Below are 57,671 nucleotides of genomic sequence, written 5' to 3'. Positions count from 1 at the left end.
TTAGTATTTTTACCAAAAATGCTTTATAAATTAGGCAAGAAATTGGCTGTTTTTTGGATAGCTAGAATTTGTTCTTTTTGTACAAACTGGGAGAAAAATTCTCAAGGTGAGCTTGAGTTAAGAATGGATGATTTTGCTAGAGTTATTTTTGAAAAACTAAAAGAAAATGTAAATGATAAAAATTATGAACTCATCTTAAGCGCACATAGCGTAGGAACGGTGCTTTGCATAAATGTTTTAGCAAAAGTACTTAGAAAATGCGAAAAAGAAAATATTTCTTTTGAAAATTTAAAAGTTTTAACTTTAGGTGAGTGTATACCTTTAGTAAGCTATCAAAAAAGATCTTTTGGGTTTAGAAAAGATTTAGAGTATTTAGGAAGTAAAAATTTAATATGGTATGATTTTACTTCTATTATCGATGGGGCTTGTTTTGCACAAGTTGATTTTATACGCACAAGCGGAGTAAAAGCACAATTTAGTCCAAAATACCTTTCGGCTAAATTTCATACCTTATATAAAAATAAAGATTATAAAAAAATCAAAAAAGACAAATATAAAGCACATTTTTTATATTTATTTGCCACGCAAATTCAAGGAGTATATAACTTTTTTGAATTTATCATAGGTAAAAATAAACTAGAAGAAAAAATCAAATAGGAGAAAACATGGGTCAATGTCCTTTTCATCCAAAGCCTTATAAAAATAAAGCTTCTACATTAACCACTTTTTTGTTAAAAAGAAGATCATGGCTTGATGGACTTTATGAGCGAAGCTATAAAATGATGATGGGCAGAGTAAAAATGCCTGGATTTGATCTATATGTAGTAAATGATCCAAAAGAAGTTAGACGCATCATGGTAGATGAGGTTAGAGAATACCCAAAAAGCCAACTTTTACATGAACTTTTAGAGCCACTTTTAGGTATAAGCATTTTTACAACTAATGATAGAGTATGGGAAAAGCAAAGAGAACTTTTAAGGCCTTCTTTTGAAATGACAAGGATTTCTAAGGTTTTTAATTTAATGAGTGAAGCAGCTTCTGATATGATGGCAAGATTTGCAAAGTATGAAGATAAAGCGATTGTAGAAGTAGATGAAGCTATGACTTTTGTGACTGCAGATGTGATTTTTAGAACTATCATGTCATCAAAACTTGATGAGCAAAAAGGCAAACTTGTTTTGGATGCTTTTGTAACTGTGCAAGAAGAAACAGTTAAAACAGCTATGCGAAGAATGTTTCGCTTTCCAACTTGGCTTTCAAATCTTTTGGGCGAGAGAAAAAGACTTAAAGCAGGTGGAGTTATACGCAAGGTTTTATCAGATATTATAAAGCCAAGATATGATAACGCCCTAAATGATCAAGGAAAATATGAAGATATTTTATCATCATTGCTTATGGTAGTCGATGCAGATACTAATGAGAGATTTTCTTTTAATGAAATTTTAGACCAAGTTGCCATGCTTTTCTTAGCAGGCCATGAAACTACTGCAAGCTCACTAACTTGGACGCTATATATTTTAAGTATTTCTCCAGATGAGCAACAAAAAGCTTATGAAGAAATCATGCAAGTTGCAGGTGATGAGGAGTTTAAGATAGAACATATTAGAGCGATGAAGTATGTTACTAATGTGTTTAAAGAAAGCTTAAGACTTTATCCACCAGTTGGTTTTTTTGCTAGAGAAGCAAGAAATGAAAGCAAAATGAGAGATAAGCTTATTAAAAAAGGTTCAGGCGTAGTTGTAGCTCCATGGCTTATTCATAGACATGATAGTTTTTGGGAAAATCCACATGAGTTTGATCCAAGTCGCCATGAAGATAAAAGCAAGATTAAAAAAGACACTTATATGCCTTTTGGTATGGGAGAGCGTGTGTGTATAGGGCAGGGTTTTGCTATGCAAGAGGCTGTTTTGATTTTAGCTAATATTTTAAGGACTTATAAGTTAGAATTAGAAGAAAATTTTATACCTGATATAGTAGGAAGACTTACTATAAGATCAGCAAATGGTATGAATATAAGATTTACAAAAAGGCAAAAATGAAAGAAAAATTAGCAGGAACTATACTACTTTGCGCTATTGTTCCTTTAGCGGTGGTTAGTTATCTTTTTATTGTTATAGTGGGTACTTTTGGTAATCCTGCTAGGGTTAGACAAGGTGTGAGAGCGCTTGATCATTTTGTCAATGCTACTTTGTTTAATGGTTATGCTTGGGAGTCTTTATCATCTCATGCTTGGAGGGAACGCGATAAAAGATGGGCTAAAATAGTTATTAAAATCACAGATTTTTTTGACAAAAATCACTGCCAAAAGGCAAATAAAAGAGAACAACCTATAGTGGATTTAGTTTTAGAAAGAAAGCTTACCGAACAAACTGTCGGTAAGCAGCTTTAGTTTTCTCCAAATAAAGCTTTAAGGTTTTTAAACGCTTCTTCTTGGTTATTAGTTTTATCTTCATTATTTACTTCATTAAGTTCTATCTCATATCCAAGAAGCATACTAGCTAGGCGTATATTGATACCACTTTTTCCTATGGCTTTACTTTTTTGCTCGCTATTTAGCGTTACAATAGCTTTTTTATCTTCGATATTAACTGAGTTTATAATGGCTGGAGCTAAGCTTCTTGTGATTAAAATTGCCATTTCGTTAGAATACTCAATGCAGTCGATATTTTCATTTTTTAATTCTTTGCTTACAGCATTGATTCTAACTCCTTTTATGCCTACAGTTGCTCCTACTGCATCAACACTTGGGCTATTAGCTTGCAAGATGATTTTTGCTCTCTCGCCTGGAATTCTTGCACTTGCATAAATATTTATAAGACCATCTTTGATTTCAGGAACTTCAGCTTTTAATAAAGCTTCTAAAAATTTAGGGCTAGTTCTACTAAGCTCCATTCTCATACCTGATTTATCAATATATACATGTCTAATAACAGCTTTAATCACATCGCCTACTTTAAATTTTTCACCTTTGATACGATTTTTTCTAGGTAAATATGCACGAAACTCATCAATTTCTACATAAGTATTTTCTTCACTATCTACTCTTACCACGCTACCAAAAACCATGTGCCCTACCATTTTTTGGTATTTTTCATAGATTTTTTCTTCTAAGAGTTTTTGAATGTTATATTCTAATTCTTTATGTAAGATATTTACAGCAGTACGACCTAAATTTTCTAAAGAACATTCATAAGTTAGCTCATCACCAATTTCTACATCTTTAGCTTCCGTTCTTGCTTTACTTAAAGCGATAAAATGCTCATTTTCATTTTCTAATCTTTCGTCATTATCAGCTACTACGATGATTTTTTGATAAAGTTGTAAATTTTTACCTGAATCAACAAAAAATTCATACTTATCACCATAAATTTTCTTAGCAGTATTAATAAGTGCTTTTTTAACTCTTTCTCTTACATCTTCTATTTGTAAATTTTTCTCATTAGCAATGGATTCAATTATATCTGTGATTTTTTCCATAATGACAATACAACCTTAATTTTGGATTTTAAAAGTTTGAAGAATAAAATTATATCTTTAATAAGTTTAATTAAAAGTAAAATTTGCTATAATTTCAGATTAAAAAAACTTGAGGATGATGATATGGATTTAAAAATAGCAAGAACCTCTGTTGATGAAAAGCCAAAAAGTATAAGTTTAGAAAGTATTGAAAAGGCTGTGGATAAAGAAGGTCAAAAATTTTTCTATTTTGATAAAGACAATGCACATAAGCAATTAATCGCTTTAGTAGAGCATTTTGAAAAAAAAGGAAAATGTGTTTATCATAGAACGATCAAATATGGTTTAGATGATACAGATTTTATGTATGAGGTACACATTCTTTGAGTAAAAAACTTTTTATACAAACTTTAGGTTGCGCTATGAATGTGCGTGATTCAGAGCATATGGTAGCCGAACTTAAAGAAAAAGAAAATTACGAATTAACTCAAGATGCAAAAGAAGCAGATTTGATTTTAATCAATACTTGCTCAGTACGTGAAAAGCCTGTGCATAAGCTTTTTTCAGAAGTTGGAAGTTTTGAAAAAATCAAAAAAAATGGCGCTAAAATAGGAGTTTGTGGTTGCACTGCTTCACACTTAGGAGATGAGATTTTTAAGCGTGCTCCAAATGTGGATTTTGTTTTGGGTGCTAGAAATGTTTCTAAGATCACAAAGGCTGTAAATACGCCAAAATTTTTAGGTAATGATATAGATTTTGATGAGAGTAATTATGCTTTTGCAGATTTTAGAAACAGCCTTTATAAAACCTATATTAATATCTCTATAGGTTGTGATAAACATTGTACTTATTGTATAGTGCCTCACACAAGAGGAGATGAAATTTCTATACCTTTTGAGATTATTAAAAATGAAGCATTGAAAGCTGTTTCTAAAGGTGCTAAAGAGATTTTTTTACTAGGACAAAATGTTAATAATTATGGCAAAAGATTTTCTAATGCACATGAAAAGATTAATTTTTCAGATCTTTTAGAAAAATTAAGTGAAATCGAAGGTTTAGAGCGTATTCGCTTTACAAGCCCACACCCATTACATATGGATGATAGATTTTTAGAGGTTTTTTCTAAAAATCCTAAAGTATGTAAGTCTATGCATATGCCTTTACAAAGCGGTTCGAGTGAAATTTTAAAGGCTATGAAACGCGGTTACACTAAAGAGTGGTATTTAGATAGAGCATTGAAATTGCGTTCTATGTGTAAGGATGTGAGTATTTCTACTGATGTGATTGTAGCTTTTCCAGGTGAGAGCGATAAAGACTTTGAAGATACTATGGATGTGCTTGAAAAAGTGCGATTTGAGCAAATGTTTTCTTTTAAATACTCTAAAAGACCACTAACTAAAGCTGCAATTATGCCAAATCAAATTCCTGATGATATAGCTTCAAAACGCTTGAGTATTTTACAAGCAAGACATACAGAAATTTTAGATGAAATTGTTGCAAAACAAAAAGATAAAGAATTTGAAGTTTTATTTGAAGAATTAAGAAGTGAAGGTTTTGTAGCAGGTAGAAGTGATAATAACTTTTTGATTCAAGTTAAAGGTAGTGAAGAGTTATTAGGACAAATGAAAAAAGTAAAAATCACCAATCCTAGGCGTATGGTGTTAAATGGCGAAATCCTTTAAGATTAATCTTTTAGCTTTTGGAATTTTTTTATTACAATGGCTGATTTTTTTAACTTGTAGAAAGGTTTATTTAGGGCAAAAGCTTCCAAAAAGATCATGTGTGATACTTTTTTGGCATGGGCGTCTTGCTCTAATGCCTTTTGCTTATCGTAAAATGGGTATTAAAGGAAAAAAGGCTTATGTGATGATTTCACACCATAAAGATGGAGAAATCATTGCTAGAAATATTGCCTTTTTTGGTTTGGATACTTTAAGAGGTAGTACAAGCAAAGGTGCTTTGGCTTTATTAAAACAATCTTTTAAAATTTTAGATCAAGGTGATGATGTGATTATCACTCCAGATGGGCCAAGAGGGCCTTATCATAGTGTTTCAGATGGTTCTGTGATGATAGCTTTGAAAAAAAATGCTCCACTTTTTTTGCTAAATTATGAAGCAAGTTCTTTTTGGGAATTTAAAAGTTGGGATAAAATGATCTTACCTAAACCTTTTTCTAAGATTACCTATAGACTAAGTGAAGAAATCAAAATACAAAATTTAAATTTAGAAGAAGCTAAAGTATTGATAAAAGAAAAATTTGATATGATAAGTCAAATAGACAAAGGATAAACACTATGTTATCTTTTTTTAGAAAATATATTTTGCAACTTTTAGTATGTATTTGCTATGATGAAAAACAATACATTATAAGATGTCATACTTGGAAAAAATCCCAAGCTGTTGATACTTTTGAAAAAAGCTTTGAAGATAAAGAAAAAGCCATAGAATATGTAAAAAATTTAACTAAAGATTTTCAAATTTATTATATATGCACTTTTTTTACTCCTATTGCACAAGGCGTTGTGCCAAGCTCAAATTTTAAAGATCTTTCTAATTTTGGTGTCGATGCAAGTAGTGTTAAGTGTATTTCTTTTAATAATGGTTTATTGTATGCATCTAATCATTCTTTAAGCTCATATGAGCAAGAATATGAGGCTTTTGGCGGTTTGGATTTGCTTTATTCGCCTTTTTCTTTGCTTTATCATTGTATGGTAAATAAAGGTTTTGAAGAAAAAATAGGCCTTTATGTGTATAGATACCATGACTTTGTTGCGATGTTAATTTGTAAAAATGAGACTATATTGTTTGGAAGTTATTTTAATATAGCTAGTCAAAATTATGATGAAGATGATTTTTTTGATGATATTAAAGAAGAATTTGATTTACAAATTGATGATGAAAATCAAGAAGAAGAAAATGAGCAAAATTATGACTTAAAAAGTTTAGAAGAAATGAGTCAAGAGCTTGATAAACTTGAGGAATTAGATGAAGAAAAAGAAGAACTTCCTATTGAGTCTTTAGAAAATTTTAGCTCAGATATGAAAATGATAGAATACATCATCTCAAGTGTAAAAGAATTTTATCAAAATCCTTTGTATGATAATAGCTTTTTGGAAGAAATTGTGATTTTTGATGAGGAAAGTTTTAGCCCAACCTCGCTTGATTATTTAGAAAATGAACTTTTTATAAAACCTAAAGTAGAACTTGTAGATACTTTAAATTTGATGAATGAACTTATGGTGAAGGACTTAAAACTATGAGATATAGTCTAATCAAACCTAAGATAAAACCTGTTTTTAATCTTTTTACTAGAATTTGGATTTATTTTACTAGTATTAGTGTTGCTTTGATTTTTGTAGTATTTATTGTGGTAGTTTTTAAAAGCTATTATGCGTCTGTGCAACTTGATAATAAAAAAGAAGAGTTAGCCCAAATTATCGCACAAATTAATGCAAATAAGCTTAAATATCAAGAATTAGTAAGACAAAATGATAAAGCAGAGTTGATTTTGGGAGATTTAGAGCAAGAGCAAGAAAATGGTAAAAATAAAGTTTTATTAAAAAGCATTCAAAATCTTTTTACTCTAGTGCCTAAAAACATATCTTTAGATGAGGTTTTAATGGAAGATAGATCACTTATTTTAAGAGGCATTACACCTACTAAAGAGATGTTTGCATTGTTATTAGAAGCTCCATTAAGAAGTATTTTTTCCAATTCTCAAACAAGTTATTATCAATTAGAAAATGGGTGGTATCGCTTTGTAAGTGTAAATATCACTATACCAGAGGAAATGTATGAGCAAAAACGATAAAAGCTTAGAAGAAGCTGATGTATTAAAGATATTAATTTATTCTTTTTCATTTGTAGCACTTTGTGCGATTTTGATTTTATTCTTAATCGTGCCTTTTTTGAAAGATTATAAAATCGAACATTCAAGATTAGCAACCCAGCAAATTCAAAACACTAAAGCAATAAATGAGCTGCAAGCTTTAGAAAAAGTTATTGATGAGTTTCAAAAGGTAAATGCGCAAAATTTAGCTCAAATCAATGCAGAATTTTCACAAAAAGAATTATTAGAATTTATGAAAAATTACTTTGATGATGTAAAAATCAATCTTATTCCTATTAAAAAAGAGCAAGAGTATCTAAAGTATCAATTTGGAGCTAATGTAAAGATGAAAAATCCTCAAGCTTTTTATTCTTTTTTAAATGATTTGCAAAGATATAAAAATTTAATAGAAGTTAGCACTCCTGTGGAGTTTAAATCCGAAGAAAAACACATCAATCTTAAATTTAAGATCAAAGTGTTTTACGCACAAGCTATTCAAAGATGATTACTTCATTATTTTGATAGGGAGAAATTTCTTCTTCTTTTTTATCATCTTGTTTTACATCTTGAATTTCTGAGTTTTCTTGCGTGTTTGGCTCTTCTTTGATTTCTTTTATACTAGTTTTTAAACTAGATGTGATTTCTTTATAAAAAGTAACAAAAACTTTATCAATTTCTAAAGCACTTGCTGCAAGACTTTCATTAACTTGGGTTGGAACAGCACTGTATACCTCTCTAAAGCTTTCTATACTTGCTTGTCCTTTTATAGGATAATTTAAAATAATAGGATCGTTTAATTTTGCCGAGCTTGTTGTGCTTTGGAAAGTATCTTCTTGATGTAAATTATTTAAATGACTTTGAGCTTCTAAAATGATCATAAAAGAAGACTCTACGCTATCGCCACCAAGACTTGAATTTCTTCTAACCTTATCTTCATATAAATTAGCATTGATAACTATATTAAAAATATAATCAGGATTTTCATTATCTATAGTATATCCTTTACTTTGAAGCAATGCTTTACTATCTTCTAAAAGTTGTTTTTTGAGTAATTCTAAGCTTTTGTTGATTCTTTGATTTAGAGTAGATTGCTCAAAATATGAACTATAAAAAGTACTTTTTATAATTTCTACATCATTGATTTTGACTTTAGGGCTATTAGCATTTGTGTGGTTGTGTTCTTCAAAAGTACTTTTAAAATTTGGCATAGAAATATAATAAGTTTTTTGATTACCAGCGCAAGCACTTAAAAATAAAATTATGCTAAAAAATAATAATATTTTTTTCATTTTCTCTCCTTGTGATTTTTATAATTATAACAATTTTTTGCTATATTATATGTTTTATAATAAGGGCTTTTTATGGAATTTTGGCAAAATATTTATGCAAATTTTGATGTGGTAGCTTTTGAAATTTTTGGTTTAAAAGTGCATTGGTATGGCATTATGTATGTGTTAGCTTTGCTTGTTGCTTTAATGGTTGCAAAATACTATGCGATTAAAGACAATATGGGAATTTCTAAAGCTATGCTTGATAGCTATTTTATATGGGTAGAAATTGGTGTAATTTTAGGTGCAAGAATAGGTTATATTTTAATTTATGATGCGCATACTTTATGGTATCTTACTCATCCTTGGCAAATTTTCAATCCCTTTTATAATGGAGAATTTGTAGGGATTAGAGGTATGAGTTACCATGGAGCTGTTGTTGGATTTTTAATAGCAACTTATGCTTTTTGTAAAAAAAATAAGCAAAATTTATGGAAATATTTAGATTTAGTTGCTATTAGTGTGCCATGTGGATATATTTTTGGTCGTATTGGAAATTTTTTAAATCAAGAATTATTTGGTAGAGCTACAGAAGTACCTTGGGGTATTTATGTAGATGGGATATTACGTCATCCATCGCAGCTTTATGAGGCATTTTTAGAAGGTTTTGTAGTTTTTGCTATTTTATTACTAATAAAAAAATATAAAAAATACAATGGAGAATTGATTGCTTACTATACGATTTTGTATGCTCTAGCGCGCTTTGTATGTGAGTTTTTTAGAGAGCCTGATTTTGGCATAGGCTTTGTTGCTTTTGGTATGAGCATGGGTCAGATATTGAGCTTATTAATGTTTTTATTAGGACTATTTTTATCTTTTTATTTAAGAAATATTAAAAAAAATTTATAAATTTTTATTTATTTTAAGAATAAAAGTTCTATAATTGCTCCGATATTAAAACTTATCAACTTTTAAAAGGAGTAAATATGAGCCAACTCATTGAAGGTTTTTTAGGCAAGAGTATTGATGGCAAAAAAAGCAAAATGCCAGCAAAACTTGACTATATTCAAAGTGCGACAGGCTTAATTTTAGGCTTGTTTATGTGGGCACATATGTTGTTCGTTTCTACCATTTTGGTTAGTGATGATTTTTTTGATTCAGTGGTTCACTTTTTAGAACTAAAATTTATCATTAATAGCCCTATGATGAGCTACATCACTTCTTTCTTGGCTGCCTGTGTTTTGGTTATTTTCTTTGTGCATGCGGGTCTTGCAATGAGAAAATTTCCTATTAATTTCAGACAATACCAACTTTGTAGAACACACTTAAAATATATGAATCATGGTGATTCTTCTTTATGGTGGGTTCAAGCTGCAACTGGTTTTGTAATGTTTTTCTTGGGTTCTGCGCACTTAATTTTTATCATTACTAATGCAGATAAAATCAGTGCTGATATGTCAGGTGATAGAGTAGTGAGCCATTTTATGTGGTTATTTTACATTGCCTTATTAATCTGTGTTGAGTTGCATGGTAGTATTGGTCTTTATAGATTATGTGTAAAATGGGGTTGGTTTGAAGGTAAAGATGCAAAAGAAAGTCGTAAAAAACTTAAAAAAGCAAAATGGTTTATTAGTATTTTCTTCTTAGTTTTGGGTGTATTAAGCTTAGCTGCTTTTGCAAAAATAGGCTTTAATAATTACCAAAACAACTCTGTAGCGCAAATAGTAAAAACTTATGATGGAGCTAAATATGAACATACAATATAGTGATGCTTTAGTTATCGGTGGTGGTCTTGCAGGTTTAAGAGCTGCTATTGAAGTTGCAAAAAGTGGTCAAAGTGTAACTTTATTAAGTATTTGTCCAGTTAAAAGATCTCACTCAGCTGCTGTACAAGGTGGTATGCAAGCGAGTTTAGGAAATAGCGTTAAAGGTGAGGGAGATAATGAAGATGTGCATTTTGCTGATACAGTAAAAGGATCTGACTGGGGCTGTGATCAAGAAGTTGCAAGAATGTTTGCGCAAACTGCTCCAAAAGCTGTGCGTGAGCTTGCTGCCTGGGGTGTGCCTTGGACTAGGGTTACAAAAGGACCTAGAACTGTAGTTATCAATGCTCAAAAAACAACCATTGAAGAAAAAGAAGAAGCACATGGTCTTATAAATGCAAGGGACTTTGGTGGTACTAAAAAATGGAGAACATGTTATATCGCTGATGCAACAGGACACTGTATGCTATATGGTGTGGCAAATGAAGCGATTAAACATCAAGTTAAAATCATCGATAGAATGGAAGCAGTAAGAATTATCCATGATGGTAAAAAATGTCTAGGGGCTATTGCTAGAGATTTAACTAATGGAGAATTAATCGCTTATGTTGCTAGAGGAACTATGATTGCAACAGGTGGTTATGGTAGAATTTATAAACAAACCACAAATGCTGTTATTTGTGAAGGTACAGGAGCTGCTATTGCACTTGAAACTGGACTTTGCAGACTTTCAAATATGGAAGCAGTGCAATTTCACCCAACTCCAATCGTACCAAGTGGTATCTTACTAACTGAAGGTTGTAGAGGTGATGGTGGTATCTTAAGAGATGTTGATGGTTACCGCTTTATGCCTGATTATGAGCCTGAGAAAAAAGAACTTGCAAGTAGGGACGTTGTAAGTCGTAGAATGATGGAGCACATTAGAAAAGGTAAAGGTGTAAAAAGCCCTTATGGAGATCATTTATGGCTTGATATTTCTATCCTCGGTCGTGCTCATGTTGAAAAAAATCTTCGCGATGTTCAAGATATTTGTAAAACATTTAATGGTATTGATCCTGCTGATGAGGGTCCAAAAGGCTGGGCACCAGTTTTACCTATGCAACATTACTCAATGGGTGGTATTAGAACTAAACCAACCGGAGAAAGTCAATGGTTAAATGGTCTTTTTGCGTGTGGTGAAGCAGCTTGCTGGGATATGCACGGATTTAACCGCTTGGGTGGAAATTCATGTTCAGAAACTGTTGTTGCAGGTATGATCGTAGGGGATTATTTTGCACAATATTGTAAAGAAAATGGTAATGATATTGATACAAATATCGTTAAATCTTTCCTTTCTAAAGAGTATGATTACTTAAAATCTCTTGTTAGCAAAGAAGGAAAGCATGATGTATTTGAAATCAAAAACAGAATGAAAGACATTATGTGGGAAAAAGTAGCTATCTTTAGAACAGGCCAAGGTCTTGAAGAAGCGGTTAAAGAGCTTGAAGAATTGTATCAAAAATCACTTGATTTAAAAGTACATGATAAAGAATTAAAATGTGCAAATCCAGAGCTTGAAGAAGCTTATAGAGTTCCAAGAATGCTAAAAATTGCTTTATGTGTTGCTTATGGTGCGCTTTTAAGAACAGAAAGCCGCGGGGCTCATTATAGAGAAGATTATCCAAAAAGAGATGATTTAAATTGGATGAAAAGAACAAATACTTACTGGGTAGAAGGTGAAAGTATGCCTAGAGTTGAGTATGAAGATCTTGACATTATGAAAATGGAAATCCCACCTGCATTTAGAGGTTATGGTGCTAAAGGAAATATCATTGAAAATCCATTAAGCGAAAAACGTCAAGCTGAAGTTGATGCAATCCGTGAAAAAATGGAAGCAGAAGGCAAAGGTAGATATGAAATTCAACATGCTTTAATGCCTTATGAATTACAAGCTAAATTTAAAGCACCAAATCAAAGAATAGGAGTTGATTATGAGTAGAAAATTAACAATAAGAGCATTTAAATATAATCCATTAAGTAAAATTTCTAAGCCTCATTTTGTTACTTATGAGCTTGAAGAAACTCCATTTATGACGATTTTTGTGTGCTTAACTCAAATCAGAGAAAAAATGGATGCGGATTTGAGTTTTGACTTTGTATGTAGAGCAGGGATTTGCGGAAGCTGTGCTATGATGATCAATGGTAAGCCAAAACTTGCTTGTAAAACATTGACAAAAGACTATCCAGATGGTGTTATAGAACTTATGCCTTTACCTGCATTTAGACACATTAAGGACTTAAGTGTTAATACAGGTGAGTGGTTTGATGGTATGTGCAAACGCGTTGAAAGCTGGGTGCATAATGAAAAAGAAACAGATATTTCTAAACTTGAAGAACGTATTGAACCAGAAGTTGCTGATGAGACTTTTGAGCTTGATCGTTGTATAGAGTGTGGAATTTGTGTTGCTTCTTGTGCAACTAAGTTAATGAGACCTGACTTTATCGCAGCTACTGGGCTTTTAAGAACAGCTAGATATTTACAAGATCCACATGATCACAGAACCATAGAAGATTTTTATGAATTAGTGGGTGATGATGATGGTGTGTTTGGATGTATGTCTTTACTTGCATGTGAAGATAATTGTCCAAAAGAACTACCTTTACAAAGCAAAATCGCTTATATGAGAAGACAGCTTGTCGCTCAAAGAAACAAATAATCCTAGCCCCCAAGAAAAGGGGGCTCTTAAAACCTTACTAAAACAAATTTGGCAAAATCATAGCGTTTATCTTGACACAAATACACTTTTTGATGAAAGTTTAATTGATGCTCAAAAAGCAGCAATTATTTTAAGTACTAATCTTGATAATTATGAAAGATTTAGCGCTTTAAATGAATTTAAAAGTTTGATGAAAAGTTTAAATTTACGCTTAGATCTTTATGGCATTCAGTATGCGCAAGTTTGTTTTATTAATGCTTTAAATTTAGGAATTTTAGATAAAAACGAGCTTTTAAAATCCTTGGAAAAACTTCAAAAAATCACTGATAATACTTTAATATATGCTTTTGTATCTAGGCAAAAAATTATTCAAAAAGATTACAAGCAAGAAGTTAAAAACTCACATCAAACGCTAGATCTCATTAACCAAAATTTACAAGAGCTTTGCGAAGATGAAAAAGTTCAAAAACTCTTACAAGAAGCTTTGGTTAAATTTAGCAATATTGATTTTTCTATCGCGGTAACGGGTGTGGTAAATGCAGGTAAATCAAGTATGCTAAATGCACTTTTAAAAAAAGATTTTTTAGGTGTATCTAACGTGCCTGAAACTGCAAATTTGAGCGTTTTAAAATATGGCAAAGAGCAAAAAGCTAAGATATATTTTTGGAGTGAAGAAGAATGGCAAGAAATTTTAAAAAGCTCTAAAGATAATCAAGATATGCAAGAACTTATAAAACAATTAGAGCAAAATTTTAATCTAAATGAATATCTTGAAAAAGAAAATAAAAATATAGAAATAAAAATTGAAGAATTAAAAAATTACACTAGTGCAAAAAACAAAATCTCAGCACTTATTAAAAAAATAGAACTTTTTTCATCGCTTGATTTTTTAAAAGATAATGTTTGTATAGTTGATACTCCAGGACTTGATGATGTTATTATCCAAAGAGAACTTTTAACAAAAGCGTATATAAGCAAGGCTGACTTTTTAATCCACCTTATGAATGCTTCTCAAAGTCTTAGTCAAAAAGATTGTGATTTTATTATAGAATGTTTGTTAACTTCAAGGGTAAGTAAGCTTTTAATTGTGCTTACTAAGGCTGACTTGCTTAGTCAAAAAGACTTGCAAGAAGTAATTAACTATACTAAAAATAAACTCAAAGAAAATTTAGCACAAAAGCAGCTTAGCCAAGAATTATTAGATAATGTGGATTTTGTGTGCATTTCTTCAAAACTAGCTAATGATTTTTATCAAAAAAAAGGTGGAAATTTAGAGCAAAGCAATATTTTAACACTAGAAGAACTTATAGCTAAAAGCTTATATGATAAAAACAAAATTGCTCTAAGTGCTTATAAAAAAGAATTATTATTACATTTAGAAAAAATAGAAGAAAAAATTAAATTTTCCAATAAAATGCTAACTTACGAAAGCTTTGAGCTTGATAAGCAAAATCAAACTATTATCAATGATTTTAAGGCAAAAAAAGAAAAATTAATGCAAGTAAAAGCAGAGCTAAGTGCTATTTTTAACAAAAAAGATGAAAATACTCAAGAAATTTTAACGCTTTTGCATTTACTAGCTAAGAAATTAAAAGAAAAACTTATAGATGAGCTAAAATATAATCAAAATAATAAAATTAAAAACAACACTCAAAGACTAAATACTATCATCGATACGACTTTAAAAGATGGAATTTTTGATCTTTTAAGAGAGTTAAAACAGCAAAGTGAGTATAAGATCAATGAGCTTAAAACCACACTAAGTGTGAAATATGATTTTTTAAAAGCTATTTTAGAGCAAAATTGTGATGATTTTAAAAGTAAGGTTGAAGCAAAAATAGAAAGTATTTTCACTAATGATCTTTTTATGGCATTAAAAACAGGACTTTTAAAAAATTTAGAGTTTGCTCAAGATATTTATAAACTAGAAAGCTCTTTAGAAAATCAAATTTTGAAAAAATTACAAACATTTAATATAGAAAAAATTGCCCTAGATTTAAAAAATAATCAAGAATTTTTTACTAATTTAGAGCTTAGTTTGAATTTATACGAAAAAGAACAAGAAGAGCAAATCAAAGACTTAAAAGACTTGATTTTACAAATAGAGCAAAATGAGCAAAACTCCAAAGAGCTTTTAGAAAAAAACAACGCAAAATTACAAAGTTTAAAGACTTTAAAAACGGAGCTTTTAAATGCAAAATGATTTGATTAATGATTTTTTAAAAGCTTATGAAAATGCATATTGTAAAAGCTTTGATGATAGTTTTGAAGGAAAAATTTTAGCAATTAAAAATGCATTTTTAGAGCCAAGTTTGCATTTAAATGATGTCTTTTTAAAAGATCTTGAAATGATTGTAGCTAGCTATAAAAGGGCCATTAATGTGGCCATTATAGGGCAATTTTCTAGTGGTAAATCTACGCTTTTAAATTTAATTTTACAAAAAGAATGCCTGCCAACAGGCGTGGTGCCAGTGACTTTTAAGCCTACTTTTTTACGTTATGCTAAGGAGTATTTTTTAAGAGTTGAATATGAAGATGGTAGTGATGAGATTGTAGATATAGATGAGCTTTCTAAATTTAGCGATCAAAGAAATGAGCTAAAAGAAACTAAAAGTTTGCATCTTTTTGCACCTATTGAGCTTTTAAAAGATATCACGCTTATAGATACCCCGGGTCTAAACGCAAATACCACTGATACGCTAACTACTTTTAAAGAACTTTCTTTTATGCATAGTGCTATTTGGCTTAGTTTGATTGATAATGCAGGTAAAAAAAGTGAAGAAGATGCTATAAAAGCAAATGCCAAGCTTTTAGAGCGTGGTGGGATTTGCGTGCTAAATCAAAAAGATAAGCTAAGTCAAGATGAGCTAGAAAATGTTTTAAATTATGCGCATTTGGTTTTTGATAAGTATTTTGAAAAAATCATCGCAATTTCATGCAAAGAAGCAAAATTTGATTTACAAAAGTCAAATTTACCTTTACTTTATGAGTATTTAAAAGAGCTTGATTATGAGCGCATTAAAAAAGATTTTATCAAAGAAAAACTTAGTAATTTATGTGAACTTTTGTCAAATCAATATGATTTGTTTCAAAATGCGCTAGAACAATTAGAGCTTAAATTTAATACTATTTTGCAAACTTTCAAAGTAAGTAATCTAGAGCAAAAAATCAAAATTTTAAATCATAATTGTTTGGATAAATTAAAACTTGTTGGAGAAAAAATCGCCCAAGAAATTTTAAAATTTATTAAAGAAAAAGATAGTAATTATTATAAAGAAGCTAAGGGTTTATTTAAGAAAAATCTTTATGAAAAAGTTGCTTATAAAGCACCATATCTTTCAAGCGATGATGCGTTTTTGGCTATGTTTTATAACTCTGAAGTAATGAATAAGGAATTTAAAAGATTAAAAAATGAAATCGCTTTAGAATTTAGTCAAATTAAAGATGATTTTTCCTTATTTTTTACTCATTTAGAAGAGCAAATTTTGCTTTTTAAAGCTCAATTTTCAAATTTACAAAAAGAAAATGCCTTAGAAAGTGAAAAAGAATTTGCTAGTTTTAGAAGCTTTGCTAGTGCTAGCGAGGAGCTTTTTTTAAAAGATTTTAAGCAATTATTGTTTAAAAGCCAACTTGAACTTGATTTATTTTTAGAAAAGCTTAATCTAAAAGCTTTAGCAAATTATGAAAGCGCTACTAAACTTACTTTGGGATTTTTTAGCGCTAAAATGAATGCGAGTAAAGAATTTTACGAGCTTGATAGTACCGAGTTTAGCTTATATCATCCAAAAGCAAGTGAAGTGCATCAAAGGGTATTAACTGAGCTTAATGTATATGAATTTGAAGATTTGCTTTTAAATAAGCCTGTAGTTTTAAAAATTTATAAAAATTATATGCAAAGCTTTGTTGATTTTATTGAAGCTAAAAGGCAGATTATTTTGAATTTAAAAAGTGAATTTGATGCTAAAAAATCAATGATTTCTAGCATCAAATCCCAAATTTCTAAGCTTTAAAAATTTTTTCTAAGTGTGCTTTATAATTTGTGAAATACTCTTGCACTTGAGGATTTTTGATTACATCATTGGCTATGAAAGTAGGTAAAGCACTCATTCCTAAAAACTCATGTGCTTTGTGAAAGTGTAAATATACCCCATCAACTCCGGCTCCATTAAAGAATTCATTTTCATCGTTAAAGGCTTGTATTGGAGCATTCCAAGTTAGCGAAAGCATATATTTTTTATTTTTTAAAAGCCCGCCTGTACCATAATTCTTAGTAGGTTCATTATGACTTCTACCATCGTTTTTATAAAACACTCCATGTCCTGCTGTGAAAACATCGTCAATGTATTTTTTCACTATCCAAGGCTCTCCCATCCACCAACCAGGCATTTGCCAAATCAAAACATCAGTATTTAGAATTTTTTCTACCTCATTGTTTGTATCATAGCCTTGATCTATATGTGTTTGCTGGGTTTGTAAACCAAGTTCTTGTAAAGTTTTAAGTGCAAGCTCATGCAAGCTCGTGTTTAATCTTCCTTTAGAGTGTCCAAAGTTTTTTGCACCGTTTAATAATAATACTTTTTGCATATTTTATCCTTTTATGTTTTTTAAAATTATAATTTAACTATAATTTCATTTCAATACTGAAATTTATGTAAGATACTATACTATAAGAAAGTGTAAAACAAATATGTTACTTTTTATGATTGATTTTTTAAAAATAATATAAAAATTGTATTATTTTTTTTATTTAAGACTATATTAAAAAAGCAAGGAATAGAATGAATATAAGTTGATATTGTCAACAAAAAGGAGGAAAATATGCAAGATAATGTCATCGATCGTAGAAATTTTTTTAAATTAAGTCTTTTGGGTGGTGGTGTGGTTGCTGCTAGCGCTATGAGTGGTGGAGCTATATTGCATGCTGCAGAATTAACTCATGCGCACAAGAAAACACAAGGAGGTTCAAATAAAATAAGAGGAAAAATGTTTTTTCAAGTGCAGACTGATTTTGATAATCTAAGTGCAGCATGTGAGAGAATTTATCCAAAAGATGAGCAAGGTGATGGTGCTATAGGCTTAGGCGTGCCTTATTTTATTGATAATCAATTAGCTTCAGCTTATGGTTATAATGATAGAGAATACCTACAAGGGCCATTTATAGAAGGAATTGCTGAGCAAGGTTATCAAACTCCAATGAAACGCAATGAGATTTTCTTAGAGGGTGTTAAAGCTTTGGAAATAATATCTCAAAAGCGTTATAAAAAAACTTTTTCATCTTTAAAAGGAGTTGAGCAAGATAAAATTTTAGTTGATTTAGAAAAAAATAAAATCGATTTCATAGGATTTAAATCTTCTGAATTTTTTACTCTTTTAAGGGATATGATAATAGCTGGAGTTTTATCTGATCCAATTTATGGTGGTAATGATAATAAAAATGGTTGGAGAATGATGCAATATCCTGGTGCTCAAATGAGTTATATTGACAAGATCACAAGTGATGAGTTTTTTGACATAGAGCCTATGAGCTTAGCTGACATGGAAGGATAAATTATGGCAGAAGTATTAAAAAAAGTAGATGTGGTAACAGTAGGGGCTGGTTGGACAGGTGGTATAGTTGCAGCAGAACTTACCAAGGCTGGATTGACTGTCTTGAGCTTAGAGCGTGGTATGATGCAAACTACGGAAAATTTTGCAATGATTCACGATGAGTGGAGATATGGTATTAACTATGGTTTAATGCAAGATTGCTCAAAAGATACAGTAACTTTTCGCCATAATGTTAATGGTTTAGCCTTGCCATATAGAAAAATGGGATCTTTTTTACTTGGAAGTAATGTTGGTGGTGCAGGGGTTCATTGGAATGGTTGGACCTTTAGATTTTTACCTTATGATTTTGAGATTAAAACAAAAAGTTTTGAAAGATATGGTAATAAATTAGGTGATGATTATACCTTGCAAGATTGGGGTTTAACCTATAAAGATATGGAACCTTATTATGATAAGTTTGAAAAAACCTGTGGAATTTGTGGAGAAGAAAACCCACTTGCTGAAAAAATGGGTTTGTTTAGATCAAGTCCTTATCCGCAAGAACCTTTAGAAAACACTAAAATGCTTAAACGCTTCGAAAAAGCTGCAAAAGAAATGAAATTGCACCCATTTAGATTACCTGCGGCTAATTCAAAAGGCGGTTATACTAATCCAGATGGTCAAGATCTAGCCCCATGTCAATATTGTGCTTATTGTGAGCGTTTTGGTTGTGAGTATGGTGCTAAGGCTAGTCCTATTAATACTGTTATACCTAAAGCTATGAGCACAGGAAAATATACTATAAGAACTCATAGTAATGTTATAGAAATACTAAAAAAAGATGGTAAAGCTACGGGAGTTAGGTTTGTAGACACAAGGACTATGAAAGAGTATATTCAGCCAGCAGATATTGTAGTACTTACAAGTTATATGTTTAACAATGCTAAGCTTTTAATGGTAAGTGATATAGGTGAGCAATATGATCCAAATACAGGCAAAGGAACTTTAGGTAAAAACTATTGTTATCAAATCAATATGGGAACAACAGCGTTTTTTAATGAGCAATTTAATACATATATGGGTTCAGGTGCTTTAGGTACAACTTGCGATGATTATAACGGGGATAATTTTGATCACTCAAAAGAGAAGTTTTTGCACGGAGCTATGATTTATAGTGTGCAACTTGGAAATCGCCCTATCCAATCAGCTCCGCTGCCAAAAGGAACTCCAAGTTGGGGGGCTGAATTTAAAAAAGCTTTAAATTATAATTTTACAAGAGCTATTACAGTAGGAGGACAAGGCGCATCTTTACCACATAAAAGTAACTATTTGAGTTTGGATCCAACCTATAAAGATGCTTTTGGAATGCCACTTGTAAGACTTACTTATAATTTTACAGATCAAGATCGTGCTTTGCATAAATTTATAACAGATAAAACAGCTGAGGTAGCTAAAAAAATGCAAGGAGTGAGATCGATTAAAAAAGGAGCATACTTGAAAGATTATAGTATAGTGCCTTATCAATCTACACATAATACGGGTGGAACTACTATGGGTGCTGACCCTCAAACAAGTGTTGTTAATACTTACTTGCAACATTGGGATATGGATAATCTTTTTGTTGTGGGTGCAGGAAATTTTCAGCACAATAGCGGATATAATCCTACTGATACAGTTGGAGCTTTGGCTTATCGTTGTGCAGAGGGTATTTTAAAATATCATAAAAATGATAGACAATTAGTATAGATATACGTGAAGCATTTTGCTTCACGTATTATTTTTCGCTACTATCTTTTTCTTTTTTCTTTTTCCATAGATGAAGCGCAGCTCCGCATGCACCACCAACAATAGCAGCAATGATAAGATTTGTGATGAAATCCATCGAAACCCTTTTTAATGTGTATTCATTTTGATAAAAAATGATTTTGGATTATAATATAAAAAAGCATAATACTATATTAAAGGAAAGTATATGGAAGAAAAGTGCTATTTTACAGAATGTGGGTTTAACTATACCTTATCTTTGATTTCAGGCAAATATAAGATGAGTGTTTTGTACTGTTTATTTCGTTATGAAGTAGTAAGATATAATGAGCTTAAAAGATATCTTGGCAATATTTCTTTTAAGACTTTGACACATACTTTAAGAGAGCTTGAAAATGATGATTTAATCACGCGTAAAGAATATCCACAAATCCCACCAAAAGTAGAATACCGCCTTGCTAAAAAAGGACAAAGTTTAATCCCTATTTTACAGGCAATGTGTGATTGGGGTGAGGCAAATCAAAAGGAAGAAAAATGATAGAATTATTAGATGGTATAAATTTAGAAAAATACATGGGTACATGGTTAGAAATGGCTAGAAAACCTGCATTTTTTCAAAAAACTTGCAAAAGTGCTAAGGCAGAATATGAGCTAGAGTATGAAGGCTCTACGCCTATAATTAAAGTTAAAAATATATGCACAAAAGAAAATGGAGAAATCTCTCAAGCAAATGGTAAAGCTAGGGTAAAATCTCCAAGGGCTTTGGCGGTTAAATTTAGTATATTTATGAATATTTTTAACAAGCCAAATTATGAGATTATTTACATTGATACAAATTATCAAGTTTCTATCGTAGGTAGTCCTGATAAAAAATATCTTTGGATTTTATCAAGAGAGATTTTAGCAAAAGAGCAAATAAACTCTTTGCTTGAAATAGCCAAGCAAAGAGGTTTTGATACTAGCGATGTGATTTTTGATGAGTATTAATTTTCTGCGCTCATATCGATTACATAGCGGAATTTGGCTTTTCCTGAAGTGAGATTTTCATAAGCTTTGTCAATCTCACTTGGTTTGATGAGTTCAATTTCAGGATAAATTCCATGTTCTAAAGAAAAATCAAGCATTTCTTGAGTTTCTTTAATGCCTCCAATAAGTGAGCCATATACTTTTTTACCTGCTTTAAATACAAAATGAATAATGTTAATGCTAGGACTTACTTCATGTGGAGGTAATCCTACTATAGCCATCTCGCCACCAAATTTTAACAAATCCATATAAGCTAGCGGTTCATAAGGGGTTGGTATAGTAGAGATGATGAGGTCAAATCTTTCTTTTACCACACTTTTGTCTGTACTAGTATAAAAATTACTCACACCCATAGCTAGAGCTTCTGCTTTTTTGTTCTCATTTCTTGCAAAAACACTTACTTTTGCACCCATTTTTACAGCATATTTAACTGCCATCATACCAAGTCCACCAAATCCTGCTATGGCTACGCTTGAGCCTTCTTTGATATTTGAAAATTTAAGCGGTGAGTAGGTAGTAATACCCGCACAAAGTAAAGGCGCTACTTTGTCAAGTGGTGCATTTTTTGGTACATTGATAGCAAATTTTTCACTTACTACGATGTTATTTGAGTAACCTCCATAGGTGTTTTCATTATCATGAAATACATCTTTGCAGTTATAAGTGTAGATGGTTTTACCATTTTCGCAAAATTGCTCTTGAGATTTTTTGCATGCTTCGCACTCTCCGCATGAATTTACCATGCACCCAACCCCAGCATAATCACCTACTTTAAATTTACTCACATTTTCACCCACTGCGATAACTTCTCCTGCTATTTCATGGCCAGGTACGCAAGGGTAGGTTGCCTCACCCCATTCGCTTCTTGCAGTGTGTATGTCGCTATGGCAAATTCCTGCGTATTTGATAGCGATTAAGATGTCGTTTTTGCCTACTTTATGGCGTGTAAATTCAAAAGGTGTGAATTTAGAATCTTTGCTAAGCATGGCATAACCTTTACTTTTAACACGACCATTTTCTAAAAAGATTTTTGAGTCCATTTTCTCTCCTTTGTGGTTTTTGAAATTATATTAAAGCTAGGTTTTTATTGCAATAGGGAAAATAAAGTAAGATACTATACTTAAGGTGTGTTTGTGGGTTTTGGTTTGATTTTTATGGTATAATTATTTAAATTTTTTATCCATAAGGAAGCCATGGAACTTAAGCATTTTTCAGAAGATGATACCAGAGTTAAACTCATAGATGTAAAACTTCACACTAGCTCTTGGAGTGAAGAAAATATCATAAGAAATTATTATTTTACTGATGGGCGTAAGCTTATAGGAAATAAAAGAGGCGAAAGAAAATTTGCAGATTATTTGTTGAAATTTCAAAACAATAATCTTGCTATCATAGAAGCTAAAAAACAGAGCAAAGATCCTTTAGATGGCTTATCTCAAGGCATAGAATATGCCAAAATTTTAAACGTAGCATTTGTATATAGCACTAATGGTGATAAAATTTACGAATACAACTTAAAAACTTCAAGCGGTGGGTACATAGAAAAATTTCCAACTCCAAGTGAGCTTTTTGCTAGGATTTATGGAAATTTAAAAGAATGGCAACACAAGCTTTTATCGCAGCGAGAATTATACATACCCCAAAAAGAATTAAGATATTATCAAAAGATCGCAGTTGATAAAGTCATAGAAGCTTTGATCAATGGTAAAAATAGAATTTTACTCACTCTTGCTACAGGTACAGGTAAAACCACCATAGCTTTTGCTTTGTGTTATCGTTTGCTTGAAGCTAGGTGGAATAAAACAAATCAAGACAAAAAACCTAAGATATTATTTTTATGTGATAGAGTGAGTTTAAGAGATCAAGCTTTAGGAGAGTTTAATCCCATAGAGGGTGATTGTGTGGCAGTGAGTGCGCAAGAGTTGAGAAAAAATAATGGCAGAGTGCCTACAAGTGCAAATGTGTTTTTTGGAATTTATCAAAGTCTAGCTTCAAATTCAAAAGAACAAGAAAATGCTAATGAAGAACAAGAAAGCAAATTCTACTTACAATACCCCAAAGATTTTTTTGATCTTATCATCATCGATGAATGCCACAGAGGTGGAGCGAATGAAGAAGGTAGCTGGGCAGGGGTGCTAGAGTACTTTTCATCGGCTACGCATTTAGGGCTTACTGCTACACCTAAAAAAAGCGATAATGTAGATACTTATAGGTATTTTGGTGGGAGTGTATATGAGTATAGTCTTAAAAACGGCATAGAAGATGGCTTTTTAACCCCTTATAAAGTTAAGCGTGTTACGACTACGCTTAGTGAAGGCTATGTGTATAACCCTGATGATATCATAGAAGGTGAGTTAGAAAAAGGCTTTTATAAGATCAATGAATTTGAAAGAAATATTCACTTACCTCAATACAACGATTTTCTAGCTAAAGAAATTTTAAAGCTCATCAACCCTATGGACAAAACCATCATCTTTTGTGCTAACCAAGCCCATGCAAGTGAAGTAAAAAGAGCCATTGATAAATTTAAAAGTGTAAAAAGAGATGACTACTGCGTGAGGGTTACAAGTGATGAGGGTAAAATAGGGCTTGAGTACTTAAAGCAGTTTCAAGATAATGACAAAAGCTACCCTGTGATACTCACTAGTTCTAAAATGCTAACCACAGGAGTAGATGCTAGAAATGTCCGCAACATAGTGCTTTTGGCAAATATAGGTTCTATTATAGAATTTAAGCAAATCATCGGAAGAGGCACTAGGGTGTATGAGGGAAAAGACTTTTTTACTATACTAGATTTTACCGGAGTAACAAGACTTTTTTATGATCCTAAATGGGATGGCGAGCAGATCAAAGATGAGGAAAAAACCGAGGTAAAAACTATACAAAACAAAAGAGAGCAAAGCAAGCCTAAAGAAACAACCAAGCAAAAAGAAGTCACCGTGCATTTAAAAGGCACCAAACTAAAAGTGCTTGATATAACGACAAGCTATATAGGAGATAGCGACAAGCCACTTAGCACAAAAGAATTTTTGGAATTTTTAGTAGGAAAGCTAGCAGAATTTTATGATGATGAGATAAGGTTACGCGAGATTTGGAGCAACCAAGCAAGCAGGAAAGAATTTTTACAAAAACTTGAAAAAGACCGCATAAGCGAGCAGGTTTTGGAAGAATTGACAGTGATTTTTGAGCAAAAAGACTGCGATGTGTATGATGTGCTAGCACACTTAAGCTTTAACAGCGAGATAAAAACACGCCATGAACGCGTGCTAAATGTAAAAAATAGTGCATTTTTAAAACGCTTCCAAAAAGAAAAAGCCTTAAAGCTTGTCGAGTTTTTACTAGATAGGTATCAAGAGTATGGCATAAAAGACTTTGATAGTGGGTTAAAAACACTTATAGATCTTAGCTCTTTAGGTGGTGTAAAAGAGTTAGTGAGTGAATTTGAAGGTATGGAGAATTTAAAACAATGCATTGATGATTTACAAAGGGAGATTTATGCGAGGTGAAAATAATATGGAACTAGAAATAAATAAATATAAAGGTATTGATAAGCAAAGTATAATTTTAAAAGATAATAAAAGTATTTTGTTGGTTGGTGAGAATGGATGCGGTAAATCAAGAATTCTGGAGTCTATTTTTGAAAAATATATACAAGATGACAATTTTAATGTGATTTGTTTTTCTTCAGGGCAAAATGAAAAATTTACTAAAATTTTTAAAAAACATAAAAAAGAAAGCATGAAAAATGATTATGAAAATGATTATGCGGTAGTTCATTCTTTTTATTTTGATAAAAATTGGATAATTTTATTAGTATTTTTTTCCATCTCTACAAAGCAAGACTCTTTGGTAAAAAGCTTTTTAATGGAAAAAAATATAAATATTGACAATATAAATTTATCTTTTAAATTCAGAATTCTATCTGATTATATTCGAAGACTTGAAATTGAATTGATGCAAGAAGCAAAAGGCGTTGTAAAAAGAATTATAAGAGATACTATAGATTATAAAATACTAGAGAAGATAGCTGAAAAAAAATTTGATCAACATTACTATGAAGATTTCAATAGTGAACCTTATCCTATAATAAAGCGAGGTATAAATTTTTCCATAAATCAAGCTAATGAAATTTTTGGCAAAGATAGCTCTGAAATTTTTACTTTTTTAAGTAATGCAACTCAAAATGATAGAAATATTGATATAAACACAGTAACACTTACTTTGGATAACGACCTTAAATTTGATGATTTAAGTGATGGCGAGTATCAGCTTTTAGCTATTTATGCTATTTTAGATATTTTCGATAAAGAAAATACTCTTTTTTTGTTTGATGAGGTTGATTCGCATATACATTATAAAAATATTGAAAAATTATGGAGTCGATTGGAAGACATTAAAGGTTATTGTATATCTACATCGCATATTACAGAAAGTATTGTGAGAAAAAATATAGAAGATATTTATTTGGTTGACAATGGAAAATTACAAAGTAAAGATATTTTTAATGAATTATGCAAAAGGCTAGATAATTTCACATCAAATAAAATGTATCAATATCAAATAGCATCAAAATGTGAAAATATTGTTTTGATAGATGATTTGAATGATTGGGAGATTTTTAAAATGTTATGTGAAATTAAAATTGATAATGAAGAAGATTTGAAAATATTAAATCAAATACAACCTTTTAAGTGTCCTTCTGGATATAGTAGAAATACTGATACTATTGGAAATAAAAAACTTGAATGGTGTAAGGATTATATTAAAATATTAGAAAATAAACATTTTAATAGTAAAAATATTTTTATAATATGTGATAAGGATAATTATATATTAAGTTCAATAGATAACGAATTAAAACCATCTGGCTTAAAATCACTCCTAAAAAGTCTTAATGATTATGCAAATTGTTTTTATTTGAGAGTCTGGAAAAGAAGAGAAATAGAAAATTATTTACTCTCATATACTATGCTAGAAAAATACAATGTTTTAAATTTGATAAATAATGATAATCTAGCTAAAAACGATCATATAAAAAAAGATGATAACTTGGATAATATTAATTCTTTAAAAGAATTAGATTGCAAGAATATTATTCAAGGATTGTATAGTGATGATAATGGAGATGATATAAACAAAATGAGACAGGTTATTTTTAGCATTCCAAAAGAAGAAATTTCAGAAGATATAGTAACGATGTTTAATTTTTTGAAAAGCAAGGTAAAAAAATAATGATAAAATTGCCACAGGGTTGGGAATGGAAAAGCTTAGGGGAAATTTGTGAAGTGATTATGGGGCAATCTCCAAGTGGAAATTGTATTTTTAATAAAGATAAAAATAAAGATTTAATTGAATTTCATCAAGGAAAAATAGCTTTTTCTGATAAATATATAAAGAAATCTGATTTTGTTACTTCGGACATTAGAAAAATTGCAAAAAAGAATTCAGTTGTATTATGCGTTAGGGCGCCTGTCGGTGAAGTGAATATTGCTTCTGAAGATATAGCAATAGGACGTGGATTGTGTTCTTTAAATGGCGTTAAGATAAATAATGAATTTTTGTTTTTTTATTTGCTAACTTTAAAAAAATATTTTAACGATAATTCGACAGGTTCTACTTTTAAAGCTATTAATGTTAAAACAATTAAAGAAACTAAAATTCCCTTACCACCTTTACAAGAGCAAGAAAGGATAGTGGGGATTTTAGATGAGAGTTTTGCAAAGATAGATGAGAGTATAAAAATTTTAGAGCAAGATTTGCTAAATTTAGATGAGTTAATGCAAGGTGCCTTGCAAAAAGCTTTTAACCCTTTAAAAGATAATGCTAAGGAAAACTACAAACTCCCACAAGGTTGGGAATGGAAAAGCTTAGGGGAAATTTGTGAAGTGATTATGGGGCAATCTCCAAGTGGAAATTGTATTTTTAATAAAGATAAAAATAAAGATTTAATTGAATTTCATCAAGGAAAAATAGCTTTTTCTGATAAATATATAAAGAAATCTGATTTTGTTACTTCGGACATTAGAAAAATTGCAAAAAAGAATTCAGTTGTATTATGCGTTAGGGCGCCTGTCGGTGAAGTGAATATTGCTTCTGAAGATATAGCAATAGGACGTGGATTGTGTTCTTTAAATGGCGTTAAGATAAATAATGAATTTTTGTTTTTTTATTTGCTAACTTTAAAAAAATATTTTAACGATAATTCGACAGGTTCTACTTTTAAAGCTATTAATGTTAAAACAATTAAAGAAACTAAAATTCCTTTACCACCTTTACAAGAGCAAGAGCAAATCGCTTCGCATTTAGATGAGCTTTCTTCTCATGTAAAAAATTTAAAGCAAAACTATCAAATGCAGATAAAAAATCTACAAGAGCTTAAAAAGTCCTTGCTAGATAAAGCTTTTCAAGGAAGATTATAAATGTTAAAATTTTTATCAAATTTTAACATAAGGACAAGATATGTTAAAAATTTTTGATTTTTTTAACATATTTTTTTATAATGTTAAAAATTTTAAAAAATTTTAACATATGGAAAAATTATGAAAGAATTCATACCACCAAAACTTCCTTTAGATATAGAATTAAATGCAAATATTTATGGTCTCATCATTAGGGCTTCGAGAAAATTAGCGGAGTTAAATGGACTTAGCAAAAGCATGCCTAATCCAAATATATTAATCAATGCTTTGATCTTGCAAGAAGCTAAAGATTCTAGCGAGATAGAAAATATTATTACCACTCACGATGAGCTTTTTTTATCTCAAATCGATGAAAGTAAACTTACAAGAGCGGCAAAAGAAGTAAAAGACTATGAAAATGCTTTAAAAAAAGGATATGAGCTTTTAAAAAAAGAGCAATTATTAAGAAATGCACATATTTTAGAAATTCAAAAAAGACTAGAAAGAAATAATGCAGGTTTTAGAAAACAAAGCGGAACTACGCTGATAAACCCTACCACAGGAGAAATCAAACACACACCCCCGCAAAATCCTAGTGATATACAAGAACTTATGGGAAATTTGGAGCGATACATCAACGATGATACTTTAGATGAACTTGATTTTTTGGTAAAAATGGCAATCATTCATTATCAGTTTGAAAGCATTCATCCATTTTACGATGGTAATGGTAGAACAGGTAGGATTATAAATATACTTTATTTGGTTTATAAAGGCTTGCTTGATTTGCCTATCTTGTATTTAAGTGCTTATATAGTAAATAACAAAGAAGAGTATTATAATCTTTTGCAAAAAGTACGCGATGAAGGTGCAATTTTAGAATGGATAGAATACATACTCAAAGGTGTAGAGCAAACTGCTATAAAAACGATAAAAACCATTACTATAATAGAAAAAATGATGTCTAATGTAGGTGAAATTTTGCAAAATAAAACGAATTTTTACAGCAAAGACTTTGTGGAGCTTTTGTTTTCTCATCCTTATACAAAGATAGACTTTTTGATAAATAAATTAGATATTTCTAGGCAAAGTGCCTCAAAATACCTTAAAATTTGTGAAAATTTAGGGGTGCTAGAGTGCATTAAAATGGGTAGAAATAATTATTATATTAATATAGAACTTTTAAGACTTTTTAGAAAGGGAATTTTTTAAATGCAAGGTAAAATCGATAAAATCACAGATATTTTAAGACGCGATGATGGCATAAGCGGTGCTATGCATTATAGTGAGCAGATTAGTTGGGTGCTTTTTTTGAAATTTTTAGATGATTATGAAGAAGAGTTAAAGCTAGAAGCTGAGTTAGATGAAAAGCCTTATAAGGCTATTTTGCAAGAAAAATTTAGTTGGAGGGCTTGGGCAGCACCTAAAACAAGTGAAGGAAAGCTTGATGTAAAAAACGCTTTAAGTGGAAGCGATTTGCTAAGCTTTGTGAATGATGAGCTTTTTCCATACCTAAAAAGTTTTAAAGATAATGAAAATTTCAAAAGCATAGAGTATAAGATAGGTGGAATTTTTGAATTTATAGACAACCGCATAGCTAATGGCCATACTTTAAGAGAAGTTATAAATTTAGTCGATGAGCTAAGTTTTAGCAAAGAAAGTGATGTATTTGCTTTAGGTGAGGTTTATGAAAAGCTTTTAAAAGACATGGGAAGTGATGGGGGAAATAGTGGGGAGTTTTATACCCCAAGACCTTTGGTTAGAGCCATGGTGGAGGTGCTAGACCCTAAAGCAAAAGAGAGAATTTATGATCCTGCGTGTGGGAGTTGTGGGTTTTTAGTAGAGAGTTTTTTGCATATTCTTTATGAAGATAGGGCAAAAAAGAAAAAAGCAAATTTGAGTGTGGAAGAACTTGAATTTTTACAAAATGATGCCTTGTTTGGTAAAGAAAAAACTCCGCTAAGTTATGCAATGGGTGTGATGAATATGATCTTACATGAGGTTAAGTCCCCAAATATCATCAAAACTAATACTCTAAATAAAAAAATCACAGACATAACTGAAAATGAAAAATACGAAGTGATTTTAGCAAATCCTCCTTTTGGTGGTAAAGAAAAAGATCAAATTCAAAATAACTTTCCTGTAAAATCAAATGCCACCGAGCTTTTGTTCTTGCAGCATATTTTAAAGTCTTTGAAAAACAACGGAAGATGCGCCATAGTAGTGCCTGAAGGAGTGCTTTTTCAAAATTCAAATGCCTTTGTGAGTGTAAAAAAAGACTTGCTAGAAAATTTTAATCTTGAATGTGTTTTAAGCTTGCCAAGTGGGGTATTTTTGCCTTATAGTGCGGTAAAAACTAATGTGCTTTTTTTCTCTAAAGGACAAAGAAGCATTTGTGGTGAAAATGATGAAAGTGTATATTACTATGAGCTTGTGCCTCCTTTTAAATTGACCAAAAACAAACCTTTAGAATACACGCATTTGCAAGAATTTTTAAAATGTTATAAAGAAAGAAAAATCACGGCTAATTCTTATTTGGTAAGTAAAAAAGAACTTGAAGAAAGAAATTATGATTTAAGTGCTAAAAACCCAAACGTAAAAGAAGAAAAAACTTTGCGTGAAGTAGAGGAAATTTTAAGCGAGTTAGAGCAAAATCAAAAACAAGCAAAAATGCTTTTTGAGAAAATTCAAAAAGCACTTATTTAAGGCATTAAAATAATATCCACTAAATCATTTTCTTTTATATCATCATGTGCTATCATAAGTGCAGCTTTGTGGTTAAGGTTGTTGATGATGGCACTTGAACCTTGTTTTTTGCCTTTTAAATTGGCATAAATTTTTCCATCTTTAAATTCTACATTACAAGCTACAAATTCTAAATGCGGACTTTTTTTCTTATAGTCAGTATTTGCAAATGCCTTAAATACATAGTCTTTTTCTTGTAAAAGCCAAGCATTTAAAAGTTCTCTTACATATAAATTAAACATCACCATAGCCGAGTATGGAAAACCCGGCAGGGCAAAGATGAATTTATCTTCAAATTTGGCTATTTTGATGTGTTTGCCAGGTTTTACATCGACTTTGTCTATGATGATTTCATACTCTTTAATAGCTTGCTTTAAAAAGTCAAAATCCCCCATGGAAACTCCACCGGTGGTAACTAAAATATCACACGCATTAAGTGCTTGTTTTAAAACACTTGGAGTTTTTTGCATATCATCTTTTAAAAGTGGGAAAATTCTAGCTTCAGCACCAAGTTTTTTTGCCATATTAGCTATGGCTACATGGTTTGATGAGCGAATTTGTGCAGGGTGCGCTAAGCTTTCGCCTAAGTCTTTGATCTCACTTCCACTACTTAGCACGCCTAAGATAGGTTTAGCAAAAACACTAATGTGAAAGTGTCCAAGCTCGGCTAAAAGTGCTATCTCGCTATAGCCTAGCTTTGTGCCTTTAGTGAGTAAAATTTCACCTTTGGTGTAGCTCTCTCCCACCTTTCTTACAGCAAAGCCTTGTGGAACTTTTTCTTTTATATAAATTATGCCGTTTTTAACTTCTACTTTTTCAACAGGTACTAAGGTATCACAACCCTCACTCATCAAAGAACCTGTAAAGGTTTTAACACATTCTTTATTTTGTATTTTAAAGCTAGGAAAAACTCCTGCAGGCACTTCACCTATGATAGACAAAGCTTCATCTTGTTCGCTAAATTTAATCGCATAACCATCCATAGAAGCAGTGGGAAATTGAGGGTTATTAGCAGAAGCTTTGATATCTATGGCTAAAATTCTATCTAAGCACTGTGTTAAAGCAATGTTTTCTATCTTTTCATATGTTTGTATGTGTGAATGAAGTATGTCTAAACTTTGGCTATAAGAAGTTAGCATTTTAGTCCTTAGTGCTTAAAATTCCTGCTCCTTGAAGTTTCAAAGAGCGTTCTTTGGCATAAATTTTTTCGCCATTAATGATATCATATTTCCATATAGGTGCGCTTGCTTTAAAATCTTCTACAAAATCATTAATCAGCTTAAGTCCTAATTTTCTTTGTTTGCTTAAAACCCCAGCAAAATAAGAACTCTCATGTACTTTAACCTCGCCGATAGAGTGAGCAAACATCAAGCTTACATTTTCATTTGCAAGTTTTTGGCACCACTTTTCAAACCAAGTTTTTAATAAAGGCTCATATATATCAAAACTTAAAGCCTCAATCTCATCTTCAGCTCTGACTATACCGCAAAATGTGATCAAAGCTCCGCAGTTTTTATCTTTAGCATATTCATACCATCTAGCATAAATGCTAGGAATTTCTAAGGCTCCTTGATGTAATTCAAACATAACTCATCCTCCACAAACCGGCGGTAATAAGCATATTTTATCCCCATCTTTTAAGGTAGTTTCATCATCAAAAACCATTTCATCGTTTAAGGCAACTGCACAAAGCTCAAGCCATTCTTTTAAGCTTTCATCTTGTCCTAAAATTGCTTTTAATTCTTTAAGATTGCTTACATTTAGTTCTAAGCTTTCTTTGTTAATTGGCCCTAGAAATTCAACTTTTACCATTTTTTACCTTTATTCTTTGATTTCTAAAATTCCCATCATTCCAAGATCTTCATGCTCTAAAATATGGCAGTGAAACATTCTAATACCGGTAAATTTTTGACTCATTCTAAGTCTTAATTCTTCTTTAGGTCTTACATTAATCGTATCTTGTAATGCTCTGAATTTTGCTTTTGTTATTTTACCCTTAAATTTAGAAGATATGAGTTCAAATTGTGTTCCGTGTATATGAAAAGGATGATCCATATGTGAAGAATTTTTTACTACCCATTCTTCTACTTCATTTAATTTTGAGGTTAAATCTGTTCTATTCATATCAAATGTTTTACCATTGATTAAAAACATAGAGGCAAGGCTTTTTTTGATTTCTTCTTCACTTTTTTTATCAATACCATGCATTTGCATATGATCTTCACTCATAATCACTTCTTTAAAGCTTGTGGCTTCTTTTAAAGGTGGAAATTCGCGTAGTTTTTCAGGCATGTTTTCTATAGTTTTTTCTACTTTAAGATCAGCTAGCATAAGAGTGTAAGGTTCTTCTTTAACAAGCATTTTATCGCGGTCATAATAAATGCTTTCAAGTTTAAAATCACCCTTACTTGCTTTGATTAGCACTTCTACTCTTGATGCAGGACTTAAAAATAACTCATCTAATTCAACACCTTTTTCTATAAGCCCTCCATCAGTTCCTACTAAAATAAATTTAGCACCTTTAATGCGTAAATTTAAATATCTTGCCGCACAAAAATTATAAATACGAATTCTTTGAGCTTTGTCAAGCGTTATTTTTGGCTTTAATTGTCCATTGATAAGAACTAAATTTCCTTCTCTACCATTTAGCCAATCAAATAAATTATTATCAGGAATTTGTGCATTTTCATCTAAACGCAAATCACTAATCACCCAATCTTGTTCTTGTAAATGCGACAATGCATCTTTTTTAGCTTTTACTACAAATACCCCTGCTAAGCCTTTATAAACTTGCTTTGCTGTGGTGTAGTGTGGATGTGGATGATACCAGTAGGTTCCTGCTGAATTTTCTCCAAGTTTAAAGCGATAAATTCTTTCTCTACCAGGCATGATAGGATCATGTGGGTTGCCATCTTGTTCAGGTGGTATATCAAGTCCATGCCAGTGGATAGTAGTTGGTTCTTTTAAACTATTTTTTACTAAAATTTCAACTGTATCACCTTCATAAACTTCTATTTTAGGTCCAGGTATAGAGCCATTGTAAGTAAAGCATTTTGTTTTTTTACCTTTAACAAGTTCTATTTGACTTTCTTTGACTTCTATACTTGATCTAAAGAAATTTTTCTTTGTGCTTGTGTTTTTTAGAAGTTTTAAATTTGCTAATGTTTGTCCGTTAGGAAAGTCTTTTTCATCGAGTAATTTAATGTTTGGATTTTCTAGTTTGATAAAAGAAGTATCGATTTCTTTTGTATCTTTTTGTGTATGTTTTGAGTGCATATTATGATGAGAATGATCCCCCATTGCATAAGCGCTGCTAATACCTGCTAAACCTAAAGCATTAAATTTTAAAAATAACCTTCTGTCCATCAAATTTTTACTCCTAAATTAATTTTGATTTGGATTTTGATTATAGCTATTATTTGATTAATGATTGTAAATTATAAAAACAAGATATAATTTTAATATGATTTGTTATACAAGTGGTTTTAAATCAAAAATTAAGGATAAATAATGCTAATTAAAAATCATTTAGATAAAGACTTTCAAACCCCTGCTTATATTTTAGAAGAAGATAAACTTAGAAAAAATTGTGAACTTTTGGCTAAAGTGAGCGAGCAAAGTGGAGCAAAAGTTTTACTTGCTCTAAAGGGTTTTGCTTTTTCAGGTGCTATGGATATAGTGGGTGAGTATTTATCAGGTTGTACTTGCAGTGGGCTTTGGGAAGCTAAATTTGCAAAAGAATATATGGATAAAGAAATTCATACTTTTTCACCTGCTTTTAAAGAGGATGAAATAGATGAAATCATCGATCTTTCACATCATATAGTATTTAATTCTTTTAATCAGTTTAAAAAATTTAAAGACAAAGCAAGTAAAAAGTCTCTTGGTTTGCGCTGTAATCCAGAGCTTTCAGTGGCTCCAAAAGAACTTTATAATCCTTGTGGTAGATTTTCAAGATTAGGAATTCGTGCGATTGATTTTGAAAATGAAGATTTAAGTGCTTTAAGTGGGCTTCATTTTCATGCTTTGTGTGAAGAAAGTGCGCATTCTTTAGAGCTTGTGTTAAATGCTTTTGAGGCTAAATTTTCAAAATTTATTAAAAATATAAAATGGGCTAATTTTGGCGGGGGTCATCATATTACCAAAGAAGGTTATGACACGCAAAAACTAATTGATCTTTGTAAAAAATTTAGCGATAAATACGGTGTGCAAGTGTATCTTGAACCAGGTGAGGCTGTGGGTTGGCGGTGTGGGACTTTAGTTGCAAGTGTGATAGATATAGTAGAAAATGAGAAAAAAATAGCTATTTTAGATACTTCAAGCGAAGCTCATATGCCAGATACTATTATCATGCCTTATACAAGCGAGGTTTTAAATGCTAGAATTTTATCAAGTCGTGATGGGGAAAAATATAGTGAGTTAAAAGAAAATGAATTTGCTTATTTACTTGGTGGTAATACTTGCTTAGCAGGGGATATCATGGGCGAGTATGCTTTTAATCAAGAGTTAAAAATAGGGCAAAAAATAGCATTTTTAGATCAAATTCATTATTCTATAGTTAAAAACACCACTTTTAATGGAGTAAGACTTCCAAATTTAATGTTCTTGGATAAGAAGGAAAATTTATCTATGGTAAGAGAATTTGGTTATGAAAATTATTCAAAAAGAAACTAAAAAATGAGTTTTTTTGTAGTTTTTTGCAAATTTATGTTTTTTAAATAAAACTTTTTTTAAAATAAAAATGGAAACTGAAAATTAACAAAACTACAACGCTAAGCTTTTTCTAGCGTGTAATGTTTAGGAGTAATTTATGCATAGGGTTATACTAGCTCTTTTAGCCTGTTTTAACTTTCTATTTGCTCAAGAAAATTTTGAAGTTAAAAATACTCAAATTTGGGATGTGCAAAGAGTGATGAATATAGAAAGTTATCAAAATTTTGGTGCTTTGTGGACTAAACTACAAGGTGAATATATTGCAAGTGCTGTTTTGATTATACTTATAGTGGTAATTTCAGCTTTTGCTTTGCATTATATGGTCATAGGTCCAAAGAAATTTTCTCATGATGGTAAGAAAATTTATGCCTTTTCGGTATTTGAAAGATTGTTTCATTTTGTAGCGGCAATTTCTTGGATTATCCTTGTGCCAACCGGTCTTATTATGATTTTTGGATCATATTTTGGTGGTGGATTTTTTGTAAGAATGTGTAAAAACTTACATGGCATTGCTACTATTTTATTTATCATTTCTATCATTCCTATGCTTTTATGTTGGATTAAAAGAATGCTTCCTGCAAGTTATGATTTAAGATGGATGATGATGATTGGTGGATATTTAAGTAAAGAGAAAAAACCTGTGCCTGCTGGCAAGTTTAATTTTGGTCAAAAATCTTGGTATTATATAGCTGTTTTTGGTGGATTTTTGATGATAATCACCGGTGCGTTTATGTTTTTCCTTGATTTTAATTCTACTTCTTTACAATCTATTTTTGGAATTTCTCATATAGATATTTTAAGAGCTTCAGCTATCATCCATAATATTTTGGGTATTTTATGTGCGGTATTTTTTGCTATTCATATTTATATGGCTGTATTTGCTATTAAAGGAAGTATCCACTCTATGATTAGTGGTTATAAAGAAGAAGAGGAAGTTTATATTTTACATTCTTATTGGTATAAAGAATTAAGCGATAAAAAACAAATCAATCCATCATTTACTTACGATTCTAAAACAAAATTTTAAAATCTCACTTGATTTTTTTAAATTTTCCTTGTTATAATCAAATAAAAATAACAAGGAAAATTAATGATACAAGATATTGATCTTTCGCGTAAATATTTTTATGAATTTTTTTCAAAAGCTTTTAATTTTATCGATGAAAATGAATTTAAAATTTGGCACGAGCAAGTTTTAGTTTTAGCTCAAAGTCCTTTAGATGATAGTTTAAAATCTGATTTTGAAAAACTTAGCGCATGCGATTTTGCAAGTTTTAAAGAAGAACAAAATGGAGTATTTTTTGATTTTTCTTACGTGAATGTGCCTATTAGCGCTTCTTTTTATGATGAGGGCAGAGATGATGGCAAAATGAAGCTTCAAGCCTGTGAAATCATTAGAAAAACCAAATTTAGAAAAAAAGAAGATTGCAGACAAAGTGAAGATGAATTTGGCTTTTTGTTTGCTTTTATGGCAAGCATTATTGAGCATGATTTAAAAGTTGCACAGCAATTATTTCGTTTTGTGATAAACCCTGTAATAGATGAGTTTATAGAAAAATTACAAATCCATAAAAACTCAAATTTTTACATTGCTATTGCCAATATTATGAAAGTCTTTTTTACAAACGAAAGAGCTTATTTGGAAGTACAAGCACCTATAAAAAAAGAAGGTAAAAGTATAGCAGATGAAGCTTTACAAAGACTTCCTTATGAACCAAGACTTCCTACTAAATTTAGTAAAACAAATATAGAAGAACTTAGCAAATTATAAAAATAAATATGTATTTTGTTACCAAAATACATATTATCAAAATCATCTTTTTATGAAAATAGAAATTAAATAAAATCTTAAGTGAAAATATGCAAAAGTTATAATGTTTAAGTGTGTAAATACTTTAAAATTAAGTATTTATAGTTATTCTTTACTTTTATTTCAAAGGAGAGAACATGGAGGCCAACCAAAGAAGGGATTTTTTAAAAAAATCTTTGAAAATTGGTGCTTTAGGGGTAGTAGCTGGAGCGAGCGTTAATGCTTTAGCTAAAGATGATTACCAAGAGCAAAATACCGTAGTTTTAGGAAAAAGTACTAAAAAAGAAGTGCTTTATAAAAAAACTATGCATTGGGAAAAATACTACAAAATAGCTTACTAATTAAGAAAGGAAGAAGATGGCATTAGCAAGAAGAAATTTTCTTAAGCTTGCTGGTATTGCTGGTCTTGGAAGTGCGGCTTTTGGTAGTGAAAACAAAGCTATTAGAGCTGCAAGTGAACAAGAAGTAGCAAATCCTTATCCAGATTCTAAGATTGTTAGAACAATCTGTAGTATCTGTAGTGCAGGCTGCGGAATTAAAGCAGAAGTGCAAGATGGAGTTTGGGTGCGTCAAGAAAACGCTATAGAACATCCTATTTCTCAAGGATCACACTGCTGTAAAGGGATAGATCAAATCGATCTTACTAAATCAAAACAGCGTATTAAATATCCTATGAAAAAAGAAAACGGCAAATGGGTACGTTTAACTTGGGAGCAAGCTATCAATGAAATTGGTGATAAAATGCTTGAAATCCGTAAAGAAAATGGACCTGATAGCGTTATGTTCTTGGGTTCGGCTAAATTTAATAACCAACAAGCCTATTATTTTAGAAAATTTGCAGCATTTTGGGGTACTAACAATATAGACCACGTTGCTAGAATTTGACACAGCGCAACAGTCGCCGGTGTGGCGAATACATGGGGTTATGGCGCTATGACAAATCATTTTGGTGATGTGACTAAACATTCAAAAATGATGATTATTTTTGGTGCAAATACTGCTGTGGCTAATCCTATTGGATTTAAACACTTATTACAAGCAAAAGATCGTAATAATGCTAAATTGGTAGTTGTAGATCCTGTATTTACAAAAACTGCAGTACATGCTGATGAATACGTAAGAATTCGTCCAGGTACAGATATAGCTTTAGTTTATGGTATGCTTCATTTGATCTTCAAAAACGGTTGGGAAGATAAAGAATTAATCAAAACTAGAACTTATGGGGTTGAAGAAATAAAAGCAGAGGCTGCTAAATGGACTCCTGAAGTTGTAGAAGATGTAACAGGTGTTCCGGCTGCTCAACTTGAAAAAATCACAAGAATGCTAGCTACAATCAAACCTGCTACGCTATTTTGGGCTTTAGGTATTACTCAACACTCAGTAGGTAGCTCTAACACAAGAATTCTAGCTATCTTACAACTTGTTCTTGGTAATATAGGTAAACCAGGCGCAGGAACAAACATCATCAGAGGACATGATAATGTTCAAGGTGCTACTGATATGGGTTGTTTGGCTGATACCTTACCAGCTTATTATGGACTTGATGATAATGCTTGGAATCACTTCTCTAATGTATGGAATGTTGAGAGAGAGTATTTAAATTCAAGATTTTATTCTAAAGAATGGATGCATGAAAAAGGCTTTTCGCTAGCAAAATGGTGGCAAGGCGTTTTACATGAAGAAAAAACTTATTCTAACTCACCTATCCGTGTACTTTGGGTGCAAGGAACGGGTATTACTTCTATGGCACATACGGTAAAAATTCAAGAAGCACTTAAAAAACTTGATATGATCGTAATTGCTGAGCCTTTTGTAAATGAAGTAGCAGTTTTAGCAGATCGTCCAGATGGTATTTATATTATTCCTGCTTCAACCCAATTTGAAACAGAAGGTTATGTAACAGCGACTAACCGTGCTATGCAATGGCGTTCTCAAGTAGTAAAACCAATTTATGAAAGTAAAGAAGACCAAGAGATTATGTTTGCTTTTGCTAAAAAATTTGGTTTTTATAAAGAATACACTCGTGGTATGAAAATGGAATTAAAAGATCATAAACTTGTACAAACAAGAGATGATAGTGATGATAATTTCATATGGCCTGATGATGCTACAAGAGAAATGAGTAATGGTCTTTTAAGTATAGGCTTAAGAGGTATTTCAGCTGAACGTCTAAGAAAACACCAACAAAATTGGGAACATTTTGATCCTGATACTCAAAGAGGTATTGGCGGTGAAGTTAAAGGTGAATATTATGGTTTACCTTGGCCTTGTTGGGATAAACAACACCCAGGTACTTCTATCATGTGGAATACAGATATTCCTTATGAAGAAGGTGGTATGGGCTTTAGAAATCGCTTTGGTTTAGAGCATGAGGGGCATTCTCAATTAGCAGATGAAGCCTTTACTCCAAAAGGATGTAAAGTTAAAGGTGGCTACCCGCAAATCACTAAAGAAAATATCGAAAAAGTGTTTAATATCAAACTAAGTGATAAAGAAAAAGAATTAATGGGTGCTAGCTGGAGCACAGATATTTCAGGTATAATCTTAGAAAAATGTAGAGAAAAAAGTGCTTGTTGTTTAGGTAATGCAAGAGCGAGAATGAAAGTTTGGGAATTTGCTGATCCTATTCCATTGCATAGAGAGCCTATTCACTCACCTCGTTGGGATTTGGTTAAAAAATATCCTACTTGGGGCGATCAAGAGAAAAACTTCAGAGTTGAGAGTAAATTTATCAGCGAGCAACAAAAAACAGATTGGAGCAAAGAGTTTCCAACTATTATTTCAAGTATGCGTTTAGTAAATTTAAGTGGTGCAGGTATGCTTGAGAGAACTAGTAAATATCTTGCTGCAATCACACCTGAGATGTTTGCTAATGTGCACCCTGAACTTGCTTTAAAATATGGTATAAATGATGGTGATATGATGTGGATTCACTCGCCACAAGGTACTAAGATTAAAGTAAAATGTGTACATAATCATTCAGTTACACCAGATAGAATTTGCTTGCCTTATAATTTTGCAGGTATTATGCAAGGAGTGGATTTAAGTTATAATTATCCTGAAGGCACTAAACCTTATACTATAGGGGAAAGTTCTAACACGGTTACTAACTATGGTTTTGATATAAATACGCAAATTTCTGAGTTTAACGCAGGGCTTTGCAGACTTGAAAAGGCTTAAGGGGTAAGTTATGGCTAGAATGAAATTTTATGTAGATAATAATCGCTGTATTTCTTGCTTTGCTTGTCAAGTAGCTTGTTCAAGTGCGCATGAAGTACCAGTAGGAATTAATAGAAGAAAAGTAATCACTCTAAATGAAGGTATAGAAGGCAAAGAGTTTTCAACAACTCTTGCTTGCCAACACTGCACAGACGCTCCGTGTGAGCAAGTTTGTCCTGTAAAATGCTTTTATATTAGAGCTGATGGTATTGTTTTACATGATAAAAAAACTTGTATAGGTTGTGGGTATTGTCTTTATGCATGTCCTTTTGGCGCTCCACAATTTCCAAGAGATGGTGCTTTTGGCATTAAGGGTGAAATGGATAAATGTACTATGTGTGCAGGTGGTCCTGAGCCTACTAACTCTCATGAAGAAAGAGAACTTTATGGGCAAAATCGTATCGCAGAAGGCAAAGTACCTATGTGTGCTGCGGTTTGTTCTACAAATGCACTTTTGGTTGGTGATGCAGCTGAAGTTAGTGCAATGTATAGAAAAAGAGTTTTACTCAAGGGTCAAAACTTAGGACTTGATGCAAAATAACTCAAAGGGTGTACAAGCACCCTTTTTTACTACTTATAATCCAAGGCTAATTCATGGAAGAGCTAATTTTACAAATTCAAAAAAATCTTGATGAAAATAATAAACTTACTTGTAAAAAAGCACTAGAACTTTTAAAACAATACTCTAAAGAAGATTTTCAAGCCATTATAAAAGAATTAGGCGTAAAAATTTCAGATTGTGAGCTAGGTCAATTTGGCAAGTTAAATAAAAATATAGCAAAAAGTGAAATTTTGGAAAAATTAGAAACAAAATTAGATTCTAAGCGTCGCATATCATGCAAAGATGCTTTAGAATGTGCTAAAGACTTTAATATGGCTGATATGAGAGCTACACTTAAAACTTATAAAATTGATGTTAAATACTGTGAACTTGGTTGTTTTGAAGAAAAAAAGGGTAAAAAATTTCATGTAAAAAGTAAAATTTGGGTAGAAAATCCTGATGGAGAATTGCTTTTTGGTAAAGGTAAAACAGATATTTTAGAATTAGTAGGAGAATGTGGAAGTATTTCCCAAGCAGCTAAACAACTAGGGATTAATTATAAAAAAGCATGGCTTTATATACAAGATTTAGAAAAAAATATGAAAGAAGAATTACTTATTGCTAAAAAAGGAAGAGGAAGTGAATCAGGTAGCAAACTTACTCCAAGAGCTTATGAGTTAATCCAAAATTTTAAAATTTTACAACAAGATGTAGAAGAATACACCAATAAACGCTTTAAAGAATTATTTTTCAAGAAAAATCAAGAAAAAGATAAAACTTAATTTGAATACAAGTTATAACAATATATCATTAAATAAAAAAGGTAAAAGATGAAAATTGATTGTAGAGATTTAGCTTGTCCACGTCCTGTGATAGAAACAAAAAAAGCTTTAGAAGAGTTAAAAGAAAATGAAAATTTAGAAATTCTTTTAAACTCTCAAGCTTCTAAAGAAAATGTAATGAGATTTTTAAAATCTTTAAATTTGGAATTTAATGTTAAAGATTTAGATGATGAGAGTATTATTAGCATTGTAAAAGATGGCAATATAGCTCATAATCAAGAACAAAATTTACAAGAATACAATGTGTTATTTTTAAAAAGCGATAGGGTAGGTGAGGGAGAACTTGGAAAAAATCTAATGCTAGGTTTTTTAAAAACTTTAAAAAATTTACCTAATAAACCTGCAAAAATCCTTTGTGTTAATGATAGTGTTTTGATGAATACTGATTGCTCTCACATGGCATTTGAAGCCATGAAAGAACTTGAAAATTTAGGAGTTGAAATTTATAGTTGTGGGGCATGTTTGGAATTTTTTGGCAAAAGCAAAGAGCTTAAAATAGGTAAAATAGGTAATGCTTATGAAATTTTAAATGAACTTTTTGGAAAGGCAAAGATTATCTCTTTATGATATATAAAGATCAAAAACTAACCCAATATGTAAAAGCTGCGGGTTGAGCTGCCAAATTAGACTCGGTGGGTCTTGACAAAATTCTTGGCATTTTAAAACCGCATGAAAACATTTTAAGTGGTATTAATAATAATGAAGATGCAAGTGTTTATAAGCTAAATGAAGATTTAGCTTTAGTGCAAACTCTTGATTTTATTACACCCGTGGTTGATAGTGCGTATCATTTTGGCGCTATAGCTGCTGCAAATGCTTTAAGTGATGTATTTGCTATGGGTGCTGAGGTGATTAATGCTTTAAATATTGTAGGTTTTGATACTTGTCATTTTAATAATGAAATTTTACTTGAAGTGTTAGAAGGTGCTAGAGTTAAGGTTGAAGAAGCTGGCGCTGTTCTAGTAGGTGGGCATACTATAGAAAATGATGAATTTATTTTTGGGCTTAGTGTAACAGGTGTAGTTCATCCTAAGAAATTTATAGCTAATAATAGTGCCAAAGATGGTGATGTGATTTTACTTACTAAGCCTATAGGCAGTGGTATTATTAGTACTGCTATCAAGGCCGGTTTGCTAGAAAAAGCAAAGATTTTAAAAGCAGTGGAGCAAATGAGTTTTTTAAATTTATATGCAAGTCGTATTTTAAAGAGCTTTAAAAGTCTTAGTGCTTTAAGTGATGTGACAGGTTTTGGTCTTTTAGGACATTTAAAAGAAATGTTAAATAAAGAGATTATGATAGAAGTATATAAAAATGAAATTCCTTTAATGGATGGAGTTTTGTCAATGGCTAATATGGGGATAATCCCTGCGGGAGCTTATAAAAATAAAGATAGCCTAAAAATTTGGGTTGAAAATTTAAATGAAAAAGATGAGGATATAGTGTATTTTGATCCTCAAACTTCAGGTGGACTTTTAGCTAGTATGAGTGAAAATGAAGCAAGTGAAGCTTTAAAAATACTTAAAGAATATAATATTGAAGCAAAGATTATCGCTAGATGTGTAAAAAATACTCATAATTATTTATTATTGCGCTAATATTTTATTTACAATTAAAAATATATGTTTATATTTGTTACTTTTTTACATAAAAAAATAAATTACAAATAAATATATGTTGATTTTCGTTGCATTTTTTGTATCATAAATACATATTAACTATTAAAGTGGAGGAAAAAATGATACAAAAAGCTTTGCAACTAGCTGAAGAATTACAAAGAAAGATAGAAAGTAATATTTCTCAAAGTGAAAAAGAATTTCATGCCAAAATGCAAAAACTTTTAAACAATCCTAAAAATAAAGTAATGTTAATTGAGCTTTTAGATCGCTCTTTTAGATGTAAAGATAAAAGCGCTAGTTTTGAGCTAATAGAACATACTTTAAATAAATATGGTATAGCTGATTTTTTTAGTGCTTTTGAAAAATTTTTACTTTTTTCATTTTTAAATTTTGGAAAATTTGCACCAACTCTTAGTGTGCCATTTTTCATTAAACATTTAAGAGAAGATACTAAAGCTATGGTTTTAGATGCAAATCCTAGTGTTTTAGAGCCTCATATGCGTAAAAGAAAAGATGAAGATAAAATCACTTTAAATGTAAATTTAATTGGTGAAGAGGTTTTGGGTGAAGCTGAGAGTGCTTATAGGATGAAAAAATACGAAGAAGCATTAAAAACAAGCTATATTACTTATATTTCTATTAAAATTACTACCATTTTTTCCCAAATCAATATCATTGATTTTGAATACTCTAAAGATGAGGTGGTAAAAAGATTGGATAAATTATATGCTCTTGCTTTAGAGGAAGAAAAAAAGCAAGGTGTGTCTAAATTTATCAATCTTGACATGGAAGAATTTAGAGATTTAGAATTAACCGTTGAAGCTTTTATGGAAAGTGTTGCAAAATACGATATTAAAGCAGGTATTGTTTTGCAAGCTTATTTGCCTGATTCTTATGAGTATTTGAAAAAACTTTTTGCCTTTTCTAAAGAAAGAGTTTTAAAAGGTATGAAGCCTATAAAAATTCGCTTTGTTAAAGGAGCGAATATGGAAAGTGAAGAAACTATAGCTTCACAAAGAGGTTGGGCTCTACCTACTTTTTATAAAAAAATTGACACTGATAGTAACTATAAAAAAATGCTTGATTTTGTCTTAGAGGGAGATAATCATAAATATATTAATATAGGTATTGCAAGTCATAATTTATTTGAAATTGCTTATGCTTATACTAGAATTTCACAAGCTGGAGCTTTATCATCTTTTACTTTTGAAATGCTTGAGGGTATGAGTTTACAATGCTCTTATGAGCTTTCTAAAATGCATGATCTTATACTTTATGCACCAGTTTGTGATGAAGCACATTTTAACAATGCTATTGCATACTTAGTAAGAAGACTTGATGAAAATACTAGTGAAGATAATTTCATGAGATATTTTTTCAATCTTAAAATTAATGATAAAAATTGGCAAATACAAAAAGAATTATTTCTAAAATCTTTAGAAGGTGTTGCTAGTTTGGATAATTCTACTCATAGAACTCAAGATAGAAATAATGAAACAAAGGCTATTAGTTCTTATGAGAGTAAAGAATTTAAAAACGAACCTGACACAGATTTTATCTTAAAAGCAAATAGAGAATGGGCTAAGGGTATAAGAGCTAAGTATGAAAATTTAGAAAATTATGATGTCTATCCAGTTGCAAAAGAAGAAATTAAAAACGAAAACTTACAAGTAGTAGAAGTTAAAGATAAAATCAAAAATCGCACTATAGGTAAAGCACACTTAGCAGGCCAAGCAGAGATCAAATACGCTTTAGATGTAGCTAAGAGCTCAAATTTTAGTGATTTAAGTCATGATGAAATTTATAAAATTTTAGCAAAAACTGCTCAACTTGTTAGAGAGCGTAGAGGAGATTTAATAGGTATAGCAGCTTTAGAAGTAGGAAAAACTTTCTTAGAAATTGATCCTGAAGTTAGTGAGGCTATAGACTTTTTAGAATTTTACCCACATTCTTTAGAAAAATTAAAAGAGCAAAATCCAAATACGACTTTTAAAGCAAAAGGCATAGGTGTGGTGATTGCGCCATGGAATTTCCCAGTAGGTATTTCAGTAGGAACCATAGCAGCGCCTTTGGCCGCAGGAAATAAAGTGATATATAAACCATCATCTTTATCGATGTTAACAGGTTATATGCTTTGTAAATGCTTTTGGGATGCAGGAATTCCTAAGGATGCTTTGATTTTCTTACCTGCTAAAGGTAGTGATATATCAAAATATTTACTTGTTGATCAAAGTGTGAAATTTTCAGTATTAACTGGTGGAGAAGAAACTGCTTATGCAATGCTCAAAGCTAATCCAACATTGCTTTTAAGTGCCGAAACAGGCGGTAAAAATGCAACCATTGTTTCTAAATTTGCTGATCGTGATAGTGCGATTAAAAATATCATTCATTCAGCTTTTTCAAATTCAGGTCAAAAATGCTCTGCTACTTCTTTACTGGTTTTAGAAGAAGAAGTTTATAATGATGAAGATTTCAAAAAGACTTTGGTAGATGCTGCTAGTTCTATGGCGGTTGGAAATCCATTTGTGTTTAAAAATAAACTTGGAGCTTTAGCAGATAAACCAGATGTGAAATTACAAAAAGCTTTAGATGAATTAGCTCCGTATGAAAGTTGGGCTTTAAAACCTAAATTTATAGATGATAATCCTTATCTTTTAACTCCAGGGATTAAATATGGTACTAAAAAAGGTGATTTTACGCATATGAATGAGCTTTTTGCACCAATTTTAACTGTAATGAAAGCAAAAGATTTAAAAGAAGCTATTGATATAGTAAATTCTACAGGTTATGGACTTACAGCAGGATTTGAAAGTTTAGATGAGAGAGAATGGGAATATTTTCACACTCACATAGAGGCAGGAAATATTTATATTAATAAACCAACAACAGGAGCTATAGTTCTTAGACAGCCTTTTGGTGGTATTAAAAAATCAGCCATTGGTTTTGGTAGAAAAGTTGGAATTTATAATTACATTACCCAATTTTTAGATATAGAGCAAAGTCAAGCTGATCAAAATGTTTTAGACAATGAATTAGTATCAAATTTAAACGCTTTAAGCTTGGATTTAAATGAAAAAGATAAAGCTGATTTTGAAGTCATTAAAGCTATGGCAAGAAGCTATGCTTATCATGCAAAACATGAATTTGCAAGTGCGAAAGATTATGTCAATATAAGAGGTGAGGATAATCTTTTCTCTTATACAAAGGTTAAAAATATCGCTTATAGAGTGCATAAAGATGATAGCTTAAAAGATATTTTAGGAGTTATTTTAGCAGCTAGTGTGCTAAATATTGATCTTATTTTAAGTTATGATGAGCATGAAAAAATAGATCTTGTGCAAAAGATTAATCAAAAAATTAGTTCAAAAACTTTATTCCTTAAAGAAAGTAAGGAAAATTTCATTAGCAAAATAGCTGATTATGAAAGAATTCGTTATTTTGCTCCATTAGATGTTAATGATGAAATTTTCATAAAGGCAGCAAGTTGCGCAAAAATCATCGCTAATGCTAAGCCTTTAATGAATGGACGTTTTGAGTTGCTTTTATATCACAATGAAAAAGCTTTAAGTATATCCTTCCATCGTTATGGAAATCTAGGCATTCGTGCTTTAAAATAATATAAAAAGGAGATAAAATGGAGGTTGTTCAAATTAATACTCAAATTGCGATAATGTTTGTCGCATATTCAGCATTAATGCTTTTTATCGGATTTTATTTTTATAAACAAAATAAAAATTCAGAGGACTATTTTTTAGGTGGTCGTTCTATGGGACCTGTGGTTTCAGCACTTAGTGCTGGAGCTTCTGATATGAGCGGTTGGCTTTTAATGGGTTTGCCAGGAGCTTTATATGTAAGTGGTTTAGCTGAAAGTTATATTGCAATAGGTCTTAGTATAGGAGCGTTTTTAAACTGGGCTTTTATAGCAAAAAGACTTAGAATTTACACTAGCGTGATTGCAAATTCTATTACCATTCCAGATTATTTTGAAACAAGATTTGATGATGATAAGCATATATTAAGAGTGGTTTGTGCTATTGTTATTTTAATTTTCTTTACTTTTTATGTTTCTTCAGGACTTGTAGGTGGAGCAAAACTTTTTGAAGCAACTTTTGGAATTCAATATGATTATGCTTTAACTACAGGAACTGTGATTATAGTTGCTTATACATTTTTGGGTGGATATAAGGCAGTTTGTTGGACGGATTTGATTCAGGGTTTATTAATGATGAGTGCCTTGATTATCGTGCCTATAGTGATGATTTATCATTTGGGTGGCTTTAGTGAAGCTGTTAATATAGTCAAAGAAATTAAGCCAAATACTTTTTCTATGGGAGAAGGATTAAGCTTTTTAGGCATAGTTTCAGCGCTTTCTTGGGGGCTTGGATATTTTGGTCAGCCGCATATTTTGGTGCGTTTTATGTCTATACGCTCAACTAAAGATATCCCAACTGCTACTTTTGTAGGAATTTCTTGGATGGTTATATCTTTAATTGGTGCTTGTTTGATAGGTGTTTTAGGTATAGCTTATGTGAGTAAATTTGAACTTAGTTTACAAGATCCTGAAAAGATTTTTATCGTAATGTCACAATTACTTTTTAATCCTTGGATAGCAGGTATTTTATTAAGCGCTATTTTGGCAGCTATTATGAGTACAGCAAGTTCACAATTGCTTGTTTCAAGTTCGACTATAGCAGAAGATTTTTATAAAAGAATTTTCAATAAAGAAGCGTCTAATAAAATGGTAATGACTTTAGGTAGATTTGGTGTTTTAGCAGTGGCTGTGATAGCTTTTGTTATTTCTACTGATAAAAACTCAAGCGTATTAAGCATAGTAGCTTATGCTTGGGCAGGGTTTGGAGCAAGTTTTGGTTCTGTAATGCTCTTTTCATTATTTTGGTCAAAAATGACTAGATATGCTGCTATTGCAGGTATGATTACGGGCGCAGTTGTAGTTGTAGCATATAAAAATTTCTTGGCTGAGTGGCTTAATTTTCCTATTTATGAAATCATTCCAGGATTTTTAGCTGCATCTATTGTGATTGTTTTAGTGAGCTTGGTAACTAAAGTTCGCCCAGGAACTAAAGCAGCTTATGAAACAATGTTAAAACATCTTTAATATATATTCAAAAGCCTTTAAGGCTTTTGAATTAAAAATCTAAGCGCTGGACCATCTTGATTTATTTCTAGAATTTCAAAACCACGATTTTTAGCATCCTGTGGTATGGAATTAATGCTTTGTGGGCAATCACATAAAATTTCTAAAACTTCACCTGATTTTAGTTCTTTTAAGGCATCAATAGTAGCTATAGCAGGGTATGGACAAGCCTCACCTTCTAAATTTAAACTATAATGAATAATCATATTTTTCCTTTTTTATTTTGTTTGAAAAAGAATGATTTTTTAAACTTTAATATAAATAAAAATAAAATTACAAATAAAATTAAATTGATTGCTAAACCATTAAAATAACCAAATTCATTTAAAAGATGAATCTTTACTCCATCTGTTAAGAAATTTGGAAAATGATCGTAGCTTAAAGCTAATATCATAGTGCCAATAATATTTGCAATACCCACTATAATAAAATGACTTTGTCCTTCACAAGCTCGATACATCCAGCCACACTCGCATCCTCCGGCAAAAACTATCCCAAAGCCAAATAAAAAAGCACCTAAAGCAATATTTGGTGATATTTCTATTATTTTGCTAGTGTGCCCTTGTAAGATAAAAGCAAAAGCTATTAAACAAGCTATAATCATACCTATTAAAGCACCCTTTATGGCATTATCCCTACCAAATAAAAATAAATCTCTAAAGCAAGAAGTAAAGCAAATTTGAGCTCTAGATATGATAAAACCAAAAACAAAGCCAAATATTAACGCTAAAGGAAGAATACTTTCTTTATTTTTAATATTTAAAGGTTGTCTTTGTAGTATAAATATAACATAAGTTATAAAAATTATAAATACACCAAGTCCTATATAAAAATATATCTTTGCAGTTTTATTTTGTGTTTTTAATGATTGGTTTTCTTTGCATACACGTTGTAATTTAGCTTTTGGTTTAAAAGGTGCTAGATTGCAAACTTTAACAGCTAAATAAATCCCTAAAATCATAAATAAGGTAAAAACCCAAGTATGCAAAGAAAAATAAGGTAAACCTGTAAAAAAATTTGCCAAATTGCAACCAAAGGCAAGTCTTGCACCAAAACCGGATAAAATTCCACCTATAATAGCTTGAAAAATTCGAATTTTGCTAGCAGGTAAGCGCCATTTGAATTTATTTGCTAAAAATGCAGCACTTAAACACCCTATAAACATACCTATAAGCATAATACCATCAATTCTTGTTAAGGGACTGCCACTTAAATTTTGCTTTTGATAATAAGAATAAGAGCTTAAGTCCATACCAAAAAATTCTAAAAACTCTCCGCCCCAGCGCGTCATTTCGCCAGTGACTGCCCAAACGCTACCAAAAATTCCAAAATAAATAGCACTTAAAATTCCAAGTATAATCATGCCTTTGGAATTATCCCAAAAATTTATAAAAAAAGATTGTTTGAAAGAATGCATTGTCGTATCCAAAAATTGTGATTGTCAAAACTTGACACTAATAAAGTTAGTATTATAGCTAATAAATTTATACAAAATAAAATATTATTAAAAATAGTTTCAATTTTACGTATTTGGTTTTTGTTTTAATTAAAAATATTAAGATATAATATCTTTTTGGAAGGTTAGCTTATCTGGTGATGGCCACTGACTTCAAATCAGATGAAAGGGTAGTTGACTACTTTTTGGGGAGTTCGATTCTCTCACCTTCTCGCCAAATTTAAGTCAAAATGGAGTTTTCATGAGTAAAGCAGATATTGTCGTTGGTATCCAATGGGGTGATGAGGGTAAAGGTAAGATAGTTGATAAACTATGTGAAAATTATGATTATGTTTGCAGGAGTGCAGGCGGACATAATGCAGGTCACACTATATGGGTTGATGGTATAAGATATGCTTTACATTTAATGCCATCAGGTGTTTTGAATAAGCAATGTGTTAATGTTATAGGAAATGGAGTTGTAGTTAATCCCGATGTATTAATTAGCGAAATGGCTCAATTTGAAAATTTAGAAGGAAGATTATTTATAAGTGATAGAGCTCATTTAAATTTAAACCACCATGCTTTGATTGATCAAGCAAGAGAAAGACTTAAAGGCGATAAAGCTATAGGAACAACAGGCAAAGGCATAGGGCCAAGCTATGAAGATAAAATAAGTCGTAATGGACATAGAGTAGGGGAATTGCTAGAGCCTGAAAAACTTTGTGAAAATTTAATGAAAGATTTTGAACTTAAAAAAACTTATTTTGATGTTTTAGGTATTGCAATGCCTAGTTATGATGAAATTTTAAAAGATTTAAAACGCTTTAAAGAAGTGCTAGCGCCATATATTACAGATACCACGAGAATGCTTTGGAAAGCTTTGGATGAGGATAAAAAAGTATTGTTAGAAGGTGCACAAGGATCAATGCTTGATATTGATCATGGAACTTATCCTTATGTTACTAGTTCAACGACTATTTCAGCTGGGGCTTTAAGTGGTTTGGGATTAAATCCAAAAGAAATTGGAAAAGTTATAGGTATAGTAAAAGCTTATACAACAAGAGTGGGAAATGGAGCTTTTCCAAGTGAAGATTTAGGTGAAGATGGCGAAAAAATAGGACTTATTGGTAAAGAAATCGGTGTAAGTACAGGTAGAAAAAGAAGATGTGGTTGGTTTGATGCGGTTGCGGTAAGATATACTGCAAGATTAAATGGCTTAGATACTTTATCATTGATGAAGCTTGATGTGTTGGATGGTTTTGAAAGTGTTAAAATTTGTAAAGCTTATGAGTATAAGGGGCAAGAAATAGACTATGTGCCTTGTGATTTAGAAAATGCTAAACCTATTTATGAAGTAATGGAAGGTTGGGATAAAGTTGCAGGGATTAGGGATTATGATTTGTTACCTGAAAATGCTAAAAAATACATTAAACGTTTAGAAGAATTAAGTGGTGTTAAAGTAGGTTATATCTCTACAAGCCCTGAAAGAGAAGATACTATCATTTTATGAAAAGCAAATATTCTTCTGTGATTAAGCTTAGAAAACAACAGCTTGATAAAGCAGAAGCAAATTTAACCAAAACAAGACAAAAGCTTTTGCAGTGTGAAGAAGAGCTTAAAGAAGCTTCAAAAACTTGCGAAAGCTTAACTTTAGCCGATAAGGGTTCAATAGCTTTGTTAAGATCGTCTTTAAAATTGCAAGAAATTGCAAGAGAAGGCAAGCAAAGGGTTAAACAAAAATTGGATTTAACCAAAAAAGAATTAGCGCATCATCAGCATTTATATAAAAAAGCTCATTTGGAATTTGAAAAAATCAAAGTTTTAGAAAATGAAGAATTAAAAAAGATTCAAAAAGCCTTACAAAAAGAAGAAGAAAAATTTATAGACGAACTTGCTATAACAAGGCATTTTAATAAGGATAAATAATGAAAAAAATAATATTTTTATTAATTTTTTTAAATTTTGTAAATGCGCAACAAAATTGTGAGCAATATTTTGAAGCAAGAAAAGAACAAATGCAAGAACAAATTAGAGAATATGATGAGGCAAGACAAAGTTTAGAAGCATATAGGGCATCTTTTGAAGCTTTACAAAAAGAAAAAATGCAAGCTTTGGTACAAAAAGAAGCTGATATTAATGCAAGTTTAGAACAAATCAAAAGCTTAAAAGAACAAAATGAACGTATATTGAAAGCAACTAGAGAAAATCTCCAAGCGATTAATGATAAAACTATGGGGCGTATTACAGAAATCTATGCAAAAATGAAAGATGTGGCTGTTGCAGGTATATTAAGTGAAATGGAATCTGATGAAGCTTCAAAAATTCTACTTTCGCTTGATCCTAGAAAAATTTCATCCATTATGGCAAAAATGGAACCTAAGAAAGCTTCAGATTTAACACTACTTTTGAAAAATTTAGATCAAAATGCAAGTTCGCAGTAAGTTTTAAGCAGTTTTTACCTTTTTTTTAGTATTATTTCAATAAAAATAAAAAGGTGAATAAATGCGTATCAAACCAGCTCACATACCTTATATAGCAAATAAAATAATACTTGATTTAATGCATTCTTCTTTTGTTAAAATTAAAGATGATAGTCAAAAACTTTTAAAAATAGCAAAAGAGATTATAGAAATAGATGTTTTAAACGAGCGTAAGCTTGATGAAAAAGCAAAAGAGCTTTTAGAAAGCCAGGAAGATGAAATCGAGTTCATGCAAATAGATAGAAAAAGTATGTTTTGGATGATTAAGAAAAAATTAGCAAATGAGTTTAAATTTATGCTTGATAGTGAAGATAGATACAATAACCTTTCTCATAAAATTTTAGAAAATTTAGTAGAAGAGGATTTGATAAATTATAATGTATCAGAAAATCGTGTGAAAAATCTCATTTTCTCAAGTATTATGTCTTATTTAAAAGAGTATGAAAATTTAGAAGATTTGGTTTATGAAAAAATTTCAAATTATAAAAGAAAGCTTATCCCAGGTTCTGAAGAATATGAATTGGTGTTTGAAAAGCTTTACCAAGAAGAGCTTAGAAAAAAGGGACTTTTATGAAAGCATATATTTATATAGAAAATGATGTTTTTTTAAGTGCAAAGGCTTTTGGAGAAAGTGGAACTTTTTTTGGTGAGCTTGTTTTTAATACTTCTTTAACGGGCTATCAAGAGATTATTTCTGATCCTTCATATGCGGGTCAATTTGTGGTTTTTTCAATGCCAGAAATTGGTATAGTTGGCGTTAATGATGAAGATAATGAAAGCAAAGAAGTTTTTGCTAGCGGTATGATCATAAGGGAATTAAATGAAGATTATTCTAATTTTAGAGCCAATGATTCTTTGAGTGCTTATTTGAAAAACCATGGCAAAATAGGACTTTGCGAAATTGATACTAGATTTTTGGTTAAAATGATTAGAGATCAAGGAAATTTAAGAGCTATAATATCTACTGAAATTAAAGACAAAGAAGAGCTTAAGAAAATGCTTCTTTCTAGTGCTAAAATCGATGAGGTAAATTATGTAGCACAAGTTAGCACTAAAAGCTCTTATAAGCATAGTAAAGGTGCTTGGAATCATAGCAACAAAACTTATGAAAATGTAAAAGCAAATGGTAAAAAAGTAGCTGTGATTGATTATGGTGTAAAAGAAAATATTTTAAATGAACTTGTGAGTGTAGGACTTGAAGTAGAGGTTTTTCCTTATAATACCAAGGCAAAAGATTTGATTGATTTATACCAAAAAGGTGCAATTCATGGGGTATTTTTATCCAATGGACCAGGTGAGCCAAAAATTTTAAAAGATGAAATTGCAGAGATTAAAAAATTAGCAGAAGCAAAAATTCCTATGCTAGGTATTTGTTTAGGGCACCAGCTTTTAAGTAATGCATTTGGTTATGAAACTTATAAGATGAAATTTGGTCAACATGGAGCAAATCATCCAGTAATTAATCTTATAAATAATACAGTAGAAATTACAGCGCAAAATCACAACTATAATGTTCCTGAAGAAATAGCAGAGGTTGCAACAATTACTCATAGAAATTTATTTGGTGATAATGTAGAGGGTGTAAAATACAAAAATTATCCTATCATTTCAGTGCAACATCACCCAGAAAGCTCCTCAGGACCACATGAGAGCAAATACATCTTTAAAGAATTTTTAGAGCTTTTGTGAATTTAGATTTTATTGCTTTAGCGAGTATAGCTTTTCTTTCTAGCTTTGGACATTGTTATGGAATGTGCGGAGGTTTTATTTTAGCTTATACTCAGCTTTCAAAGCAGTTCAAACCCCCTTTTTCTCTTTTGATTTTCTCTTATCATTTATCTAGAATTTTTGCCTATGTCTGTTTGGGCATATTTTTTGGATTTTTTGGAAATTTATTTTCTTTTAGCGAATTTGCAAAAGGTATAATGCTTTTTATTATCGGGATTTTTATGGTGGTTTTAGCTTTTGCTTTAATTTTTAAAGGAAAATTATTAGCTTTTTTTGAAAGCTCTTTAATTTTTGACTGTGTCATTAAAAAAAACATTTCAAGATTAATTCAAAATAAGTCTTTAAAAAGTACTATTTTTTTAGGCTTTTTAAATGGTTTTGTACCTTGTGGCTTGGTGTATTTTTATATAGCTTTTGGAATGAGTGTACAAAATGTATACTTGTCAGCGTTAATTATGCTTGTTTTTGGACTTTCAACACTGCCTGCTTTGGTATTTTTTGCTTATTTTTCTAAAACACTGAGTGAAAAATTTCAAAAAACAGCTAGTTTGATTTCTTATATTTTAATATTTTTTTATGGCTTGTATTTTTCTTATATAGGTTTTTCTTTAACTCGATAAATTTTATTATTTACTTATAATTCTTAATAGATGATTAATCATTGTGATTTTAAGCTAAAAAAGATGATAATTATCATATAATATAGCGATTGCATATTGCAGAAAAAAACTTAAGGAGAGGAAATGCACCCAGGAAATGCATTAAACTATGACTATACGGTTGCTAAATATTTTATGTTTGCTACCTTATTGTTTGGTGTTATTGGTATGGCTATTGGAACGCTTATTGCCTTTCAAATGGCTTATCCGGATTTAAACTATTTAGCTGGTGAGTATGGCACTTTTTCAAGACTTAGACCATTGCACACTTCAGGTGTAATTTTTGGTTTTATGCTCTCAGGAATTTGGGCTACTTGGTATTATATTGGTCAGCGTGTGCTAAAAGTTAGTATGGCAGAATCAAGCTTTTTAATGTTTGTTGGCAAACTACATTTTTGGCTTTATATGATCACTATGATTATAGCTGTTATTACTTTGTTTGCAGGTATTAGTACTTCAAAAGAATACGCAGAGCTTGAATGGCCACTTGATATATTGGTAGTTTTAGTTTGGGTTTTATGGGGTGTAAGTATTTTTGGGCTTATTGGAATTCGCCGTGAAAAAACTTTATACGTTTCACTTTGGTATTATATAGCTACCTTCTTAGGTATAGCAATGCTTTATCTATTTAATAATATGGCTGTACCAACATACTTTGTAAGTGGAATGGGCGATTGGTGGCATAGTGTTTCTATGTATGCAGGAACTAATGATGCGTTAGTTCAATGGTGGTATGGACACAATGCTGTTGCATTTGTATTTACTGTTGGTATTATTGCTCAAATTTATTATTTCTTACCAAAAGAAAGTGGTCAGCCAATTTTCTCATATAAGTTATCTTTATTTGCGTTTTGGGGCTTAATGTTTGTTTATCTATGGGCAGGTGGACACCACTTGATTTATTCTACTGTGCCTGATTGGATGCAAACTATGGGTTCAGTTTTTTCAATTGTACTTATTTTACCTTCTTGGGGTTCAGCAATTAATATCTTGCTTACTATGAAAGGTGAGTGGAGTCAACTAAGAGAAAGTCCGTTGATTAAATTTATGATTTTAGCTTCAACTTTCTATATGTTCTCAACTTTAGAAGGTCCTATTCTTTCTATTAAATCAGTTAATGCATTAGCACACTTTACAGATTGGATTCCAGGACATGTTCATGATGGTACTTTAGGTTGGGTTGGCTTTATGACTATGGCAGCACTTTATCATATGGTGCCTAGAATGTTTAAAAGAGAACTATATAGCAAATCATTAATGGAAGCTCAATTTTGGATTCAAACTACAGGTATAGTATTGTACTTTAGTTCTATGTGGATAGCAGGTATTACTCAAGGTATGATGTGGAGAGCTACTGATGAGTATGGTAACTTACTTTATACTTTTATTGATACTGTTGAAGCTATTGTTCCTTATTATTGGATTAGAGCTGTGGGTGGCTTGTTATACTTAGTAGGATTTTTCATGTTTGTTTATAATATTTATAAATCAATTTCAGTGGGTAGAGTGCTTGATAAAGAGCCAAAAAGTGCTTCACCTATGGCAGCATAAGGAGGAAAAATATGTTTAGTTGGTTAGAAAAAAATCCATTCTTTTTTGCTGTGGCAGTATTTATAGTGATTGCATATGCAGGTATTGTAGAAGTTTTACCTGATTTTGCTCAGAATGCAAGACCAATTGAAGGTAAAAAACCTTATACAGTTTTACAACTTGCAGGACGTCATGCTTATATTAAAGAAAGTTGTAATGCATGTCATTCACAACTTATTCGTCCTTTTAAATCAGAAACAGATCGTTATGGTATGTACTCAGTTAGTGGTGAATATGCTTATGATAGACCATTTTTATGGGGTTCAAAAAGAACAGGACCTGATTTATTGCGTATAGGTAATTTTAGAACAACAGATTGGCATGAAAATCACATGTGGGATCCAGTTTCAGTTGTCCCTGGTTCTATTATGCCAGCTTATAAACATATGTTTAGCAATAATGCAAATATAGAAACAGCTTATGCAGAAGCACTAACTGTAAAAAAAGTTTTCAATGTGCCTTATGATACTGAAAATGGTACAAAACTAGGTACTTGGGAAGAGGCTCAAGCAGAAGTTAAAGCAGAAGCTCAAGCTATAGTAGATCAAATGAAAAATCAAGATGTTAAAGATGCGTTTGCTAGAGGTGAAATTAGAGAGATTGTAGCTTTGATTGCGTATCTTAACAGCTTAAAATAGGAAAAACTATGGATTTAGAACTAATAAGAGAGCTACAAGCTTATGGTTTTTTTGCTCTTGTAGTATTTTTAGTGGTAGTTTTATATTCTTATTGGTTTCATTTGTATAGATCTGAAAAAACAGGTAGAAGAAACTATGAAAAATACGCTGATTTGGCATTGCATGATGAAATCAGCGATCGTGTTTTAGAGCAAAATAAAAGGAGTGCTTAATGCAATGGTTGAATTTACAAGATAATGTTAATTTATTATCTTTTATCGGAGCAATTCTTATCATACTAATTACGCTTGTTGTGGTAGGAAAATTGTTTAAAAGTATGAAAGAAGAAAAGAGCCAAGGTGAACTAAGCGAGCATAGTTGGGATGGTATAGGTGAGTTTAAAAATCCTATACCACTTGGTTGGGCTGTAGTGTTTTTCTTAGCTATAGTATGGTGTATATGGTATTTTCTTTGGGGATATCCTTTAAATAGTTATTCTCAAATTGGTGAGTATAATAAAGAAGTACAAACACATAATGAAAAATTTGCACAAAAATTTGCAAATTTAAGTGCACAAGATAAACAAGAAATGGGTAAGAATATTTTCTTGGTTCAATGTTCTTCTTGTCATGGTATTACAGGTGATGGTATTAATGGAAAAGCACAAAATCTTAACATTTGGGGTTCAGAAGAAGGGCTTATAGAGGTAATTACTAAAGGTTCTAAGGGTATGAATTATCCTATGGGTGAAATGTTAAGTGCAGCTGATAATGGCATAGATGAGGCTGATAT

55 protein-coding genes and 1 tRNA gene (2 of these 56 cut by a window edge) are annotated in these 57,671 nt (G+C 31.1%); 46 read left to right on the top strand and 10 right to left on the bottom strand.

Going from position 1 to position 57,671, the window contains the following annotated elements; all coding sequences use genetic code 11:
* The 3 genes in view from L8V79_RS03815 to L8V79_RS03805 are tightly spaced (at most 8 nt apart) and all read left to right on the top strand, a layout consistent with a single transcriptional unit that may run on beyond the window.
* On the top strand, nt 1–657 hold the 3' portion of the coding sequence (locus L8V79_RS03815) for a DUF829 domain-containing protein (RefSeq protein WP_263702541.1). Its footprint begins 474 nt before the window's first position; the window shows 657 of its 1,131 coding nt (coding positions 475–1,131); its start codon lies off the left edge, out of view; its stop codon occupies nt 655–657.
* 8 nt (nt 658–665) lie between these two features.
* Nucleotides 666–2,039: a cytochrome P450 gene (locus tag L8V79_RS03810; protein ID WP_263702540.1), complete on the top strand. Its 1,374-nt coding sequence runs from the start codon at nt 666–668 to the stop codon at nt 2,037–2,039.
* On the top strand, nt 2,036–2,389 hold the full coding sequence (locus L8V79_RS03805; RefSeq protein ID WP_012661066.1) for a membrane protein: 354 nt from the start codon (nt 2,036–2,038) through the stop codon (nt 2,387–2,389). Before L8V79_RS03810 ends, L8V79_RS03805 begins: the two co-directional genes overlap by 4 nt.
* On the opposite strand, the gene nusA is transcribed toward L8V79_RS03805, so the two are convergent.
* The gene (gene nusA, locus L8V79_RS03800; protein ID WP_263702539.1) at nt 2,386–3,477 is read right to left on the bottom strand and encodes a transcription termination factor NusA; all 1,092 of its coding nucleotides are present in this window, start codon (nt 3,475–3,477) and stop codon (nt 2,386–2,388) included. The genes L8V79_RS03805 and nusA overlap by 4 nt on opposite strands.
* Before the next feature lie 123 nt (nt 3,478–3,600).
* Here nusA and L8V79_RS03795 point away from each other — a divergent pair, with 123 nt between their 5' ends.
* Genes L8V79_RS03795 through L8V79_RS03770 form a run of 6 tightly spaced genes read left to right on the top strand, consistent with a single transcriptional unit; the run spans nt 3,601 to nt 7,790 of the window.
* The gene (locus L8V79_RS03795; protein WP_039617566.1) at nt 3,601–3,843 is read left to right on the top strand and encodes an HP0268 family nuclease; all 243 of its coding nucleotides are present in this window, start codon (nt 3,601–3,603) and stop codon (nt 3,841–3,843) included.
* On the top strand, nt 3,840–5,138 hold the full coding sequence (miaB, locus tag L8V79_RS03790; RefSeq protein WP_263702538.1) for a tRNA (N6-isopentenyl adenosine(37)-C2)-methylthiotransferase MiaB: 1,299 nt from the start codon (nt 3,840–3,842) through the stop codon (nt 5,136–5,138). Before L8V79_RS03795 ends, miaB begins: the two co-directional genes overlap by 4 nt.
* On the top strand, nt 5,122–5,745 hold the full coding sequence (locus L8V79_RS03785; RefSeq protein ID WP_039617569.1) for a lysophospholipid acyltransferase family protein: 624 nt from the start codon (nt 5,122–5,124) through the stop codon (nt 5,743–5,745). Before miaB ends, L8V79_RS03785 begins: the two co-directional genes overlap by 17 nt.
* A 5-nt stretch (nt 5,746–5,750) precedes the next feature.
* Nucleotides 5,751–6,716: a hypothetical protein gene (locus L8V79_RS03780; protein ID WP_263702537.1), complete on the top strand. Its 966-nt coding sequence runs from the start codon at nt 5,751–5,753 to the stop codon at nt 6,714–6,716.
* On the top strand, nt 6,713–7,267 hold the full coding sequence (locus tag L8V79_RS03775) for a hypothetical protein (protein WP_039627963.1): 555 nt from the start codon (nt 6,713–6,715) through the stop codon (nt 7,265–7,267). Before L8V79_RS03780 ends, L8V79_RS03775 begins: the two co-directional genes overlap by 4 nt.
* Nucleotides 7,251–7,790, top strand: coding sequence for a hypothetical protein (locus L8V79_RS03770; protein ID WP_257938602.1), 540 nt, complete (start codon nt 7,251–7,253; stop codon nt 7,788–7,790). Before L8V79_RS03775 ends, L8V79_RS03770 begins: the two co-directional genes overlap by 17 nt.
* On the opposite strand, the gene L8V79_RS03765 is transcribed toward L8V79_RS03770, so the two are convergent.
* On the bottom strand, nt 7,777–8,574 hold the full coding sequence (locus L8V79_RS03765; RefSeq protein WP_257938603.1) for a membrane lipoprotein lipid attachment site-containing protein: 798 nt from the start codon (nt 8,572–8,574) through the stop codon (nt 7,777–7,779). The genes L8V79_RS03770 and L8V79_RS03765 overlap by 14 nt on opposite strands.
* Before the next feature lie 72 nt (nt 8,575–8,646).
* On the opposite strand from L8V79_RS03765, the gene lgt reads away from it, so the two are divergent.
* The 6 genes from lgt (at nt 8,647) to L8V79_RS03735 (ending at nt 17,022) form a co-directional block, all read left to right on the top strand.
* Nucleotides 8,647–9,462, top strand: a complete 816-nt coding sequence (lgt, locus tag L8V79_RS03760) for a prolipoprotein diacylglyceryl transferase (protein ID WP_263668983.1) — start codon at nt 8,647–8,649, stop codon at nt 9,460–9,462.
* A gap of 77 nt (nt 9,463–9,539) precedes the next feature.
* Nucleotides 9,540–10,319, top strand: a complete 780-nt coding sequence (locus L8V79_RS03755; RefSeq protein ID WP_012661076.1) for a fumarate reductase cytochrome b subunit — start codon at nt 9,540–9,542, stop codon at nt 10,317–10,319.
* A complete protein-coding gene (locus L8V79_RS03750; RefSeq protein WP_066007209.1) occupies nt 10,303–12,294 on the top strand; it encodes a fumarate reductase flavoprotein subunit in 1,992 nt (663 codons plus the stop codon). The genes L8V79_RS03755 and L8V79_RS03750 overlap by 17 nt, the downstream gene beginning before the upstream one ends.
* On the top strand, nt 12,287–13,012 hold the full coding sequence (locus L8V79_RS03745; protein ID WP_012661078.1) for a fumarate reductase iron-sulfur subunit: 726 nt from the start codon (nt 12,287–12,289) through the stop codon (nt 13,010–13,012). The genes L8V79_RS03750 and L8V79_RS03745 overlap by 8 nt, the downstream gene beginning before the upstream one ends.
* Nucleotides 12,990–15,215, top strand: coding sequence for a dynamin family protein (locus L8V79_RS03740; protein WP_263702536.1), 2,226 nt, complete (start codon nt 12,990–12,992; stop codon nt 15,213–15,215). The genes L8V79_RS03745 and L8V79_RS03740 overlap by 23 nt, the downstream gene beginning before the upstream one ends.
* Nucleotides 15,205–17,022 carry a dynamin family protein gene (locus tag L8V79_RS03735; protein WP_263702535.1) on the top strand — a complete coding sequence of 606 codons (1,818 nt, stop codon included), beginning with the start codon at nt 15,205–15,207 and terminating at the stop codon, nt 17,020–17,022. The genes L8V79_RS03740 and L8V79_RS03735 overlap by 11 nt, the downstream gene beginning before the upstream one ends.
* Here the strand turns inward: L8V79_RS03735 and L8V79_RS03730 are convergent.
* Nucleotides 17,012–17,596, bottom strand: coding sequence for an NAD(P)H-dependent oxidoreductase (locus L8V79_RS03730; protein ID WP_263702534.1), 585 nt, complete (start codon nt 17,594–17,596; stop codon nt 17,012–17,014). The two genes, L8V79_RS03735 and L8V79_RS03730, sit on opposite strands and share 11 nt — an antisense overlap.
* 234 nt (nt 17,597–17,830) lie before the next feature.
* Between L8V79_RS03730 and L8V79_RS03725 the strand changes: the two genes are divergently transcribed.
* The 4 genes from L8V79_RS03725 (at nt 17,831) to L8V79_RS03710 (ending at nt 21,289) form a co-directional block, all read left to right on the top strand.
* Complete coding sequence (locus L8V79_RS03725) at nt 17,831–18,559, top strand: gluconate 2-dehydrogenase subunit 3 family protein (protein ID WP_263702533.1); 729 nt, start codon at nt 17,831–17,833, stop codon at nt 18,557–18,559.
* 3 nt (nt 18,560–18,562) lie between these two features.
* On the top strand, nt 18,563–20,284 hold the full coding sequence (locus L8V79_RS03720) for a GMC family oxidoreductase (protein WP_263702532.1): 1,722 nt from the start codon (nt 18,563–18,565) through the stop codon (nt 20,282–20,284).
* 226 nt (nt 20,285–20,510) lie between these two features.
* Entirely contained in the window at nt 20,511–20,840 is a 330-nt protein-coding gene (gene rrpA / locus L8V79_RS03715; RefSeq protein ID WP_263702530.1) for a MarR family transcription factor RrpA, read from the top strand.
* On the top strand, nt 20,837–21,289 hold the full coding sequence (locus L8V79_RS03710; RefSeq protein WP_214116454.1) for a lipocalin family protein: 453 nt from the start codon (nt 20,837–20,839) through the stop codon (nt 21,287–21,289). Before rrpA ends, L8V79_RS03710 begins: the two co-directional genes overlap by 4 nt.
* Here L8V79_RS03710 and L8V79_RS03705 read toward each other — a convergent pair.
* Nucleotides 21,286–22,368, bottom strand: a complete 1,083-nt coding sequence (locus L8V79_RS03705) for an NAD(P)-dependent alcohol dehydrogenase (RefSeq protein WP_039617588.1) — start codon at nt 22,366–22,368, stop codon at nt 21,286–21,288. The genes L8V79_RS03710 and L8V79_RS03705 overlap by 4 nt on opposite strands.
* A gap of 153 nt (nt 22,369–22,521) precedes the next feature.
* Between L8V79_RS03705 and hsdR the strand changes: the two genes are divergently transcribed.
* From hsdR to L8V79_RS03680, 5 genes are all read left to right on the top strand, one after another.
* Complete coding sequence (gene hsdR / locus L8V79_RS03700) at nt 22,522–24,834, top strand: EcoAI/FtnUII family type I restriction enzme subunit R (protein ID WP_263692619.1); 2,313 nt, start codon at nt 22,522–22,524, stop codon at nt 24,832–24,834.
* On the top strand, nt 24,824–26,560 hold the full coding sequence (locus tag L8V79_RS03695) for an ATP-binding protein (protein ID WP_263692620.1): 1,737 nt from the start codon (nt 24,824–24,826) through the stop codon (nt 26,558–26,560). Before hsdR ends, L8V79_RS03695 begins: the two co-directional genes overlap by 11 nt.
* Complete coding sequence (locus tag L8V79_RS03690; protein WP_263692622.1) at nt 26,560–27,747, top strand: restriction endonuclease subunit S; 1,188 nt, start codon at nt 26,560–26,562, stop codon at nt 27,745–27,747. Before L8V79_RS03695 ends, L8V79_RS03690 begins: the two co-directional genes overlap by 1 nt.
* Before the next feature lie 120 nt (nt 27,748–27,867).
* On the top strand, nt 27,868–28,938 hold the full coding sequence (locus tag L8V79_RS03685; protein WP_263678532.1) for a Fic family protein: 1,071 nt from the start codon (nt 27,868–27,870) through the stop codon (nt 28,936–28,938).
* Complete coding sequence (locus tag L8V79_RS03680; protein WP_263683710.1) at nt 28,939–30,432, top strand: type I restriction-modification system subunit M; 1,494 nt, start codon at nt 28,939–28,941, stop codon at nt 30,430–30,432.
* On the opposite strand, the gene L8V79_RS03675 is transcribed toward L8V79_RS03680, so the two are convergent.
* The 4 genes from L8V79_RS03675 to L8V79_RS03660 are packed head-to-tail and all read right to left on the bottom strand — an operon-like array spanning nt 30,429 to nt 33,837.
* The gene (locus L8V79_RS03675; protein WP_263702528.1) at nt 30,429–31,610 is read right to left on the bottom strand and encodes a molybdopterin molybdotransferase MoeA; all 1,182 of its coding nucleotides are present in this window, start codon (nt 31,608–31,610) and stop codon (nt 30,429–30,431) included. The two genes, L8V79_RS03680 and L8V79_RS03675, sit on opposite strands and share 4 nt — an antisense overlap.
* A 1-nt stretch (nt 31,611) precedes the next feature.
* A complete protein-coding gene (locus tag L8V79_RS03670; RefSeq protein WP_039627992.1) occupies nt 31,612–32,058 on the bottom strand; it encodes a molybdopterin synthase catalytic subunit in 447 nt (148 codons plus the stop codon).
* 3 nt (nt 32,059–32,061) lie between these two features.
* On the bottom strand, nt 32,062–32,283 hold the full coding sequence (locus L8V79_RS03665; protein ID WP_039617593.1) for a molybdopterin synthase, small subunit: 222 nt from the start codon (nt 32,281–32,283) through the stop codon (nt 32,062–32,064).
* A 9-nt stretch (nt 32,284–32,292) separates the two neighbouring features.
* Nucleotides 32,293–33,837 (bottom strand): multicopper oxidase family protein, encoded by a 1,545-nt coding sequence (locus L8V79_RS03660; protein ID WP_263702527.1) that lies wholly within the window; start codon nt 33,835–33,837, stop codon nt 32,293–32,295.
* 144 nt (nt 33,838–33,981) lie between these two features.
* On the opposite strand from L8V79_RS03660, the gene nspC reads away from it, so the two are divergent.
* The 11 genes from nspC (at nt 33,982) to putP (ending at nt 48,328) form a co-directional block, all read left to right on the top strand.
* A complete protein-coding gene (gene nspC, locus L8V79_RS03655; RefSeq protein ID WP_263702526.1) occupies nt 33,982–35,145 on the top strand; it encodes a carboxynorspermidine decarboxylase in 1,164 nt (387 codons plus the stop codon).
* 136 nt (nt 35,146–35,281) lie between these two features.
* Nucleotides 35,282–36,211, top strand: a complete 930-nt coding sequence (locus L8V79_RS03650; RefSeq protein ID WP_263702525.1) for a formate dehydrogenase subunit gamma — start codon at nt 35,282–35,284, stop codon at nt 36,209–36,211.
* Nucleotides 36,212–36,274: 63 nt separating this feature from the next.
* Nucleotides 36,275–36,955 carry a molecular chaperone gene (locus L8V79_RS03645; RefSeq protein WP_263702524.1) on the top strand — a complete coding sequence of 227 codons (681 nt, stop codon included), beginning with the start codon at nt 36,275–36,277 and terminating at the stop codon, nt 36,953–36,955.
* A 176-nt stretch (nt 36,956–37,131) separates the two neighbouring features.
* On the top strand, nt 37,132–37,335 hold the full coding sequence (locus tag L8V79_RS03640; protein WP_012661099.1) for a twin-arginine translocation signal domain-containing protein: 204 nt from the start codon (nt 37,132–37,134) through the stop codon (nt 37,333–37,335).
* 16 nt (nt 37,336–37,351) lie between these two features.
* Entirely contained in the window at nt 37,352–40,174 is a 2,823-nt protein-coding gene (locus L8V79_RS03635; protein ID WP_263702521.1) for a formate dehydrogenase subunit alpha, read from the top strand.
* Nucleotides 40,175–40,184: 10 nt separating this feature from the next.
* On the top strand, nt 40,185–40,754 hold the full coding sequence (gene fdh3B / locus L8V79_RS03630; RefSeq protein ID WP_039662920.1) for a formate dehydrogenase FDH3 subunit beta: 570 nt from the start codon (nt 40,185–40,187) through the stop codon (nt 40,752–40,754).
* Between the two features lie 53 nt (nt 40,755–40,807).
* Nucleotides 40,808–41,536: a winged helix-turn-helix domain-containing protein gene (locus tag L8V79_RS03625; protein WP_263663801.1), complete on the top strand. Its 729-nt coding sequence runs from the start codon at nt 40,808–40,810 to the stop codon at nt 41,534–41,536.
* Nucleotides 41,537–41,584: 48 nt separating this feature from the next.
* Nucleotides 41,585–42,163, top strand: coding sequence for a sulfurtransferase-like selenium metabolism protein YedF (gene yedF / locus L8V79_RS03620; RefSeq protein ID WP_263702519.1), 579 nt, complete (start codon nt 41,585–41,587; stop codon nt 42,161–42,163).
* Complete coding sequence (selD, locus tag L8V79_RS03615) at nt 42,160–43,191, top strand: selenide, water dikinase SelD (protein ID WP_080956323.1); 1,032 nt, start codon at nt 42,160–42,162, stop codon at nt 43,189–43,191. The genes yedF (L8V79_RS03620) and selD overlap by 4 nt, the downstream gene beginning before the upstream one ends.
* A 140-nt stretch (nt 43,192–43,331) precedes the next feature.
* Nucleotides 43,332–46,829, top strand: coding sequence for a bifunctional proline dehydrogenase/L-glutamate gamma-semialdehyde dehydrogenase (locus tag L8V79_RS03610; RefSeq protein ID WP_263702516.1), 3,498 nt, complete (start codon nt 43,332–43,334; stop codon nt 46,827–46,829).
* Nucleotides 46,830–46,846: 17 nt separating this feature from the next.
* Nucleotides 46,847–48,328: a sodium/proline symporter PutP gene (putP, locus tag L8V79_RS03605; protein ID WP_263678549.1), complete on the top strand. Its 1,482-nt coding sequence runs from the start codon at nt 46,847–46,849 to the stop codon at nt 48,326–48,328.
* A gap of 17 nt (nt 48,329–48,345) precedes the next feature.
* On the opposite strand, the gene yedF (L8V79_RS03600) is transcribed toward putP, so the two are convergent.
* Together yedF (L8V79_RS03600) and yedE are read right to left on the bottom strand one after the other, a co-directional pair.
* Nucleotides 48,346–48,573 carry a sulfurtransferase-like selenium metabolism protein YedF gene (yedF, locus tag L8V79_RS03600; protein ID WP_263702514.1) on the bottom strand — a complete coding sequence of 76 codons (228 nt, stop codon included), beginning with the start codon at nt 48,571–48,573 and terminating at the stop codon, nt 48,346–48,348.
* Entirely contained in the window at nt 48,570–49,784 is a 1,215-nt protein-coding gene (gene yedE, locus L8V79_RS03595) for a selenium metabolism membrane protein YedE/FdhT (protein WP_263702513.1), read from the bottom strand. Before yedE ends, yedF (L8V79_RS03600) begins: the two co-directional genes overlap by 4 nt.
* A gap of 158 nt (nt 49,785–49,942) precedes the next feature.
* Here yedE and L8V79_RS03590 point away from each other — a divergent pair.
* The 11 genes from L8V79_RS03590 to ccoP all read left to right on the top strand — a co-directional run.
* Nucleotides 49,943–50,040 (top strand) — tRNA-Sec (locus L8V79_RS03590).
* Nucleotides 50,041–50,064: 24 nt separating this feature from the next.
* Nucleotides 50,065–51,315 (top strand): adenylosuccinate synthase, encoded by a 1,251-nt coding sequence (locus tag L8V79_RS03585; RefSeq protein WP_263702511.1) that lies wholly within the window; start codon nt 50,065–50,067, stop codon nt 51,313–51,315.
* The gene (locus L8V79_RS03580) at nt 51,312–51,731 is read left to right on the top strand and encodes a flagellar FliJ family protein (protein ID WP_263678553.1); all 420 of its coding nucleotides are present in this window, start codon (nt 51,312–51,314) and stop codon (nt 51,729–51,731) included. Before L8V79_RS03585 ends, L8V79_RS03580 begins: the two co-directional genes overlap by 4 nt.
* The gene (locus tag L8V79_RS03575; protein ID WP_412175176.1) at nt 51,731–52,246 is read left to right on the top strand and encodes a MotE family protein; all 516 of its coding nucleotides are present in this window, start codon (nt 51,731–51,733) and stop codon (nt 52,244–52,246) included. The genes L8V79_RS03580 and L8V79_RS03575 overlap by 1 nt, the downstream gene beginning before the upstream one ends.
* A gap of 61 nt (nt 52,247–52,307) precedes the next feature.
* Nucleotides 52,308–52,859: a DUF507 family protein gene (locus L8V79_RS03570; protein ID WP_039617626.1), complete on the top strand. Its 552-nt coding sequence runs from the start codon at nt 52,308–52,310 to the stop codon at nt 52,857–52,859.
* On the top strand, nt 52,856–53,974 hold the full coding sequence (gene carA / locus L8V79_RS03565) for a glutamine-hydrolyzing carbamoyl-phosphate synthase small subunit (RefSeq protein WP_263702508.1): 1,119 nt from the start codon (nt 52,856–52,858) through the stop codon (nt 53,972–53,974). Before L8V79_RS03570 ends, carA begins: the two co-directional genes overlap by 4 nt.
* Entirely contained in the window at nt 53,971–54,633 is a 663-nt protein-coding gene (locus L8V79_RS03560) for a sulfite exporter TauE/SafE family protein (protein ID WP_263702506.1), read from the top strand. The genes carA and L8V79_RS03560 overlap by 4 nt, the downstream gene beginning before the upstream one ends.
* A gap of 123 nt (nt 54,634–54,756) precedes the next feature.
* Nucleotides 54,757–56,223 (top strand): cytochrome-c oxidase, cbb3-type subunit I, encoded by a 1,467-nt coding sequence (gene ccoN / locus L8V79_RS03555; RefSeq protein WP_263663810.1) that lies wholly within the window; start codon nt 54,757–54,759, stop codon nt 56,221–56,223.
* An 11-nt stretch (nt 56,224–56,234) separates the two neighbouring features.
* Complete coding sequence (ccoO, locus tag L8V79_RS03550; protein WP_149062087.1) at nt 56,235–56,900, top strand: cytochrome-c oxidase, cbb3-type subunit II; 666 nt, start codon at nt 56,235–56,237, stop codon at nt 56,898–56,900.
* 8 nt (nt 56,901–56,908) lie between these two features.
* On the top strand, nt 56,909–57,112 hold the full coding sequence (locus tag L8V79_RS03545; protein WP_039617636.1) for a cytochrome c oxidase, cbb3-type, CcoQ subunit: 204 nt from the start codon (nt 56,909–56,911) through the stop codon (nt 57,110–57,112).
* A protein-coding gene (ccoP, locus tag L8V79_RS03540) for a cytochrome-c oxidase, cbb3-type subunit III (protein WP_263702504.1) crosses the window boundary here: on the top strand, nt 57,112–57,671 show its 5' portion. It continues 319 nt past the right edge of the window; the window shows 560 of its 879 coding nt (coding positions 1–560); the start codon lies at nt 57,112–57,114; its stop codon lies off the right edge, out of view. Before L8V79_RS03545 ends, ccoP begins: the two co-directional genes overlap by 1 nt.

Source organism: Campylobacter sp. IFREMER_LSEM_CL2194 (assembly GCF_025771685.1).
Classification (GTDB): domain Bacteria; phylum Campylobacterota; class Campylobacteria; order Campylobacterales; family Campylobacteraceae; genus Campylobacter_D.
The sequence above is the reverse complement of the archived record's forward strand: the minus strand, read 5'-3'. Positions and strand labels throughout refer to the sequence as shown.

Excerpts from the sequence above, each read along its gene's own strand:
- L8V79_RS03810 (WP_263702540.1), top strand. The coding sequence starts at position 666 with ATGGGTCAATGTCCTTTTCATCCAAAGCCTTATAAAAATAAAGCTTCT.
- L8V79_RS03805 (WP_012661066.1), top strand. The coding sequence starts at position 2,036 with ATGAAAGAAAAATTAGCAGGAACTATACTACTTTGCGCTATTGTTCCT.
- nusA (WP_263702539.1), bottom strand. The coding sequence starts at position 3,477 with ATGGAAAAAATCACAGATATAATTGAATCCATTGCTAATGAGAAAAAT.
- L8V79_RS03795 (WP_039617566.1), top strand. The coding sequence starts at position 3,601 with ATGGATTTAAAAATAGCAAGAACCTCTGTTGATGAAAAGCCAAAAAGT.
- L8V79_RS03785 (WP_039617569.1), top strand. The coding sequence starts at position 5,122 with ATGGCGAAATCCTTTAAGATTAATCTTTTAGCTTTTGGAATTTTTTTA.
- L8V79_RS03780 (WP_263702537.1), top strand. The coding sequence starts at position 5,751 with ATGTTATCTTTTTTTAGAAAATATATTTTGCAACTTTTAGTATGTATT.
- L8V79_RS03775 (WP_039627963.1), top strand. The coding sequence starts at position 6,713 with ATGAGATATAGTCTAATCAAACCTAAGATAAAACCTGTTTTTAATCTT.
- L8V79_RS03770 (WP_257938602.1), top strand. The coding sequence starts at position 7,251 with ATGAGCAAAAACGATAAAAGCTTAGAAGAAGCTGATGTATTAAAGATA.
- L8V79_RS03765 (WP_257938603.1), bottom strand. The coding sequence starts at position 8,574 with ATGAAAAAAATATTATTATTTTTTAGCATAATTTTATTTTTAAGTGCT.
- lgt (WP_263668983.1), top strand. The coding sequence starts at position 8,647 with ATGGAATTTTGGCAAAATATTTATGCAAATTTTGATGTGGTAGCTTTT.
- L8V79_RS03755 (WP_012661076.1), top strand. The coding sequence starts at position 9,540 with ATGAGCCAACTCATTGAAGGTTTTTTAGGCAAGAGTATTGATGGCAAA.
- L8V79_RS03750 (WP_066007209.1), top strand. The coding sequence starts at position 10,303 with ATGAACATACAATATAGTGATGCTTTAGTTATCGGTGGTGGTCTTGCA.
- L8V79_RS03745 (WP_012661078.1), top strand. The coding sequence starts at position 12,287 with ATGAGTAGAAAATTAACAATAAGAGCATTTAAATATAATCCATTAAGT.
- L8V79_RS03735 (WP_263702535.1), top strand. The coding sequence starts at position 15,205 with ATGCAAAATGATTTGATTAATGATTTTTTAAAAGCTTATGAAAATGCA.
- L8V79_RS03730 (WP_263702534.1), bottom strand. The coding sequence starts at position 17,596 with ATGCAAAAAGTATTATTATTAAACGGTGCAAAAAACTTTGGACACTCT.
- L8V79_RS03725 (WP_263702533.1), top strand. The coding sequence starts at position 17,831 with ATGCAAGATAATGTCATCGATCGTAGAAATTTTTTTAAATTAAGTCTT.
- L8V79_RS03720 (WP_263702532.1), top strand. The coding sequence starts at position 18,563 with ATGGCAGAAGTATTAAAAAAAGTAGATGTGGTAACAGTAGGGGCTGGT.
- rrpA (WP_263702530.1), top strand. The coding sequence starts at position 20,511 with ATGGAAGAAAAGTGCTATTTTACAGAATGTGGGTTTAACTATACCTTA.
- L8V79_RS03710 (WP_214116454.1), top strand. The coding sequence starts at position 20,837 with ATGATAGAATTATTAGATGGTATAAATTTAGAAAAATACATGGGTACA.
- L8V79_RS03705 (WP_039617588.1), bottom strand. The coding sequence starts at position 22,368 with ATGGACTCAAAAATCTTTTTAGAAAATGGTCGTGTTAAAAGTAAAGGT.
- hsdR (WP_263692619.1), top strand. The coding sequence starts at position 22,522 with ATGGAACTTAAGCATTTTTCAGAAGATGATACCAGAGTTAAACTCATA.
- L8V79_RS03695 (WP_263692620.1), top strand. The coding sequence starts at position 24,824 with ATGCGAGGTGAAAATAATATGGAACTAGAAATAAATAAATATAAAGGT.
- L8V79_RS03690 (WP_263692622.1), top strand. The coding sequence starts at position 26,560 with ATGATAAAATTGCCACAGGGTTGGGAATGGAAAAGCTTAGGGGAAATT.
- L8V79_RS03685 (WP_263678532.1), top strand. The coding sequence starts at position 27,868 with ATGAAAGAATTCATACCACCAAAACTTCCTTTAGATATAGAATTAAAT.
- L8V79_RS03680 (WP_263683710.1), top strand. The coding sequence starts at position 28,939 with ATGCAAGGTAAAATCGATAAAATCACAGATATTTTAAGACGCGATGAT.
- L8V79_RS03675 (WP_263702528.1), bottom strand. The coding sequence starts at position 31,610 with ATGCTAACTTCTTATAGCCAAAGTTTAGACATACTTCATTCACACATA.
- L8V79_RS03670 (WP_039627992.1), bottom strand. The coding sequence starts at position 32,058 with ATGTTTGAATTACATCAAGGAGCCTTAGAAATTCCTAGCATTTATGCT.
- L8V79_RS03665 (WP_039617593.1), bottom strand. The coding sequence starts at position 32,283 with ATGGTAAAAGTTGAATTTCTAGGGCCAATTAACAAAGAAAGCTTAGAA.
- L8V79_RS03660 (WP_263702527.1), bottom strand. The coding sequence starts at position 33,837 with ATGGACAGAAGGTTATTTTTAAAATTTAATGCTTTAGGTTTAGCAGGT.
- nspC (WP_263702526.1), top strand. The coding sequence starts at position 33,982 with ATGCTAATTAAAAATCATTTAGATAAAGACTTTCAAACCCCTGCTTAT.
- L8V79_RS03650 (WP_263702525.1), top strand. The coding sequence starts at position 35,282 with ATGCATAGGGTTATACTAGCTCTTTTAGCCTGTTTTAACTTTCTATTT.
- L8V79_RS03645 (WP_263702524.1), top strand. The coding sequence starts at position 36,275 with ATGATACAAGATATTGATCTTTCGCGTAAATATTTTTATGAATTTTTT.
- L8V79_RS03640 (WP_012661099.1), top strand. The coding sequence starts at position 37,132 with ATGGAGGCCAACCAAAGAAGGGATTTTTTAAAAAAATCTTTGAAAATT.
- fdh3B (WP_039662920.1), top strand. The coding sequence starts at position 40,185 with ATGGCTAGAATGAAATTTTATGTAGATAATAATCGCTGTATTTCTTGC.
- L8V79_RS03625 (WP_263663801.1), top strand. The coding sequence starts at position 40,808 with ATGGAAGAGCTAATTTTACAAATTCAAAAAAATCTTGATGAAAATAAT.
- yedF (WP_263702519.1), top strand. The coding sequence starts at position 41,585 with ATGAAAATTGATTGTAGAGATTTAGCTTGTCCACGTCCTGTGATAGAA.
- L8V79_RS03610 (WP_263702516.1), top strand. The coding sequence starts at position 43,332 with ATGATACAAAAAGCTTTGCAACTAGCTGAAGAATTACAAAGAAAGATA.
- putP (WP_263678549.1), top strand. The coding sequence starts at position 46,847 with ATGGAGGTTGTTCAAATTAATACTCAAATTGCGATAATGTTTGTCGCA.
- yedF (WP_263702514.1), bottom strand. The coding sequence starts at position 48,573 with ATGATTATTCATTATAGTTTAAATTTAGAAGGTGAGGCTTGTCCATAC.
- yedE (WP_263702513.1), bottom strand. The coding sequence starts at position 49,784 with ATGCATTCTTTCAAACAATCTTTTTTTATAAATTTTTGGGATAATTCC.
- L8V79_RS03585 (WP_263702511.1), top strand. The coding sequence starts at position 50,065 with ATGAGTAAAGCAGATATTGTCGTTGGTATCCAATGGGGTGATGAGGGT.
- L8V79_RS03580 (WP_263678553.1), top strand. The coding sequence starts at position 51,312 with ATGAAAAGCAAATATTCTTCTGTGATTAAGCTTAGAAAACAACAGCTT.
- L8V79_RS03575 (WP_412175176.1), top strand. The coding sequence starts at position 51,731 with ATGAAAAAAATAATATTTTTATTAATTTTTTTAAATTTTGTAAATGCG.
- L8V79_RS03570 (WP_039617626.1), top strand. The coding sequence starts at position 52,308 with ATGCGTATCAAACCAGCTCACATACCTTATATAGCAAATAAAATAATA.
- carA (WP_263702508.1), top strand. The coding sequence starts at position 52,856 with ATGAAAGCATATATTTATATAGAAAATGATGTTTTTTTAAGTGCAAAG.
- ccoN (WP_263663810.1), top strand. The coding sequence starts at position 54,757 with ATGCACCCAGGAAATGCATTAAACTATGACTATACGGTTGCTAAATAT.
- ccoO (WP_149062087.1), top strand. The coding sequence starts at position 56,235 with ATGTTTAGTTGGTTAGAAAAAAATCCATTCTTTTTTGCTGTGGCAGTA.
- L8V79_RS03545 (WP_039617636.1), top strand. The coding sequence starts at position 56,909 with ATGGATTTAGAACTAATAAGAGAGCTACAAGCTTATGGTTTTTTTGCT.